The organism is Actinoallomurus purpureus (assembly GCF_024055795.1).
Lineage (GTDB): Bacteria > Actinomycetota > Actinomycetes > Streptosporangiales > Streptosporangiaceae > Actinoallomurus > Actinoallomurus purpureus.
Genome location: NZ_JAMXMY010000018.1, coordinates 1 through 56602 on the forward strand (window position 1 = coordinate 1; position 56602 = coordinate 56602).

At 70.0% G+C, this 56602-nt stretch carries 54 protein-coding genes (1 of these 54 cut by a window edge); 33 read left to right on the top strand and 21 right to left on the bottom strand.

The features are described from left to right. Positions 1 to 62: 62 nt before the first annotated feature. Entirely contained in the window at positions 63 to 902 is an 840-nt protein-coding gene (locus NE236_RS28885) for a helix-turn-helix transcriptional regulator (protein WP_252845337.1), read from the bottom strand. Positions 903 to 1006: 104 nt separating this feature from the next. On the opposite strand from NE236_RS28885, the gene NE236_RS28890 reads away from it, so the two are divergent. Beyond that, on the top strand, positions 1007 to 1714 hold the full coding sequence (locus NE236_RS28890) for an SDR family NAD(P)-dependent oxidoreductase (RefSeq protein ID WP_252845338.1): 708 nt from the start codon (positions 1007 to 1009) through the stop codon (positions 1712 to 1714). Positions 1715 to 1724: 10 nt separating this feature from the next. Here the strand turns inward: NE236_RS28890 and NE236_RS28895 are convergent, their stop codons facing one another. Further along, positions 1725 to 2303, bottom strand: a complete 579-nt coding sequence (locus NE236_RS28895; RefSeq protein WP_252845339.1) for a TetR/AcrR family transcriptional regulator — start codon at positions 2301 to 2303, stop codon at positions 1725 to 1727. 75 nt (positions 2304 to 2378) lie between these two features. Between NE236_RS28895 and NE236_RS28900 the strand changes: the two genes are divergently transcribed. Beyond that, positions 2379 to 2792 carry an organic hydroperoxide resistance protein gene (locus tag NE236_RS28900; protein ID WP_252845340.1) on the top strand — a complete coding sequence of 138 codons (414 nt, stop codon included), beginning with the start codon at positions 2379 to 2381 and terminating at the stop codon, positions 2790 to 2792. 31 nt (positions 2793 to 2823) lie between these two features. Here the strand turns inward: NE236_RS28900 and NE236_RS28905 are convergent, their stop codons facing one another. The 3 genes from NE236_RS28905 to NE236_RS28915 form a co-directional block, all read right to left on the bottom strand. Then, positions 2824 to 3105 carry a hypothetical protein gene (locus NE236_RS28905; RefSeq protein WP_252845341.1) on the bottom strand — a complete coding sequence of 94 codons (282 nt, stop codon included), beginning with the start codon at positions 3103 to 3105 and terminating at the stop codon, positions 2824 to 2826. A gap of 151 nt (positions 3106 to 3256) precedes the next feature. After that, a complete protein-coding gene (locus NE236_RS28910; RefSeq protein WP_252845342.1) occupies positions 3257 to 4012 on the bottom strand; it encodes a hypothetical protein in 756 nt (251 codons plus the stop codon). Then, on the bottom strand, positions 4009 to 4548 hold the full coding sequence (locus tag NE236_RS28915; protein WP_252845343.1) for a SigE family RNA polymerase sigma factor: 540 nt from the start codon (positions 4546 to 4548) through the stop codon (positions 4009 to 4011). The genes NE236_RS28910 and NE236_RS28915 overlap by 4 nt, the downstream gene beginning before the upstream one ends. 147 nt (positions 4549 to 4695) lie before the next feature. Here NE236_RS28915 and NE236_RS28920 point away from each other — a divergent pair, with 147 nt between their 5' ends. Continuing rightward, entirely contained in the window at positions 4696 to 6120 is a 1425-nt protein-coding gene (locus NE236_RS28920; RefSeq protein WP_252845344.1) for a hypothetical protein, read from the top strand. A 106-nt stretch (positions 6121 to 6226) separates the two neighbouring features. On the opposite strand, the gene NE236_RS28925 is transcribed toward NE236_RS28920, so the two are convergent. Together NE236_RS28925 and NE236_RS28930 are read right to left on the bottom strand one after the other, a co-directional pair. Beyond that, positions 6227 to 8287, bottom strand: a complete 2061-nt coding sequence (locus NE236_RS28925; protein WP_252845345.1) for a beta-galactosidase — start codon at positions 8285 to 8287, stop codon at positions 6227 to 6229. Next, complete coding sequence (locus NE236_RS28930; RefSeq protein ID WP_252845346.1) at positions 8281 to 10659, bottom strand: beta-xylosidase/alpha-l-arabinosidase; 2379 nt, start codon at positions 10657 to 10659, stop codon at positions 8281 to 8283. Before NE236_RS28930 ends, NE236_RS28925 begins: the two co-directional genes overlap by 7 nt. A 387-nt stretch (positions 10660 to 11046) precedes the next feature. Here NE236_RS28930 and NE236_RS28935 point away from each other — a divergent pair, with 387 nt between their 5' ends. The 7 genes from NE236_RS28935 to NE236_RS28965 are packed head-to-tail and all read left to right on the top strand — an operon-like array spanning position 11047 to position 18236. Then, positions 11047 to 12381 (top strand): ABC transporter substrate-binding protein, encoded by a 1335-nt coding sequence (locus NE236_RS28935; RefSeq protein ID WP_252845347.1) that lies wholly within the window; start codon positions 11047 to 11049, stop codon positions 12379 to 12381. A gap of 28 nt (positions 12382 to 12409) precedes the next feature. After that, the gene (locus NE236_RS28940; RefSeq protein WP_252845348.1) at positions 12410 to 13309 is read left to right on the top strand and encodes a carbohydrate ABC transporter permease; all 900 of its coding nucleotides are present in this window, start codon (positions 12410 to 12412) and stop codon (positions 13307 to 13309) included. 4 nt (positions 13310 to 13313) lie between these two features. Beyond that, the gene (locus NE236_RS28945) at positions 13314 to 14201 is read left to right on the top strand and encodes a carbohydrate ABC transporter permease (RefSeq protein ID WP_252845349.1); all 888 of its coding nucleotides are present in this window, start codon (positions 13314 to 13316) and stop codon (positions 14199 to 14201) included. Between the two features lie 9 nt (positions 14202 to 14210). Then, positions 14211 to 15611, top strand: a complete 1401-nt coding sequence (locus tag NE236_RS28950; RefSeq protein WP_252845350.1) for a glycoside hydrolase family 30 protein — start codon at positions 14211 to 14213, stop codon at positions 15609 to 15611. Continuing rightward, positions 15608 to 16684 carry a Gfo/Idh/MocA family protein gene (locus NE236_RS28955; protein WP_252845351.1) on the top strand — a complete coding sequence of 359 codons (1077 nt, stop codon included), beginning with the start codon at positions 15608 to 15610 and terminating at the stop codon, positions 16682 to 16684. The genes NE236_RS28950 and NE236_RS28955 overlap by 4 nt, the downstream gene beginning before the upstream one ends. Then, on the top strand, positions 16681 to 17553 hold the full coding sequence (locus NE236_RS28960) for a DUF6807 domain-containing protein (RefSeq protein ID WP_252845352.1): 873 nt from the start codon (positions 16681 to 16683) through the stop codon (positions 17551 to 17553). Before NE236_RS28955 ends, NE236_RS28960 begins: the two co-directional genes overlap by 4 nt. Continuing rightward, entirely contained in the window at positions 17550 to 18236 is a 687-nt protein-coding gene (locus NE236_RS28965) for a cupin domain-containing protein (protein WP_443612861.1), read from the top strand. Before NE236_RS28960 ends, NE236_RS28965 begins: the two co-directional genes overlap by 4 nt. Before the next feature lie 7 nt (positions 18237 to 18243). Here the strand turns inward: NE236_RS28965 and NE236_RS28970 are convergent, their stop codons facing one another. From NE236_RS28970 to NE236_RS28980, 3 genes are all read right to left on the bottom strand, one after another. After that, positions 18244 to 18882, bottom strand: coding sequence for a LysR family substrate-binding domain-containing protein (locus tag NE236_RS28970; protein ID WP_252845354.1), 639 nt, complete (start codon positions 18880 to 18882; stop codon positions 18244 to 18246). A gap of 243 nt (positions 18883 to 19125) precedes the next feature. Further along, entirely contained in the window at positions 19126 to 20427 is a 1302-nt protein-coding gene (locus NE236_RS28975) for a sensor histidine kinase (RefSeq protein ID WP_252845355.1), read from the bottom strand. Continuing rightward, positions 20424 to 21092 carry a response regulator transcription factor gene (locus NE236_RS28980; protein ID WP_252845356.1) on the bottom strand — a complete coding sequence of 223 codons (669 nt, stop codon included), beginning with the start codon at positions 21090 to 21092 and terminating at the stop codon, positions 20424 to 20426. The genes NE236_RS28975 and NE236_RS28980 overlap by 4 nt, the downstream gene beginning before the upstream one ends. Before the next feature lie 91 nt (positions 21093 to 21183). Between NE236_RS28980 and NE236_RS28985 the strand changes: the two genes are divergently transcribed. The 5 genes from NE236_RS28985 (at position 21184) to NE236_RS29005 (ending at position 26418) form a co-directional block, all read left to right on the top strand. Further along, complete coding sequence (locus tag NE236_RS28985; protein WP_252845357.1) at positions 21184 to 22479, top strand: COG4705 family protein; 1296 nt, start codon at positions 21184 to 21186, stop codon at positions 22477 to 22479. Between the two features lie 273 nt (positions 22480 to 22752). Further along, a complete protein-coding gene (locus NE236_RS28990) occupies positions 22753 to 23103 on the top strand; it encodes a DoxX family protein (RefSeq protein ID WP_252845358.1) in 351 nt (116 codons plus the stop codon). A 217-nt stretch (positions 23104 to 23320) separates the two neighbouring features. Beyond that, positions 23321 to 24346 carry a lytic polysaccharide monooxygenase auxiliary activity family 9 protein gene (locus NE236_RS28995; protein WP_252845359.1) on the top strand — a complete coding sequence of 342 codons (1026 nt, stop codon included), beginning with the start codon at positions 23321 to 23323 and terminating at the stop codon, positions 24344 to 24346. A 95-nt stretch (positions 24347 to 24441) separates the two neighbouring features. After that, positions 24442 to 25830: a glycoside hydrolase family 10 protein gene (locus NE236_RS29000; RefSeq protein WP_252845360.1), complete on the top strand. Its 1389-nt coding sequence runs from the start codon at positions 24442 to 24444 to the stop codon at positions 25828 to 25830. Between the two features lie 120 nt (positions 25831 to 25950). Then, positions 25951 to 26418 (top strand): hypothetical protein, encoded by a 468-nt coding sequence (locus tag NE236_RS29005; RefSeq protein WP_252845361.1) that lies wholly within the window; start codon positions 25951 to 25953, stop codon positions 26416 to 26418. A gap of 86 nt (positions 26419 to 26504) precedes the next feature. On the opposite strand, the gene NE236_RS29010 is transcribed toward NE236_RS29005, so the two are convergent. After that, positions 26505 to 27737, bottom strand: a complete 1233-nt coding sequence (locus NE236_RS29010) for a sensor histidine kinase (RefSeq protein ID WP_252845362.1) — start codon at positions 27735 to 27737, stop codon at positions 26505 to 26507. A gap of 1 nt (position 27738) precedes the next feature. Then, positions 27739 to 28392 (bottom strand): response regulator transcription factor, encoded by a 654-nt coding sequence (locus NE236_RS29015; protein ID WP_252845363.1) that lies wholly within the window; start codon positions 28390 to 28392, stop codon positions 27739 to 27741. A gap of 191 nt (positions 28393 to 28583) precedes the next feature. Between NE236_RS29015 and NE236_RS29020 the strand changes: the two genes are divergently transcribed. The 7 genes from NE236_RS29020 to NE236_RS45565 all read left to right on the top strand — a co-directional run bounded on the left by NE236_RS29020 (position 28584) and on the right by NE236_RS45565 (position 34610). Beyond that, positions 28584 to 29165, top strand: coding sequence for a hypothetical protein (locus NE236_RS29020; protein WP_252845364.1), 582 nt, complete (start codon positions 28584 to 28586; stop codon positions 29163 to 29165). A gap of 14 nt (positions 29166 to 29179) precedes the next feature. After that, positions 29180 to 30376: a peptidoglycan-binding protein gene (locus tag NE236_RS29025; RefSeq protein ID WP_252845365.1), complete on the top strand. Its 1197-nt coding sequence runs from the start codon at positions 29180 to 29182 to the stop codon at positions 30374 to 30376. A gap of 5 nt (positions 30377 to 30381) precedes the next feature. Next, on the top strand, positions 30382 to 31164 hold the full coding sequence (locus tag NE236_RS29030) for an ABC transporter ATP-binding protein (protein WP_252845366.1): 783 nt from the start codon (positions 30382 to 30384) through the stop codon (positions 31162 to 31164). Further along, on the top strand, positions 31161 to 32387 hold the full coding sequence (locus NE236_RS29035) for an ABC transporter permease (protein ID WP_252845367.1): 1227 nt from the start codon (positions 31161 to 31163) through the stop codon (positions 32385 to 32387). The genes NE236_RS29030 and NE236_RS29035 overlap by 4 nt, the downstream gene beginning before the upstream one ends. Before the next feature lie 146 nt (positions 32388 to 32533). Beyond that, positions 32534 to 33028, top strand: coding sequence for a ricin-type beta-trefoil lectin domain protein (locus NE236_RS29040; RefSeq protein ID WP_252845368.1), 495 nt, complete (start codon positions 32534 to 32536; stop codon positions 33026 to 33028). A 138-nt stretch (positions 33029 to 33166) separates the two neighbouring features. Then, entirely contained in the window at positions 33167 to 33646 is a 480-nt protein-coding gene (locus NE236_RS29045) for an RICIN domain-containing protein (RefSeq protein ID WP_252845369.1), read from the top strand. 304 nt (positions 33647 to 33950) lie between these two features. Continuing rightward, a complete protein-coding gene (locus NE236_RS45565; RefSeq protein WP_504915093.1) occupies positions 33951 to 34610 on the top strand; it encodes a hypothetical protein in 660 nt (219 codons plus the stop codon). Between the two features lie 136 nt (positions 34611 to 34746). Here NE236_RS45565 and NE236_RS29055 read toward each other — a convergent pair whose 3' ends face one another. The 5 genes from NE236_RS29055 to NE236_RS29075 form a co-directional block, all read right to left on the bottom strand. Then, entirely contained in the window at positions 34747 to 37056 is a 2310-nt protein-coding gene (locus tag NE236_RS29055) for a beta propeller repeat protein (protein WP_372494454.1), read from the bottom strand. Between the two features lie 203 nt (positions 37057 to 37259). After that, positions 37260 to 37847 carry an SLATT domain-containing protein gene (locus NE236_RS29060; RefSeq protein WP_252845371.1) on the bottom strand — a complete coding sequence of 196 codons (588 nt, stop codon included), beginning with the start codon at positions 37845 to 37847 and terminating at the stop codon, positions 37260 to 37262. A 110-nt stretch (positions 37848 to 37957) separates the two neighbouring features. After that, a complete protein-coding gene (locus NE236_RS29065) occupies positions 37958 to 39118 on the bottom strand; it encodes a glycosyltransferase family 4 protein (RefSeq protein WP_252845372.1) in 1161 nt (386 codons plus the stop codon). Further along, a complete protein-coding gene (locus tag NE236_RS29070; protein WP_252845373.1) occupies positions 39115 to 39852 on the bottom strand; it encodes a hypothetical protein in 738 nt (245 codons plus the stop codon). The genes NE236_RS29065 and NE236_RS29070 overlap by 4 nt, the downstream gene beginning before the upstream one ends. Before the next feature lie 214 nt (positions 39853 to 40066). Next, positions 40067 to 40516, bottom strand: coding sequence for a GNAT family N-acetyltransferase (locus tag NE236_RS29075; RefSeq protein WP_252845374.1), 450 nt, complete (start codon positions 40514 to 40516; stop codon positions 40067 to 40069). A gap of 90 nt (positions 40517 to 40606) precedes the next feature. On the opposite strand from NE236_RS29075, the gene NE236_RS29080 reads away from it, so the two are divergent. The 3 genes from NE236_RS29080 (at position 40607) to NE236_RS29090 (ending at position 41792) form a co-directional block, all read left to right on the top strand. Beyond that, positions 40607 to 40843 carry a hypothetical protein gene (locus NE236_RS29080; protein WP_252845375.1) on the top strand — a complete coding sequence of 79 codons (237 nt, stop codon included), beginning with the start codon at positions 40607 to 40609 and terminating at the stop codon, positions 40841 to 40843. Next, positions 40843 to 41100: a WhiB family transcriptional regulator gene (locus NE236_RS29085; RefSeq protein WP_252845376.1), complete on the top strand. Its 258-nt coding sequence runs from the start codon at positions 40843 to 40845 to the stop codon at positions 41098 to 41100. Before NE236_RS29080 ends, NE236_RS29085 begins: the two co-directional genes overlap by 1 nt. A 92-nt stretch (positions 41101 to 41192) precedes the next feature. Continuing rightward, entirely contained in the window at positions 41193 to 41792 is a 600-nt protein-coding gene (locus tag NE236_RS29090) for a rhomboid family intramembrane serine protease (protein WP_252845377.1), read from the top strand. 6 nt (positions 41793 to 41798) lie between these two features. On the opposite strand, the gene NE236_RS29095 is transcribed toward NE236_RS29090, so the two are convergent. The 3 genes from NE236_RS29095 to NE236_RS29105 form a co-directional block, all read right to left on the bottom strand. Beyond that, positions 41799 to 42545 (bottom strand): SDR family oxidoreductase, encoded by a 747-nt coding sequence (locus NE236_RS29095; protein WP_289851019.1) that lies wholly within the window; start codon positions 42543 to 42545, stop codon positions 41799 to 41801. Positions 42546 to 42560: 15 nt separating this feature from the next. Next, on the bottom strand, positions 42561 to 44048 hold the full coding sequence (locus NE236_RS29100; protein WP_252845379.1) for a hypothetical protein: 1488 nt from the start codon (positions 44046 to 44048) through the stop codon (positions 42561 to 42563). Positions 44049 to 44156: 108 nt separating this feature from the next. Then, positions 44157 to 45815, bottom strand: coding sequence for an APC family permease (locus tag NE236_RS29105; RefSeq protein ID WP_252845380.1), 1659 nt, complete (start codon positions 45813 to 45815; stop codon positions 44157 to 44159). Between the two features lie 263 nt (positions 45816 to 46078). Here NE236_RS29105 and NE236_RS29110 point away from each other — a divergent pair, with 263 nt between their 5' ends. The 6 genes from NE236_RS29110 (at position 46079) to NE236_RS29135 (ending at position 54615) form a co-directional block, all read left to right on the top strand. Then, positions 46079 to 47911, top strand: coding sequence for an acyl-CoA dehydrogenase (locus NE236_RS29110; protein WP_252845381.1), 1833 nt, complete (start codon positions 46079 to 46081; stop codon positions 47909 to 47911). Between the two features lie 397 nt (positions 47912 to 48308). Then, positions 48309 to 49553 carry a helix-turn-helix domain-containing protein gene (locus NE236_RS29115; protein WP_252845382.1) on the top strand — a complete coding sequence of 415 codons (1245 nt, stop codon included), beginning with the start codon at positions 48309 to 48311 and terminating at the stop codon, positions 49551 to 49553. A gap of 1177 nt (positions 49554 to 50730) precedes the next feature. Further along, positions 50731 to 51534: a COG4705 family protein gene (locus tag NE236_RS29120; RefSeq protein WP_252845383.1), complete on the top strand. Its 804-nt coding sequence runs from the start codon at positions 50731 to 50733 to the stop codon at positions 51532 to 51534. A gap of 147 nt (positions 51535 to 51681) precedes the next feature. Next, positions 51682 to 52158 (top strand): serine hydrolase, encoded by a 477-nt coding sequence (locus tag NE236_RS29125; RefSeq protein WP_252845384.1) that lies wholly within the window; start codon positions 51682 to 51684, stop codon positions 52156 to 52158. A 20-nt stretch (positions 52159 to 52178) separates the two neighbouring features. Beyond that, the gene (locus NE236_RS29130; protein WP_252845527.1) at positions 52179 to 52922 is read left to right on the top strand and encodes an SDR family NAD(P)-dependent oxidoreductase; all 744 of its coding nucleotides are present in this window, start codon (positions 52179 to 52181) and stop codon (positions 52920 to 52922) included. 343 nt (positions 52923 to 53265) lie between these two features. Beyond that, positions 53266 to 54615, top strand: coding sequence for a cytochrome P450 (locus tag NE236_RS29135; RefSeq protein ID WP_252845385.1), 1350 nt, complete (start codon positions 53266 to 53268; stop codon positions 54613 to 54615). An 84-nt stretch (positions 54616 to 54699) separates the two neighbouring features. On the opposite strand, the gene NE236_RS29140 is transcribed toward NE236_RS29135, so the two are convergent. Next, positions 54700 to 55296, bottom strand: coding sequence for a hypothetical protein (locus NE236_RS29140; protein WP_252845386.1), 597 nt, complete (start codon positions 55294 to 55296; stop codon positions 54700 to 54702). Positions 55297 to 55367: 71 nt separating this feature from the next. On the opposite strand from NE236_RS29140, the gene NE236_RS29145 reads away from it, so the two are divergent. Beyond that, positions 55368 to 56195, top strand: coding sequence for an endo alpha-1,4 polygalactosaminidase (locus NE236_RS29145; RefSeq protein ID WP_252845387.1), 828 nt, complete (start codon positions 55368 to 55370; stop codon positions 56193 to 56195). Between the two features lie 201 nt (positions 56196 to 56396). Then, a protein-coding gene (locus tag NE236_RS29150; protein WP_252845388.1) for a hypothetical protein crosses the window boundary here: on the top strand, positions 56397 to 56602 show its start. Its footprint extends 268 nt past the window's final position; the window shows 206 of its 474 coding nt (coding positions 1-206); the start codon lies at positions 56397 to 56399; the stop codon falls past the right edge of the window.

The following is a 56602-nucleotide window of genomic DNA, read 5'->3' on the forward strand; positions in this document are numbered from 1 at the left end:
CCCCCCCCCCCGCCGGCCCGCCCCCCCACGACGGTGAGGTGGCCCAGGCCGGGTCGGCGGCGCTATCCGACGAGCGTCTGGGTGCCGAGGACGGTGAGCAGGGTGAGGCGTTCGGCGTCCTCGGTTCCGGGCTCGGCCGTGTAGATCATGATGCGCAGGTCGCTGCCCGCCACGGTGAGCACGTCGCAGTCCAGCGTCACGGGGCCCACGCGCGGGTGATCGATCGTCTTGCGTGCGGGCTCCTGACGGCCGACGGTCCCGGAGTCCCACAGCTCGGCGAAGCGGTCACTGTTCGCGCGCAGCTCCGTGACCAGCCGCCGGAGCCGCTGGTCGGCCGGATAGCGGCCGGCGGCCGCGCGCAGGTCGGCGACCAGCGCGGCCTCGAACTCGCGCCGGGCCTCCGGCGTCTGCCGGACCCGGGTGCCCGGGCCGATGAAGTTCCGCCACACGCCGTTGCGCTGATTGCCGCGCCATCCCGACGGATCGCCCATCAACGCCGCGTACTCCAGATTGGCCAGGAGCAGCGTCCAGGACGCGTCGTAGACCGCGACGGGGGTCCCGGTCAGCCTGTCGAGCAGCCGTTGGACGCTGGGGGTGATGTACGCGGGGACCGTCTCCGGGCCCGGCGGCGTCAGCCCGGCCAGCCCGAACAGGTGCGCGCGCTCGGTGCCCGACAGCCGCAGGGCCCGGGCCAGGGCCTCGACGACCTGCGGCGACGGGTTGGACGCGCGGCCCTGTTCGAGGCGGGTGACGTAGTCGACGGAGATCCCGGCCAGCAGGGCCAGCTCCTCACGGCGCAGGCCGGCCGCGCGCCGCTGCCCGCCGGCGGGCAGCCCGGCCGCCTCGGGCGAGGCGCGGTCGCGCCAGTGGCGCACCGCCTTGCCGAATTCCGTCGTTCCCACGGCCACCAGTCTGCACCCGCCGGGTGCTGACCTGCCTGGTACCGGTGATCCCAGGAAGAGGAGGTCACTAGCAGGCCACGTCGCCAGGAGCCCACCATGGAGACATGACGACAACACTCATCACAGGAGCGAACAAGGGGCTCGGGCATGAGACCGCCCGCCGGCTCATCGCGGCGGGCCACACCGTCTACATCGGCAGCCGGGACGCAGAGCGCGGCCGCCAGGCCGCCGAGCGGCTGGGTGCGCGGATGGTCCGGCTCGACGTCACCGACGACGCGTCCGTCGCCGCCGCGGCCAAGGCCATCGAGGCCGACGGGGGACTGGACGTGCTGGTCAACAACGCCGGCGTCGAAGCGCGTGCCGAGGGGAACGTCGTGATCGGCGCCGCGGAGGTGACCGCCGACATCATGCGGGAGGTGTTCGAGACGAACGTCTTCGGCGTGGTGCGCGTCACGCACGCGTTCCTGCCGCTGCTGCGGCGGTCCGCGGCTCCGGTCGTGGTCAACGTCAGCAGCGGCCTGGCCTCGCTGACGCGGGTCACCGCCGCGGGCACGCCGACGTACGCCTATCCGGGGGTCGCCTATCCGGCGTCGAAGACCGCGGTCAACATGATCACCGTGCAGTTCGCGAAGGCGTTCCCGCAGATGCGGATCAACGCGGTGGAGCCCGGGTACACCGCGACGGACCTGAACGGGAACACGGGCATCCAGACCGTCGAGCAGGGCGCCGAGATCATCGTGCGCATGGCCCAGGTCGGCCCCGCCGGCCCGACCGGGGGCTACTTCGACGCCGAGGGCACCCTCCCCTGGTGAACCTGGCCGGTCAGGCGGCGGAGGGGGCGATGAGGCGGGTGACGGCGGAGCGTACGGCCGGGCCGGCGGTGGCGGGGTCGTCGAGGTCACCGGCGACGGCGAGGCCGTCGCGAAGGGCGAGGAGCATCAGCGCCGTACACTCCGGGTCCGGGTGTCCGGCGGCGACGAGCAGCTTTTCCAGGGTGTCGCGGAACCACCAGCGGAAGGTGTCGACGACCCGGCGTACGGGATGGTCCGGGTCGGGGTACTCGGCCGCCGCGTTGATGAACGCGCAGCCCCGGAATCCCGGCTTGCAGGTGATCTCGCCGATGGCCTCGAAGACGGAGACGATCTTCTCTTCGGGCGTGTCGCCCCGCGGAGCGGCGTGGCCCTGGACCAGGGTGATCTGCTCCTCGAGGTAGGCGCAGATCAGGTCGTCCTTGGACGGGAAGTGGTGGTAGAAGGTCGCCTTCGCCACGCCCGCCTCGGCGATGATCCGGTCGATGCCGACCGCGTGGATGCCCTCGGCGTAGAACAGCGCGAGCGCGGTGTCGAGCACGCGCCGACGCGCGGGGCTCTCGCGGCGGGGGGCGACGGTGCTCGAAGTCATGCGTTGACATTACCAGACAGATCGGTCTAGGTTGTCTTCCGAACAGATAGGTCTGTCTGAATCGGAGATCAGGACATGAGCACTCTTTACACCGCGATCGCCACCGCATCCGGCCGCGACGGTCGTGCGGTCAGCTCGGACAAGAAGCTCGACGTGAAGCTCGCCCGCCCGACCGAGTTGGGCGGTGACGGGGAGGGCACCAACCCCGAGCAGCTGTTCGCCGGCGGATACGCCGCCTGCTTCGCGAGCGCGCTGAACCTCGTTGCGACCAAGGCGAAGACCGACGTCTCGGACGCCTCCGTCACGGCGGAGGTCGGGCTGGCGCCGAACGGCTCGGGCGGCTTCGCCCTTGCGGTGACGCTGCGCGTCGAACTGCCCGACGGCCTTCCCGCCGAGACCGGCCGAGAGCTCGTGGAGGCCGCGCACCAGGTCTGCCCCTACTCCAACGCCACCCGCGGCAACATCCCGGTGCAGCTCGTCATCGAGTAGGCACCCGAGTCTGTCATCCGGTCGCCGGCGGTCAGGGCTGCTCCACGGCCTCCGCGCGGCGCAGGAAGCCCTGTATCTTCTTCGCCGCGCCGGCCACGTCGCCGATCGGATGACGCATCTCGGCGTTCCGCCAGTCGAAGTAGTTGCCCGACTCGCTGACGAATATGTACAGCGGAACACCGGGCACATCGGTCGTGACGGCCAGGCCGGGCAACGACCGTCTCAGGTCGGAGTCCACTCCCAGCAGGGCCAGGTCCGCGCTCAGTATTTCGAGCAGCCGGACCTCCTCATCGTGAGCGATCGCGTGTCGCACCGCCGAACTCCTTCCGCCGTGCCCTGCCGCCTCGCGTGATCCGGAACCCGGACCGTCACTCCGCTGTACGGGGGAATGGGACAGAAGGTTCAACCGGATTCAGGATGACCATTACCGGTACTTCGGTCGTCGGAACCAACGGCGGTCGCCGTCAGAAGTGGCCGTGGGCGGTGAGCGGTCGGCCGGTGCCCTCCGAGGCGGTCACCGTGTACGTGTCCCGGTGCGCGTCACGCCCGCCGGGGGCACGCGTGTACTGGGCGGCGAAGACGTACGAACCGGGCGGCACCGACCGGCCGGGCCGCAGCGCCCACCGGTAGACGAGGGCGCCCCGCTCGTCGCCGACCGTGACGGCGAAGGCGTCGCCGGGCAGGGACGACCAGGAGCCCGCCGACCGTACCCCCTGCGTACGCGCCACGCGCACCGTGACCTGCAGCGTGCTGAGCGGCCGCTCGCCGGAGACGGTCACGTCCTCCTGCGCCCAGTAGTCGTTGCTGCCCGGGTCGATCCTGGCCACGACCGCCGGGACCTTCGTCCGGGGCCGCCGTGCGACGGGGGACGACGTGGTGGGCCGGGCGGTCGGGGACGGCCGGCCGACGCGGGTCGCCGGCGAGGCGGTCCTCGACGCGGAAGGGGATGGCCCGTCGGTCTGCGCGGAGCCGTGCCCGGCTGGAATCGCCGGGGTGGCCGGTCCGGCGGATCGCCACGTCACCACCACCACCGCGACCGCGACCGCGACCACCCCGGCCGCCGCCATCGCCGCCGCGGCGAGCGACCGGCCACCGGCCCGCCGGATCCGGCGCGGACGGGTGGCGGCGTCCACACGGGCCCGCATGCGGTCGTGATCGGGCTGGTGCGCGTCCGCCTCCTCGCGCAGCGCCGAGCGCAGCCACGCCGGCGGCTCGTTCATCGCGCCTCCCCCGTACGCCCGGCCGGGTGGGCCGGCGGCGACCGCCACGCGCCCAGGGCCTTCTCCAACTCCGCCACCCCCCGTGACGTCTGGCTCTTCACCGTCCCGACCGAGACCCCCAGGACGCGGGCCGTCTCCTGCTCCGACAGGTCGAAGGCGTACCGCAGGACCACGCACGCGCGCTTGCGCATGGGCAGCCGCCGCAGCGCCGCCCGTACGTCGAGTACGGCGGGGACGTCCGGATCGTCGGATCGATCGTGGAACATCACCGCGAGCAGTCCGGCGCGCGAACGTTCCCGGACCAGCGTACGGACCCGGCTGGCGGCGAGGTTGACCACGATGCGGCGGACGTAGGCGAGCGGCTGGTCGGCCTTCCGGACCCGGCCCCACCGGTGCCAGGCCGCGACGAACGCGTCGGCGGTCAAGTCGTCGGCGGCGTCCGCGTCGCCGGTGAGCAGGTAGGCGAGACGTGAAAGCTCGCGGTGGTGGGTCTCGAAGAACTCGTGGAACTCTGCGGCGTCGTCCTCGGACTTCACAGCGTGCTCCCGGATGCATCGGCTGCGTCCGCTCGTCGGCCTCAGCCGCGCCGAGATTAGCAGTCTGGATCATGATTTTTACTGACACGGCAACCTTTGGCGCATCGGGCGACGACTAGGGCTCGGACCGATGAACCGAAAGGGATCATGGTGAAGAAGCTCCTCCTCATTCCCGGTGTGCTCGCGGCCGGTGGCCTGCTGTACGCCATCCCGTCGCTCGGGCAGGGGTCCGTCGCCACGCCGCGGTCGGCCGACAGCCGCGCGGGAACTGAGGCGACGGACGGGACCGCCGCGGATACGGCGCCGGCCGGCCTGGCCGCGACCTCCGCGCAGGCGGCGCTGCCCGGCCTGGCGACGACGAAGGTCACGCTCCCGGCGAGCCTGTCCTACCTCACGCCCGGCTACAACGGGACCCCCACGTACACGCGCGTCGCGACCGCCGTCGCTCCGGACGGCACCCTCCGCGTCGCCTGGCCGGACGGCAAGTCCGTGCACGTCACCTCCCTGACCAAGGGCCTGCGGCGCTCCGGCGCCGACACCGTCGTCCCGAAGGCCGCCGAGGTCGGCGGCCTGGTCGCGCACAACGGCGGCTTCGCGGTGCTCACCCGCCGCCCGGACAAGAACAAGTGGAACGAGACCGCCGCGTACCTCGTCCGCTACCAGGGCGGGAAGCAGAACTTCGCGGCGAAACTGACCAGCGCGAGCAGCCACGACACCGCGCCCACGCTGGACGGCTCGCTGGCCTGGAACGGCACGAAGTACGGCGCGTACTTCGTCGTCCACGGCGCGGGCGGCTTCGCCGACGGGCACTTCGGCGACAAGCTCGCCTACGTCAGCGCCGCTGGCAAGCGGGCGTCCGGTGGCTGGTCCTGGGGGTGCAGCCACAACGAGGGCACCGCGCTGCTCCCGGAGAAGTCCGGTGCGTTCGCCTCGCTGTGCGCCGAGGACTGGCGGTCCGGGCTGTTCGTGAGCACCGGGATCGGCGCGCCGAACAACGCCCCCGTCCTGCAGCGCGAGCAGTGCTGGGCCGGTTACTGCGGCGGCGGGTTCGGCGGCTTCGTACGGTCGTCGGCGGGCCGGTACGCCGCCGTCTTCGCCTCGCGCGGCGCCGCCTCGGCCAAGCCTTCCGGTGACGGCCGCGGCTACACCGTCAAGGCGAAGTGGGCGACGCACCAGGTGGCGATCCACTACCTGAAGAACAAGTCCACGCCCACCGGGAAGACGATCTACCTCACCGCGGACCCGAAGACCGACCACGTCAACGTGCACGCCGCGCCGTACGGCCCGAACCGCATCCTCGTCAGCTGGCAGAGCGTCGCGAACGCCTCGTGCAAGAGCGGCACCTGCACGGGCCGGTTCACCGGCACGCACCTGCAGTTGGTCGACTACTCCGGCAGGCGGGTGAGCAAGGACACGGTCGTCAAGGCGCAGATCGCCGGCGACATCGCTGTCCTGCCCGACCACGATGTCGTGTGGGCGTCCGTCAACGCCGCCCCGAACTACGGGAGGCCGCTCGGCACCTCGCCGAAGTCCCGCACGCTGACCGTCACCCGCCTGCGCTACGTCGGCTGATCCTCGGCACGATGAGTCCGCCGGCCCCGGTTCCGGCTGGGGCGTCCGCCCGTACGGGACGAGCGCCCCGGCTGCTCGGGGGGAGGGCCGTCATGTTCTGCGCCTTCTACTGGTGCGGGAAATTTCTTGCACCAGTAGAAGGCGCAGAACGAGGTACCGCACCCTCGGGCCGTATTTGTCCGACGCTCAGCACGGCAACGCCCAGGGGCTCCAGTCGCAGCTCGCCCTCATGCCGGGTGCCGGTGAGCAGGTCGACGCAGGGCCGGGGAACGGCGACGGTGACCTCCTCGCCGGTGTGGTTCAGCAGGAAGAGGTGGTCGCCGCGGCGTACCGCCTCGACGCCCTCGGGAACGTTCGCGGTGGGTCGTACCCCCGCCGCGGACGCGGCGTCGAGAACGACCTGGCGCAGCCGCGTGTCGTCGAGCCCGGTGCCGACGTAGGTCGCCGTGCCCCGGCCGTACGCGTTGCGGGTGACGGCCGGGCACGGGCCGAACAGGCCGTCCGTGAAGGAGGCCAGGGCCTGCGCGCCCTCGGCCCGCATCAGGTCCTGCCAGTCCGACGCCGTACTCTCCGATCCGTCGGACCAGCGCAGCGTCAGGGCCTCCTCCACCTGCAACGGGTTGAACTCCTCGATCCGTACGCCCAGGAGGTCCTGGAAGGCGTTCGGCCGCCGGATCCGGTCGTGCTCGTCGACGACGCCGCTGAAGTACGACATGACGAGGTGTCCCCCGTCCTCGACGAAGCGGGCGATGTTCGTGGCGGCGGCGTCGCTCACCAGGTAGAGGTTCGGCACCACCAGCAGCCGGTATCCGGACAGGTCGGCGTCGGGTGCCACCATGGCGACGGGGACGTTCGCCCGCCACAGCGGCAGGTAGTGCGCGAGCGCCTGGTCGTGGAAGGCCAGGTCCGTGGAGGGGCGCCCGCGCAGCTCCAGCGCCCACCAGCTCCGCCAGTCCCAGACCATCGCGACGTCCGCATCGACGCGCGAACCGGCGACGGGCGCGAGGTCGCGCAGCTCCGCCCCGAGTTCGCGGACCTCGCGCCAGATGCGCGAGTCGGTTCCGGCGTGGGGGACCATGGCCGAGAAGAACTTCTCGGCCCCGAACCGCGACGCCCGCCACTGGAAGAACATCACCGAGTCCGAGCCGCGGGCCACCGCCTGGTGCGAGCGCAACCGCAACTGCCCTGGTGGACGCGCCGAGTTGCGGCGGCGGGAGTTCATCGGACCGGTCGCCGACTCCATCAGGATGAACGGCCGCCCGCCGCGCAGCGACCGCATCAGGTCGAAGTTCATCGCGGCCCGTACCTGGCCGATCGGGTCGCGGGCGTCGGGGTAGGCGTCGAGCGCGACGACGTCCTCCTCGGCCGCCCACCGCCAGTAGTCCAGCAGCTTGTACGACGCCATGAAGTTGGTCGTGACCGGAACGTCCGGGGTGAAGCGTCGCAGGATGTCGCGCTCGGCGGTGAAGCACTCCAGCGACGCGTCGCCGTTGAACCGCCGGAAGTCCACCATCTGCGCGGGGTTGGGGTCGCCGAGGACCGGCCCGGGCGGGTTGATCTCCTCCCACGACCCGTACCGCTGGCCCCAGAACGCCGTGCCCCACGCCTCGTTGAGGGCGTCGAGGTCGCCGTACCGGTCGGCGAGCCAGCGCCGGAAGTGCTCCGCCGACACCGCGCAGTGGCAGCCGTCCACGCCCGGATACTCGTTGCCCACATGCCACATCGCGAGCGCCGGGTGCCCGGCGTAGCGGGCGGCGAGGCGTTCGACGAGCGTGGCCGCGCCGGCGCGGTAGACCGGCGAGGAGGCGCAGTAGTGCTGGCGCGCGCCGAACGTCAACCGGCTGCCGTCCGCCAGGACCGGCAGCACCTCCGGGCGCGCGGCGATCATCCAGGCGGGCGGCGCCGCCGTCGGCGTGGCCAGGTCCGCCGCGATGCCGTTCGCCGCCAGCAGGTCCAGGACGCGGTCCAGCCAGTCGAAGGTGTACCGGCCGGGCTCGGGCTCCAGCGCCGCCCAGGAGAACACCCCGACGGTGACGAGGTTGACCCCCGCCTCGCGCATCAGCTCGACGTCCTCGGCCCACGTCTTCTCGGGCCACTGCTCGGGGTTGTAGTCGCCGCCGTAGGCGAGCCGGCCGAGGCGTTCCCGCAGTGCGTCGTCCCTCAGCACGGCGTCGCCTCGACCGGCACGGTCAGGACGCGGTCCGGTCCGAGCACGCGCGCCGCGCCGGTCAGGGTGAACGACCCGCTCAGCGGCAGGTCCGCGCTGGACCCGCCCACCGCGACGTCGACCCGGCCGGGTTCGACGACGCGCCGCAGGTCGGCGTCGGTGAACGCGGTCCGGTCGGCGTGCACGGTGAACTCCACCCGCGCGGCCGCCCCGGGCTCCAGCCGGACCCGCGCCCAGCCGGCGAGCCACCGCACCGGCCGTACGACCGAGGCGACCGGGTCGCTCAGGTACAGCTGGACCACCTCGGTGCCGGGCCGGTCACCCGTGTTGCGCACCGTGGCGGTGACGCGCACGGTTCCGTCCGTGGCGGCCGACGGGTCGACCTCGAGGGCATCGTAGGAGAAGCACGTCCAGGTCAGGCCGTGCCCGAACGCGAACAGCGGTGTCGGGTCGACGGCGCTCCACCGCGACGGGCCGCCCGTCCGCGCGTGCAGGTACGTCGCCGGCTGACCGCCCGGACCGCGCGGCACGCTCACCGGCAGCCGCCCCGACGGCTCGACGCGACCCGACAGAACCCCGGCGATCGCGGGGCCGCCCTCCTCGCCGGGGAAGAACGTCTGCACGATCGCCGCCGCCCGCTCCGCGAGCCCGCCGAGGGCGTACGGGCGGCCCGACAGCAGCACGATGACCGTGGGCGTGCCGGTGGTCAGCACCGCGTCGGCGAGTTCGGCCTGCCGGCCGGGCAGGGCGAGCGTCTCGGCGTCGCAGCCCTCGCCCGAGGTGCCACGGCCGAACAGGTCCGACCGGTCGCCGAGGGCGAGTACACAGACCTCCGCCCGGTCGGCCGCCGCGACGGCGGCGGCGATGTCCGCGTCGTCGGCGACCTCGACGCCGTGACCGGCCGCCACCTCGATCTCCGCCGCGGGGAGTTCGGCGCGAAGCGCGTCGGCGAGGGTCGGGATCTCCACGCCGAACGCCATGCCGGGGAACCGCGCGGTCATGTGGTTGGGGAAGGAGTAGCAGCCGAGCATCGCGCGCGGCTCGGCGGCGAGCGGCCCGGTCACCGCGACGCGACCGCTGCTCAGGGGCAGGACGCCGTCGTTGACGAGCAGGACGACGGACTCCTCGGCGATGCGGCGGGCCAGCCGCCGGTGCTCGGGCGGGTCCAGATCGATCGGCTCGGCGGACGCCGCCGCGTCAAGGGGGCCGCCGGATGCCGCTGCGGCAAGGGGAGCGCCGGGCGGAGCCGCGTCGAGTGCGCCGTCGAGGAGGCCCAGCTCGCACTTGAGCGTGAGGACGCGGGACACCGAGCGGTCCAGGTGCTCCTCGGGGATCGCGCCGCGCCGCACCATCTCGACCAGGGGCGCGCCGTAGCAGCGGACCGTGGGCAGTTCGACGTCGACGCCCGCGCGCAGGGCCAGGGCGGCGGACTCGCCGGGGGAGCCGGCGACGCCGTGCATGTCCTCCAGGAAGGAGATGCCGAAGTAGTCGGCCACGACCAGGCCGGTGAAGCCGAGCTGGTCGCGGAGCAGGCCGGTCATCAGCCGTTCGTCGGCCGTGGCCGGGACGCCGTCGACGTCCACGTAGGCGGCCATGACGGAGCGGGCCCCGCCCTCGCGGAGCGCGAGCAGGAACGGTTCGAGGACGATGTCGGCGAGCTCCCGGGGGCCGGCGGCGGCGGACGCCATGTTCCGGGCCGCCCGGGACGAGGCGTACCCGGCGAAGTGCTTCAGCGTCGCGACGATCCCGGAACGTTCCAACCCGCGGACGTATGCGGTGCCGATGAGGCCGACCAGATACGGGTCCTCCCCGATGGTCTCCTCGGTACGGCCCCATCGGGGGTCCCGCGTCACGTCGAGGACGGGCGCCAGACCCTGGTGGACGCCGACCCGCCGCATGCTGCCGGCGATGGCGGCGGCCATCTCCTCGACGAGGTCGGGGTCGAACGTCGCGCCCCACGCCAGCGGGCACGGGAAGACGGTCGCGGTGTGGGTCATGAAGCCGGTGAGGCACTCTTCGTGCGCGATCGCGGGGATGCCGAACCGGTTGCCGGCGGCGACCCGCGCCTGGAGCTCGCGCAACCGCGCGGCGCCCTCCGCCGGGGGTACCGGCGCGGTGCCGAAGACGCGGGTGAGCTGGCCGAGTCCGGCCGTGATGACCTCGTCCAGTGGGGGCGGCTCACCGAAGTCGTCCGGGAGGGGGGCCACCTCCTCACCGGGACGGGCGGACACGGCCCAGTACCCGACCAACTGGGCGGCCTTCTCCTCGACGGTCATCCGGCTCAGGAGGTCGGCGACCCGCTCGGCGGTCGGCAACCGGTGGTCGCGCCAGGAATCGGTCGGTCGGGTGGGGTGAGGCAGCGTTTCGGCCATGTGTCGTGGGCTCCCGTCTGCCGATCGAACGTCGTGGTGGGCCGGGCGTGTCCCGTGGGCCTCGCGCTCCCACCGCATCGAGGTCCACGGGGCACGCGTCCTGGGTGCGGCCGGGTGGTGGCGCGGTGGAGGGCCGGACGCGCGGCGCGGCGGCGAGGGACGTGCTCGCCGATCGGCCGGTGTGAACGGTATCGCAATGTTTCGAAGCTGCCTAGGCCCATCCAGCTCCACGGATACCTGTTCAAACAAAGAGCACTGCAGGGGGTTGACCGTTCGGAAGCGCTTTCTTAAGGTACGGCAGCAACTGCCTTCTCGACACTTTTTCGAAACCGCGTCGACACGTCGTCGCGGGCGCCCGTCTCTGCCGCATTCACGCAAGGAGGACCGATGGGCGACACACCGCTCTCGCGCCGCACCTTCCTCTCGGCCGCCGGAGCCGCCGGGATCGCCGGCCTGGCCGCCCCCCTTCTCAGCGCCTGCGGAACCTCCGGTCCCGCCGGCAGGGGCAAGGGCGGCGGCAAGAACCTTCAGGTCTGGGTCCTCCAGGACGAAGGACAGAACCCCATCCAGCAGGCGGCGATCGACGACTTCAACAAGTCATCGGCCACGAAGCTCAAGCTCGTGCCCACCGCCAGCTCCGGCAGCTCGGGCTACACCGACAAGCTCCGCATCGGCATGGGGTCGCCGAACCCGCCGGACCTGATCTTCAACTGGGGCACCGGCAGCATCGTCGACTACGCCAAGGGCGGCCTGCTCGTCGACCTCGACTCGCAGCTCGCGAGCGATGCGACCTGGAAGAACTCCTTCCTGCCGTCGGTGCTCGACGCCGGGAAGGCCGACGGGAAGTACTACGGCATCCCGATGCGCGGCATGCAGCCCGTGCTGGTCTTCTACAACAAGACGATGTTCGCCGAGCACGGGCAGAAGCCCCCGGCGACCTACGACGACCTGCTCGGCCTCGTCACGTACTTCAACTCCAAGAAGATCCAGCCGTTCGCGCTCGGCCACGTCGACGCCTGGCCCAACCTCATGTGGCTGGAGTACCTCGTCGAACGCATCGGCGGGCCGTCGGTCTTCCAGGACATCCTCGCCGGCAAGCCCGGGGCCTGGGGTAACCCGGCGGTGCTCGACTCCCTGCGGCGGATCCAGGACCTCGTCGACCGGCGGGCGTTCGGCACCAACTTCGCGTCGGTCAACTACGTCAACGACGGCGCCGGGCTGCTGTTCGCCAAGGGCAGGGCCGCGATGCACCTCATGGGCACGTGGGAGTACTCCAACCAGGTCGACAAGCATCCGGACTTCGCCAAGAAGGACCTGAGCTTCGCGCCGTTCCCCACGGTGTCCGGGGGCAAGGGCGACGCGAACAGCGTCGTCGGCAACCCCACCAACTACTTCTCGATCAGCAGCAAGTCGGCCGACGTCGCCGCCGCCACCGCCTTCCTCAAGAAGGAGATGGCAGGCCCGATGTACGTCGACAAGCTGATCAAGGCGGGCGACGTGCCGGCCGTCAGCGGCCTGGAGTCGCGGCTGTCCGACTCGCCCAATCCGGAGTTCGCCAAGTACGTCTACCAGATGGTGCAGAAGGCGCCGAGCTTCACGCTGTCCTGGGACCAGGCCCTGCCGCACCAGTTCACCGACCCGCTGCACTCCAACCTGCAGAAGGTCTTCCTCAAGAAGATGACACCCGAGCAGTTCGTCCAGGCCATGGGCGCGGTCAAGTGACGGCGGCGCGGGCCGAGGGCGGCGGCCGATGACCGCCGCCGGGAGCGCTGATCGGGCGGCGCGACCGGGCGCGCTGTGGATCGTCCCCGCCGCGCTGTTCTTCGGGGTGTTCGCCGGGGTGCCCCTGGTCCTGACCGCCGTCCTGTCCTTCACCAGTTGGAACGGCCTCGGCACGCCCGCCTTCAACGGCCTGGACAACTGGAGCCGCGTGCTGTCGGACGACGCGGTCTGGGAGTCCCTGCGGATCAGCCTGGTCTTCATGGTGCTGTGCTGGCTGGTGCAGACCCCGCTGGCCCTGCTGCTCGGCGTGTGGGCGGCGGGCCGGGAACTCAACCGCGCCGTGCTGTCGTCGATCTTCTTCCTGCCGCTGCTGATGTCGACCGCCGCGATCGCCATCAGCTGGCGGGTGCTGCTCGACCCGAACTTCGGGCTCGCCGCGACGATCGGCCCGTACATCGGCTTCCCGGACGGCAACATCGTGGGCAGTCAGCACGGGGCCGTGGCCGCCGTCGTCATCGTCATCGCCTGGCAGTTCGTGCCGTTCCACACCCTGCTCTACCAGGGGGCGGCGCGGCAGATCCCGCAGATGCTGTACGACGCCGCGCTCATCGACGGCGCGAGCCGTGTCCGGCAGTTCTGGCACATCACGCTCCCGCAGCTGCGGCACACCATCGTCACGTCGTCGGTGCTCATGCTGGTCGGGTCGCTGACCTACTTCGAGACCATCCTGATCGTCACCAACGGCGGGCCCGGCAGCGCGACGATGGTCCTGCCGCAGCGCATGTACCTCAGCGCCTTCCAGAGCTTCCAGATGGGGTACGCGAGCGTGATCGCGCTGGTCCTGGCCGCGCTCGGCACGGCGCTGTCGCTGCTCATCGTCCGGTTCTCCGGCTTCGCGAAGATGCGCAGCACGCTGGAGGGGATCTGACGTCATGGCGGTACTCCGGCAAGAGGGGGCGGTGTCGGTCGCGCGCGGCCGGCGTCGCGGCGGTACGCGACGGGCGCGACGCCGGCCGAACTGGGCCGCCGGCCTGGCGGCGCTGGCGTGGCTCGTGTTCGTGGGCGTGCCGATCTACCTCATGGTCAAGGACAGCTTCCAGCCCAAGGACGCCTACCTCGACGGCGGCCCGCTGTCCCCGCCGCACAGCCTGACCCTCGACAACTTCGGCCAGGTCTTCGACAGCGGGTACGCCCGCTACCTGGTCAACACGGCGATCGTCACGGCGGCGAGCGTCGTGCTCACCGCGCTGCTCGCCTACCCGGCGGCGTACGCGATCGTGCGGGCGCGCAGCCGGATCGTCTCCGCGACCTTCCGGATCTTCCTGGCCGGCCTGGCGGTCCCCGCGCAGGCCACGATCATCCCCGTCTACCTGATGATCACCCGGATGCACCTGTACGACTCGCCGACCGCGATCATCCTGCCGACCGTGGCGTTCGGGCTGCCGCTCAGCGTGCTGGTGCTGTCGTCGGCGCTGCGCGACGTCCCCCGGGAGCTGTACGAGGCGATGACCATCGACGGGGGCGGGTCGTTCCGGCTGATGTGGAGCCTCGCGCTGCCGCTCAGCCGGGCGTCGCTCACCACGATCTCGGTCTACAGCGCGCTCAACGCCTGGAACGGCTTCCTGTTCCCCCTCATCCTCACCCAGTCCCCCGAGCAGCGCGTCCAGACGCTGGGCCTGTGGAACTTCCAGAACGAGTTCGGCTCGAACGTGCCCGGACTGATGGCCGCCGTGGTGCTCTCGGCCCTCCCCATCTTCGTCGTCTACCTGTTCGCGCGTCGTTGGCTCATCGCCGGCCTGGCCGGCGTGGGCGGAAAGTAGCTCGTTCCCATGCGCAGATCGTTCGCCCTCGCCCTCACCGTGCTCACCGCGTGCTCGCTCGCCGCCCCGGCAGCCGCCCAGGACGCGCCGCGGGGCCGCGTGGACTTCCGTTCCGGCCTGCAGCGGATCGACGGATTCGGGTTCTCCGAGGCGTTCCAGCGGGCCGCCGTCATCCACGGACTCAATGGGCTGTCGGCTCCGAAGCAGAAGGAGGTCGTCGACCTGCTGTTCGGCCGGGACACGGGCGCGGGCGCGTCCATCCTGCGGCTCGGCATCGGGTCGTCCTCCGACAAGGTCTACGACCACATGCCGTCCATCGAGCCGGCCGACCCCGGCGGCCCCGACGCCCCGCCGAAGTACGTCTGGGACGGTGACGACGGCGGCCAGGTCTGGCTCGCGCAGCAGGCGAAGGCGTACGGCGTGAAGCGGTTCTACGCCGACGCCTGGAGCGCTCCAGGCTTCATGAAGGACGACGGCACCGACGCGAACGGCGGCACCCTCTGCGGGCTTCAAGGGACGAGCTGCGCGAACGGCGCCGACTGGCGGAAGGCGTACGCGAACTACCTGGTGCGGTACGCGAGGTTCTACCGTCAGGAGGGCATCAGGATCACCGACCTGGGCTTCACCAACGAGCCGGACATCACCGTCTCGTACGCGTCGATGCGGTTCACCCCGGCCCAGGCGGTCGAGTTCGTCAAGGTGCTCGGCCCGGTCGCGAAGAAGGCCGGGCTGAACCTCTCCTGCTGCGACCACACCGGATGGACCGGGCAGGCCGACTACACGCGGGCCATCGAGGCCGACCCGCAGGCGTCCAGATGGGTCACGACCATCACCGGCCACGCCTACTCCAGCCCCGTCACCGCCCCGCAGCCGACGCGGGGGCCCGCCTGGATGTCGGAGTGGGGACCGGGCGGCAGCACGTGGAACGAGAACTGGGACGACGGCACCGAGTACTCCGGGTTCGCGGTGGCGTCGAACATCGACCAGACCATGACCGCCGGGAACGCCGGCGCGTACCTGTACTGGCTCGGCGCCTCCATCGGGGCGACGCGCGCGCTGATCCAGCTCGACGGCGACGCCTACCACGTGTCCAAGCGGTTCTGGGCGCTCGCCGCGTACAGCCGCTTCATCCGGCCGGGCGCGACCCGGGTGGCCGCCCGCGCGACCGACCCCGCCGTGCGGGTCTCGGCGTACCGCAACGCCGACGGCACGAAGGTCGTCGAACTCCTCAACACCGGCACCGCGAAATCCACCACCGACCTGGCGCTGGACGGCGGAGCCGGGCGGGCACAGGCGTACCTGACCGACGCGGACCACTCGGTGTCGCCCGTCGCCGCCGCGCGGACACACGGCCGTGACCTGTCGGTCGAGCTCGCGCCGCGCTCGCTGACCACCGTCGTCCTGCGATGATCCGGGTCGCCATCGTCGGCACCGGAGGGATCGCGGGCATCTGCCACGTGCCCGCGCTGCGGGCGGAGGCGCACCGCGCCCGGATCGTCGCCGCCGTCGACGTCGACGCGGACCGGGTGAAGGACTTCTGCGCCGAGCGCGACATCCCCGCCGCCCACACCGACCTCGGGGAGATGCTCGCCGAGGCGGAGCCCGACCTGGTGCACGTCTGCACGCCGCCGCACGTGCACGCCGAGCAGGTGCGGGCGTGCCTGAACGCCGGCGCCTGGGTGCTGTGCGAGAAGCCGCCGGCCCTCTCTCTCGCCGAGTACGACGCCATGGCCGCCGCCGAGCGCGACGGTGGCCCGTACGCGGCGGTCGTCTACCAGCACCGCTTCGGCTCCGGCGCCCGGCACCTGCGCCGTCTCATCGCCGACGGTGAGCTGGGCCGGCCGCTCGTGGCGGTCTGCCTGACGACCTGGTACCGCGACCACGCGTACTTCGACGTGCCCTGGCGTGGCCGGTGGGACACCGAGGGCGGTGGCCCGACCATGGGGCACGGCATCCACCAGATGGACCTGCTCCTCGCCACGCTCGGCGACTGGACCGAGGTCCGCGCCATGGCCGGACGGCTCGACCGGAACGTCGAGACCGAGGACGTGTCCATGGCGACGGTCCGGTTCGCGAACGGCGCCATGGCCTCGGTGGTCAACAGCGTGCTGTCCCCGCGCGAGGAGAGCCGGTTGCGGTTCGACCTCACCGACGCGACCGTCGACCTCGCGCACCTGTACGGGTACGGCAACACGGACTGGACCTACACGCCCGCGCCGCACGTCACCGACGAGGCGCGGATCGCGGCCTGGCGGACGCCCGAGACGGACGTCCCCAGCTCGCACACCGCCCTGCTGGCCGACCTGCTCGACGCGTACGAGCGCGGCGAACGGCCGGTGACCAGCGGAGCGGGCGGACGCCAGACCCTGGAGCTCATCGCCGCCCTCTACAAGTCGGCGTTCGCCGGCGTCCCGGTGCGCCAGGGCGAGATCGACGAGACGGACCCCTTCTACCGCGACATGAACGGCGGGAGAGAACTTTGAGGATCGAGCACATCGACGATCACACGCTGGCCGTACGAGAGCGGGGCGTGGAGCTGCTGCAGTACGTCTACCGGCCGAGCATGCCGCCGTTCGAGGGGCCGAAGCCGTACCTGCACCCGGTCCGTACGCTCGCCGGGGACGTGGTCACCGCCTACCGCCCGCACGACCACCGCTGGCACAAGGGCGTCCAGATGACGGTGTCGCACCTGTCCGGGGAGAACTTCTGGGGCGGCGGCAGCTACGTCCGCGACCAGGGCTACGTCGACCTGCCGAACATCGGCGTCATGCGGCACGAGGAGTTCACCGAGGTCGGCGACGGGGGGCATGTCGCGGAGCGGCTCACCTGGCACACCCAGGCGGGCGAGCACTGGGCGGACGAGCGGCGGGACCTGACCGTCCGCGACGTCGAGGACGACTCGTGGGCGCTGGAGTTCGCGACGGCCCTGACCAACGCGCGCGACCGGGCGCTGGTCTTCGGCAGCCCCACGACGAACGGCCGGCCGGCGGCCGGGTACAGCGGCCTGTTCTGGCGCGGTCCCCGCGCGTTCACCGACGGGGAGATCCTCGCCGCGGACGGGCAGGGCGGCCCGGACCTGATGGGCCGGCCCGCGCGCTGGCTCGCGTACGTCGGCCGGCACGACGAGGTCGACCGCGCCTCCACGCTGGTGTTCTTCGACGACCCGGAGTACGGCAGCGACTGGTTCGTCCGGAACACGCCCTTCTCGGCCGTCAATCCCTCGCTCGCCTTCGCCGAGGAGTTCGCGCTGTCGCCCGGTGACACCCTCCGGGTGCGGTACCGGATCGTCGTGGCCGACGGCGCGTGGGACCGCGAACGCCTGGACGCCTACGCCAAGGACCACCCGTGGTGAGCCCGCTGCCCGGCGCGGTCGGGGTCTCCGGGCTGCGGGTGTACGACTGGCCGACCGCCGACGGGCTGTGCGGCGGGTCGCCGCACGTGCACCTGACCTGCGCGGAGGCGTACGTCGTGGTCGCGGGCGAGGGGAGCGTGCAGACGCTGACCTGCGACGGGTTCGCCGAGACGCCGCTCCGGCCCGGGACGGTCGCCTGGTTCACCCCTGGGACCGTCCACCGGCTGGTGGGCGGCGACGGCGGACTCCAGATCGTGGTCGTCATGCAGAACAGCGGCCTGCCCGAGGCCGGCGACGCCGTCTTCACCTTCCCCCCGGAGACCCTGAACGACCCGGACGCGTACGCGCGGGCGGCGTCGCTGGACCCCGGCGCGCGGGAGGACGCGGCGCGGCGCCGCCGCGACCTCGCCATCGAGGGGTTCGCGCGGCTGCGCGAGCGCGACCCGGCAGCGCTGCATGAGTTCTACCGGTCTGCGGTGCGGCTCAAGGCGATCCTGTTCGACGACTGGGAGGACCGGTGGCGGGCCGGAGCGCTCGCCGAGGCCCGGCGGACCGGCGAACAGCTGAGCCGCCTTCGCGACGGCGACATCGGCCACCTGACGGAGGCGGGCGTGCACCGCCTCGAACCACCTCCGGAGCGGGCGTTCGGCATGTGCGGCCGCCTCGACACGTACGTGCCATGAGCGTGCCTCACGAGGCGGTCAGGCGGGGTCGTCGTGCCGGGACGGTCTGCTGCCGAGGCAGCAGCGGACGAAGTCCTCCGGCGACGGGGTCGGTGTCGGCGGCCGGCGCCCAGGCGACACCGACCCGGCTGGGGGCGACCCCGGTGACGGGCCGGTAGGTGATCCCGGGGCGGGCGTAATAGCGGGCGGCGGACTCGGGAGCGAGGGCGACGCCGTAACCGTTGGCGATCGCGCTGAGCCAGGCGTCGGGCTGGTCGGTGACGGCGCCGATGCGGGGAGGGTCGCCGTCGCGCTCGTCGGTGGCCAGCCAGTAGTCCCGCCAGGAGCCCGTCTCGGCCGGCGCGGCCACGAACGACTCGTCCCACAGGTCCCGGATGGAGATCCGGTCGCGTTCGGCCAGCGGGTGCGAGCTGCGGAGCGCGACGCAGCGGGGTTCGCTGAACAGCACCTCGACCCGGAGGGTCTCCTGGCCGGGGAAGGGCAGGCGCAGCAGGGCGGCGTCCACGTCTCCGTCGGCGAGTCCGGCGGTCGGGTTCGACCACGCCGCCTGTCGCATGTCGACCCTCCAGCCCGGCCGGCGGCGGGTGAACGCGGCGATGATCTCCTGGGTGTCAGCGGTCCCGTTATTGATCCACTCGACGATCATGGAATTGAGCCAGTCGATGCTGATGTGATCGTGATGGCACAGTACGTGGGGTGTCTGTCTTGAGCTGGAGGTCCTGGTTTGTTTCGTGTTGGTGATGGCTTGATCGTTCTGTGGCCAGAAAGGGATGGCCCGGTCCCACGCACACGAGAGCTCGCCCATGGTCATCAGGTTCGAGATGCCTTCCCACGGTTTCTCCCGGTCTCCCTGAGGATCAGCGGAGAGCCCTGACCGGGATCGGGGTGATCAGCCGCGGGGCAGGGAAATGACGAACCGTCCGGCCGCGTCGATGGTGATGTCTCCATCAGCCGTACGGGCTAGTCGTCGAGCGAGCGCGAGCCCGAGTCCGACGCCGTCGTGACCGTCGTCGGGGTTGGCGCGCCGGCCCGGTTCGAACACTGCGTTACGGAGTTCCACCGGTACGCCGGGACCGTCATCGGTGATGATGATCTCCACGCTGGCAGTGCACTCGACAGTGATCTGGGTCCGCGCGTAGCGGCGTGCGTTGTTCAGCAGGGGCACGAGGATGCGCTCGACCAGGTTCGCGGGTACCCCAGCCGTCACGTTCTTACCGGTTACCACGATCGGCGGCCCCTCCGTGCTGCGCTCGGTGATGTCACGGGCCAGGTGGAGGAGCGAGCATCGGCCCCGGACCTGATCGGTGGGGATGGTGAGCAGGGACTCACAGATCTGCTGCATGGTGGCCGCGCTCGCCGCGATCGCTTGATGTGAGGTGTCTCGTTCAGCGGTGGTGCGGTTTCGCGCGATCAGCCAGTCGATCTCCGCGGTGATCTGGGCCAGCGGGGTCCGTAGTTCGTGTGAGAGTTCAGCGGTGAGTTGTTGTTCGTGGCGCAGGACGGCGGAGAGCCGATCGAGTAGCTGATCAAGGTTTCTCGCCAGCCCGGCGAGTTCGGCGGGACGGTGTTCCGCGCCGAACCGGTGGTGGGTTCCGTGCTCTCCCCATTGCGTGGCCTGTTCGCTCATGCGTGTTACCGGCCGGAGGGCACCGCGAACGACCGCGCGAGTCAGCAGGTAGACGCCGAAGAGCAACAGCAGGGCGAGGATGGCGGAACCGGCCAGCACCAGACGGGCCAGGTCGCTGTAGGGGTCAAGATCAACCGCGCTGACCACCGTGCCCACCCGGCGGCCTTCGGACAGCACTGGCAGCGAGTAGACCCTCCAGGCGTACGGCGTCTTGGTGTCCATGAAGGTCTTGCGCTGCCCGGCCATGCGGTCCGCGCTCGCCTGCAGCCCTTTGGGTGCTCTGGGGCGCTCGATGGCTGTGTAACCCTGGTAGATCCAGACTCCGACATCCAAAGCGCGGTCGTCGGAGGGTTCCAGCACTCGGATATGGCCGTCCGGCCAGGTCTGCAGGGTCGCTGCCACGGCCGCCGCCCGAGTCCGCAGCAGGTCATCAGACTGTCTACGCAGCTGTGCGTGAAGCGCCAGGTTAAAGATGACGGTGAGCAGCGTGACCCAGATCGCCGTCGTGGCCAGCGCGAGCAGAGCGAGGCGGCCGCGTAGAGTCGCCGGCGTGAGGGCCCTCATGTGAATCGGTAGCCGACGCCGCGTATGGTGCTGATGCCCCGCTCACACCCGGCTTCACGGAGCTTACGGCGTAGGCGCCTCAGGTACTGGTCGAGGGTGTTGTCATTGACTTGGGCGCCTTCGGGCCAGGCCGAGCGCACCAGGGCATGTCGCCGGACGACCGCGCCAGGGGCCGCCATCAAGGAGGCCAGCAGCCGGAACTCGGTGGGTGTAAGGGGCATTTGTGTGCCGTCTGCGGTCTTCAGGACGTGTGCGACCGGGTCCAGCAGCAGACCGTCGACCTCGGTGGTCGCCTCGCGACCGGCTCTGCGCAGCGCCGCGCGGACCCTGGCAGCGAGTTCGGCCAGGTGGAAGGGCTTGGCGAGATAGTCGTCGCCGCCTGCGGAGAAGCCCGAAAGCCGGGAAGTGAGGCCATCACGAGCGGTCAGGAAGATGACCGGCATGTCCAGCCCGGCAGCGCGCATGGCCTGACAGACGTCCCTGCCATCGGAGTCGGGCAACCCGATGTCCAGCACGACTGCGTCGATCTGGTCATCTATCGTCCGCAGCGCGCCTGCTCCGTCCGCGGCTGTCAGCACCTCGAATTGCTCCTCGCGCAGGCCTCGGGCGAGAACGTCACGAAGTCCGTGGTCGTCCTCGACGACCAGGACGCGGTGGATGGTCACACCGTCAGGTTACGGACCTCCCGTAACCCGAACCCACCTGCCTGCCGAAGCGTTCAGGTTGTGTTCAGGCACGCCGTGCCAGCCTTCCCCGATGACAACAACTCAGCAGATCCGGATGGGCGAACCGACCGGCCGGCAGATGCTCAACAAGGTGCCTGAGGTCACGGTCTGGTTCTGGATCATCAAGATCCTCTGCACGACCGTCGGCGAGAGTTTCGCCGACTACATCAACGAAACCCTCGGCTTCGGCCTGACCAACACCATGCTGTTGTTCACCGCGGTATTCGCGGTCGTGCTAACGGTCCAGTTCCGTACCAAGCGCTACAGCCCGTTCCCGTACTGGCTGACCGTGGTGGTGGTCAGTGTCACCGGCACGCTGTACACCGACATGCTCACCGATAAGCAACACGTCCCGCTGTGGCTGAGCTCAACGGTCTTCTCGGTCCTGCTGGCCATCGTCTTCGGAGTCTGGTGGCTGCGCGAGCGGACCCTGTCGATCCACAGCATCACGACCTTCCCGCGTGAGGCGTTCTACTGGCTGACCGTCCTGGTGACGTTCGCGCTGGGCACCGCCACCGGTGACTGGACGCTGGAGCTGACCAACTGGACGCCCGCGCAGTCGGTGTTCCTGCCGCTGGGCCTCATCGCGTCGATCACCGCCCTGTGGAAGTTCGGCGCCAACCCGGTGCTTTCGTTCTGGCTGGCCTACATCCTCACCCGACCGCTCGGCGCCAACATCGGTGACTGGCTCGCCTCCCCGAAGGTCGCGGCCAACCCCGGCGACCCGGTCGGACTCGGCCTGGGCACCTTCATCACGAGCCTGATCTTCCTCGGCGCCATCCTGGCGACGGTCATCTACCTGTCGATCAGCCGTAGCGACGTCGCCGAGACCTACGAGGCGACGCACGCGCCGTCGGTCACCACCAACGCGCGCCGGGAGCGCATCGCGCTGGGAGCCTTCGGCGTGATCGCCGCCGGCACCGCCGCGCTGATGGTCTGGGCCCACAACCAGCCCCACGTCACCTGCGACCCGACCGGTCAGAGCGAGACGATGCCGGCCTGCCCGAAGCCGGCCCTGACCGGCGACCAGACGACCGCCGCAGTGGCGAAGTACGAGAACCTCGCCCAGACGGCGATCGCCCAGGACCGGGCCGGGAAGGCCGCGGCCTCCCACGCCACCGTGCAGAAGATGCGCGATGACTGGGACGCCGACGCCACCTCGCTGCAGGCGGTCAACAAGAAGACCTGGACCCTGCTCGACAACCAGATGGACGCGGTCCTCAAGACGTACGCCATCGACCACGGCCACATCAAGCCGGCCCCAGCCGCCAAGCAGGAGAAGCAACTCAAGGTCCTGCTGGCCGACTTCAAGAGCCACCGCTTCTGAATGGGCGCGTGAAGTAGGCGGATCACCCTTCTGTCCCGCGGGGTGGCCGGTACGGGCGGCCGACGGTAGAAGCCCATGAAGACGCTGGCCCCCAGCAGCGCGACGAGTCCACCGGCCAGGCGTCCTACTCCCGAACGTGTCCCCAGCCGCCAGGCAGCGGAGCGTGACCGGGCCGGGGTGGCCTCGGCTGACAGCCGGAGGTCCACATCCATGCCATCAGGTTATAGACGCAGATATTGGACGCCACGTCACGGACTCGGCGAGGGTTGATCCATGTTCGCCGCCTACGTCGTCGTGACCGTCCTGACGATCCTGGCCAACGCCGGCAGCGTCGTCGCGGACCTCGCGCGAGCCGAGTTCGTCCTCGCCAACTCGGCCGAGGTCGGCCTCCCGCAGTCCTGGCTCCCGGCGCTCGCCACGCTCAAGGCCGCCGGAGCGGCCGGACTCCTCCTCGGGTTCCTCGGTCTCCGGCTCATCGGCGTCGCCGCCGCGGTCGGGCTCGTCCTGTTCTTCGTCGGAGCCCTCTCCGCCCACGTCCGCGCTCGCGTGTTCTACAACATCGCCTTCCCCGGGGGCTACTTCGCGCTGGCCGTCGCATCTCTCGTCCTCGCGATCGCGCACTGAACGGCGAGACGGTCGGCGCCGCTTTCACCTGCTTTCATGGCCGACGTTCTCCCGGGGCCGCGAACCCGCACGTCAGCGGGGTGATCCAGGAGGCGTGCTGATCGCGTCATTGACCCGTCGAGGTCGCGAATCCGATTCTGATGAGGCGCTCCCACTCACGCCCGAAGACTCCGCGGTCGGCATGCCGGACCCGCGGCCGATCGAAGGGAAAGGTGTCGTGAGAAAGCGACGGAGAAGGGCGTTCGCCACCGCCATCGCCATGGCGTCGGTCCTCGTCATGAGCGTGCTGACAGGGCAGTCGGCGTGGGCTCACGGGGCGTTCATGCAGCCGGGCAGCCGTACGTTCCTCTGCTGGAAGGACGGCCTCACCTCCACCGGTGAGATCAAACCGAAGAACCCGGCGTGCGCGGCCGCCGTCGCCCAGAGCGGCGCCAACTCGCTGTACAACTGGTTCGCCGTGCTCCGCTCCGACGGCGCGGGCCGTACGCGCGGGTTCGTCCCCGACGGGCAACTGTGCAGCGGCGGCAACACCAACTACTCCGGCTTCGACCTGCCCAACGCGAACTGGCCGGTCACGCACCTCACCAGTGGTGCGAACTTCGACTTCCGCTACAACAAGTGGGCGGCGCATCCCGGTTCCTTCTACCTGTACGTCACCAAGGACGGCTGGGATCAGACCAAGCCGCTGACGTGGGACGAGATGGAGAGCACCCCGTTCCTCGTCGCCGACCACCCCGCGGACACCGGCCCGGTGGGCAGTGTGGACGGGTACTACTACTGGTCCGGCAAGCTTCCCGCGGGCAAGACCGGCCGGCACATCATCTACTCGGTCTGGTCCCGGTCGGACAGCACCGAGACGTTTTATGGCTGCTCCGACGTCACCTTCGACGGCGGCAACGGTGAGGTGACGGGCGTCGGCGACACCAGCGGAGGCGGCGGCACGACCATGCCGTGCACCGCGACGTTCAAGACCATCAGCAGCTGGTCCGGCGGCTTCCAGGCCGAGGTCACGGTGAGCAACCCCGGCACCACCGCGATGAACGGCTGGACGGTCAGCTGGATCGTGCCGAGCGGCCAGACCATCAACAGCCTGTGGAACGGCACGCTCACCATGAACGGCGACCTCGCGACCGTACGGAACGCGGATTACAACCGCACTGTCGCGGCCGGTGCGTCGACCACGTTCGGCCTGGTCGCGAACGGTACGGCGACCACTCCCACCCTCACCTGCACGAGCCCGTAGGGCCATCAGCGGCGGCGCAGGGGACCTCACCGAGGACGTCCCCTGCGCCGTGCCATGAGCACCGGCCGACCCCCGCACATGAGGAGGAACCCCTTATGCCTTCGCCACTCCGGGCGAGACTCACGGCCGTCCTGGCGCTGTCGCTGGGCGCGCTTCTGGCCGTCACCGCGCTGGTGTCCCGGCCCGCGTCCGCCGCGTCGACGCTGAACCAGCTCGCCAAGGCGCAGGGCAGGTACTTCGGCTCGGCCACGGACAACCCCGAGCTGTCCGACACCGCCTACACCGCGATCCTCGGCAGTGACGAGTTCGGCGCGATCACGCCCGGCAACTCGATGAAGTGGGACGCCACCGAGCCGTCGCAGGGCCAGTTCAGCTACACCAAGGGCGACGCGGTCGTGAGCTTCGCCAAGGCCCGGGGCCAGATCGTCCGCGGGCACACGCTGCTCTGGCACCAGCAGCTGCCGGGCTGGCTGACCAGCGGCAGCTGGACCGCCGCGCAGCTCACCTCGATCCTGCAGAACCACATCGCCAACGTGGCCGGCCACTACAAGGGCCAGGTCTACTCGTGGGACGTGGTCAACGAGCCGTTCAACGACGATGGCACCTACCGGTCGGACCTCTGGTCCAACACCCTCGGCACCGGCTACATCGCCACGGCGCTGAAGGCCGCCCGCGCCGCCGACCCGAACGCCAAGCTCTACATCAACGACTACAACATCGACGGCACCGGCGCGAAGAGCGACGCCATGTACAACCTGGTCAAGTCGCTGCAGGCGCAGGGCGTCCCGATCGACGGCGTCGGCTTCCAGGGCCACCTGGCGATCCAGTACGGCTTCCCCACCAACATGCAGCAGAACCTCCAGCGCTTCGCCGACCTCGGCGTCGACGTCGCCATCACCGAACTCGACGTCCGCATGGTGCTGCCCGCCGACGCGACCAAGGTCGCCACGCAGGCGCAGTACTACACGAACGTCGTCAAGGCGTGCCTGGGCGTCTCCCGCTGCGTCGGCATCACGATCTGGGACTACACCGACAAGTACTCCTGGATCCCCGGCGTCTTCAGCGGCCAGGGCTCGGCCCTGCCCTGGGACGAGAACCTCGCCAAGAAGCCCGACGTGTACGGCGCGATCAACACCGCACTCGGCGGCTCGGGCGGTGGCACCCCGCCGCCGACGACGGGCTGCAAGGTCGCCTACTCCGCCAACGACTGGGGCTCGGGCTTCACCGCCACCGTCACCATCACCAACCAGGGCCCGGCGATCAGCGGCTGGACGCTGAAGTACTCCTATTCGGGCGACCAGAAACTGAGCCAGGGCTGGAACGGCACCTGGTCGCAGTCCGGCAAGGACGTCACCGTCACGAACACGAGCTGGAACGGCACCCTAGCCACCGGCGCCTCCATCTCGGCCGGCGCCAACTTCACCTACACCGGCACCAACACCGCCCCGACCGCTTTCGCCGTGAACGGTACGACCTGCACCTGATTTTTGTTTCCTGTCCGTTATGCGATTTTCCTACCCATCCGTTATGCCGAGGGGCGATCATGCTCGCACGGCTCTCGATCCAGAGGCCGTCCACGCATGCAGAAGCCCAAGGAGGCATGCATGAGAACGGTGCTACGTCGTACTGCGCTGTCATTTACGGCGCTTACCCTCACGACCGCCGGAACCCTGTCCCTCGTAAGCCCGGCCAACGCCGCCGCGAACTTCACTGTGCCCGGCGTCTGCGGCAGCAGTTTCCGCGAGGTGTACAGCCAGACGGAGAACGGCTACAACACGACTTCGGACGGCTGGGGCATCGTCGCCTACATCAAGTTCGGCTACAGCTCCAGCACTGGCCAGAACTGCGCCTTCATCCAAAAGTCCACCACGAACTACTCCTACGGTAAGGCGTCGGATCTCTCGATCACCCTGCGAGTGCAGGGCAACGATGGGTATTACGCCCACGATGCCAACAGCTACAAGTACTTCGCCGGGCCGGTTAAAGTGACGGCCCCGGGTAAGTGCGTCAGCGCCGACGGCTGGGAGGACTGGGCCGGCTCCTGGTCTACCGGCTGGCACGCCTGCGGCTGAGCATGTAGACGTGGCGTGCGGGGCGACCGAACGGCCAACGCCCGGCACGCCACGGTCCGGCAGCGCGGTCGGTCGTGGCGGGAGTCTTACTCCATGGCCGCCGGACCGGAGGGGAACCGGACCTGGACGTCCAGGCCGCCTTCCGGCGAGGCGTGCGCCGTGACGGTCGCGTCGTGGGCGGTGGCGATGGCGCGGACGATCGACAGGCCGAGGCCGTGGCCGCCGTCGCCCCGGGCGGTGCGGCCGCCGAGGCGCTGGAACGGCGCGAACAGGCCGTCCACCTGGTCCGGCGGGACGACGGGCCCGGTGTTGTACACCGACAGGACGGCGCGACCGGCCTCAATCGCCGTACCGACCTCCAGCCGTCCGCCGGGGACGTTGTAGCGCACCGCGTTGTCGATGAGGTTCACCACGAGGCGTTCGACGAGCGCCGGGTCGCCCGCGGCCGGTGCGGGCAGCGTTCGCACGTCGATCCGGAGCCCGAGCCGGTCGACCTCCGGACGAGGGGCGAGCAGGGCCTGGCCCACGAGCTCGGACAGGTCGAGGGGCTCGCGCCGCTCCAGCCCACGTTCGCTCGTCGCCAGGGTGAGCAGTGCCTCCAACAGGCGTCCCTGCTGCTCGCTGATGGTCAGCACACGCTGGGACGTCGCGCGGAACGCCGCGAGCGTGGCGTCGCGGTCGGTGAGCGTCTCCTCCAGGAGGGCGTGCTCGAGCGTGAGCGGTGTGCGCAGCTCGTGCGCCGCATTGGCGACGAAGCGCTTGTGCGCGCCCAGCGCCGTCTCCAGCCGGCCGAGGAGGCCGTCGACGGTGTCGGCGAGGTCCTTGAGCTCGTCGCGCGGGCCGTGGACGGCCAGCCGCTCGTGCACGTTGCGGGCGGAGATCCGCTGGATCGTGGTGGTCATCGTCCGAAGCGGGCGCAGCGCCCGCCCGGCGACCAGCCAGCCCAGCACGATCGAGACCACCATCATGATCGCCAATGCGATCCCGGACTGGACGAGCAGCTGGTGCAACTGGCCGGCCCGATCGCGGGCCGCCTGCTCGCGGGCCTGCCGGGCGAAGCTTTGCATCTCCTCTGGAATCTGCTTCCCCAAGAAGACGCCGCTGTCGCCCCTCGACGGCGCAGGCCTGCCGTGCTCGTAGTTCAGGACGACCAGATGACCCGTGGAGTGGCGGAAGAGCAGGTAAGTGATCGTCAGGAGGACGGCACCCGACGCGACGAACAGGCCGCCGTAGAGCAGGGTGAGGCGCAGGCGTACCGTGCGCGGCAGCAGGTGGGATATGAGTCGTGGGCGGAACAGGTCGAGTCGGCGCATCGGCATCTCAGATTCGGTAGCCGCCCCGGGGGACGGTCTCGATCACGGGTGGGGCGCCGAGCTTCGACCGTAGCCGGTTGATCGTCGCCTTGACCGTGGTGGTGAACGGGTCGGCCGCCTCGTCCCACACCCGTTCGAGCAGTTCCTCGGCGGGCACGACACGGCCGCGCGCGGTGAGCAGGTACTCCAGGAGCGCGAACTCCTTCGGGCTGAGCGCCAGGCGCTCGCCCGCCCGGAACGCCGTCCGCTGAGCCGGATCGACCCGCAGGTCGTCATGGGTGAGGATCGGCGGCAGGGCCGGCTGCGCGCGGCGCCCGAGGGCCCGGATCCGCGCGACCAGCTCGGCGAAGGCGAACGGCTTGGGAAGGTAGTCGTCCGCGCCGAGGCTGAGCCCTTCGACCCGGTCCGCGATGGTGCCCGACGCCGTCAGCATGAGGACCCGGGTGTGCCGCCCTTCCGCCATGAGCGCGGCGCAGACCTCGTCGCCGTGTACCCCGGGCAGGTCCCGGTCGAGCACGACGACGTCGTAGTCGAGCAACGACGCGCGGTCGAGCGCGTCCCGGCCGTCGTAGGAGACGTCGACGGCCATCCCCTCACGGCGCAGGACCCGCGCCACCGAGTCCGCGAGTTCGACCTGGTCCTCGACCACCAGCACTCTCATCCTCGTACGCCTCGCGGAGCGTGTCCGGTAACGGTGGCCATGGGCGTCAGCATGCCCGACGCCCGGTCACAACCGGGTCACAGTGCCTCACACCGTGATGTGACCGCCCGATCCGTACAACTGACCTCGACGCGAACACCGGCGGGCCGCGACGGCTCGACGGCATCGATACCGCAAGAGAGGTCGAAGACATGAACAGCACAGAGACCGTCGCCACGCGGAGCCCGCGACCTGTTGCCGGGCCGCGATGGGCACGGCGCGCGTGGCCGTTGGCGGCGGCCATCCTGATCGCCGGTGCCGGGCTCACGGGTTGCGGGGATTCCGGCGGCACATCGAGCGCCGCGAGCTCCGCGCCGGCCGGTTCGGGCGGCGGAGGCGCCGGCGCGGCCGGCGGGGGCTCGACGAAGGCGGTGAAGTACGCCGAGTGCATGCGCAAGAACGGCGTGCCGGAGTTCCCCGATCCGGCCCCCGACGGGCGGGTCATGCTCACCGGGAAGAAGGGAAGCGGGCTGGATCCTGAGTCGCCGCAGTTCAAGGCCGCCCAGCAGGCGTGCAAGGCATTCGCGCCGCAGGGAGCCGTCGGCGGGGGCCGGCCCGACCCGGCGATGCTGAAGTTCTCCCAGTGCATGCGGAAGAACGGCGTGCCCAACTTCCCCGACCCGAGCGGCGGGAAGCTCCTCATGAAGCAAGGTTCGGGCATCGATCCGAACTCGCCGCAGTTCCAGGCCGCGCAGAAGACGTGCCAGAAGCTGCTTCCGGGCGGTACCCAGTGAGTTCGGACGGCCCGGTGAGCACGCGCGTCTCCGGCCGGGAGGCCGAGACCGCCGGCGCGACCGTGCCCGACCGGGAACCGGTCGCGGTGCCCGAGCCTGCCAAGCCGCGGAGACGGCGGCGCCGGTTCGTGCGCGTCGGTGCCGCCGTCCTCGTCCTGGCGGTCGCGGCGGGCATCGCGGTCGCCGCGAAGCCGTTCGGCGAGGGGAAGAAGCCGGCCCCGCAGGCGGCCGGCGGGTCGTCGCTCGCCACCGTCCGGCGAGGTCCGTTGTCGTCGCAGGTCGACCAGAGCGGCACGCTCTCGCACGTCGCGCGCGACGACGGAACCCCCTACGCGGTCGTCAACCACGCCGACGGCATCTACACCTGGGTGCCGAGCACCGGCGACGACATCACGTGCGGGAAGGTCCTCTACTGGGCGGGGGACACTCCGGTGGTGCTGCTCTGCGGCACGTGGCCGGCGTACCGTGACCTGTCGGAGGGGGACAGCGGCAAGGACGTGCGCGAACTCAACCGCAACCTGGTGAAACTCGGTTACGCCGACCGCTCCGAGCTCGACCCCGACTCGAAGTACTTCGGCTCGGCGACCGCAACGGCGGTCGAGAAGCTGCAGGACAAGATCGGCGCCGATGAGACCGGGTCGCTGAAGCTCGGCGCGGCGGTGTTCCTGCCCGGTCCGTTGCGGATCACCAAGGCGATGGCCAGGCTCGGGACGAACGCCAGGCCGGGAGAGCAGGTCGTGCAGGCGACGTCGACCGAACGCGAGGTGACCGTACAGCTGGACGCCTCACAGCAGTCCCAGGTGAAGGTCGGCGACAAGGTACAGATCATCCTGCCGGACAACCGGACGACGTCCGGGAAGGTCGGCCGGATCGGCGCGGTGGCGAGCTCATCGGGTGACAAGGACTCCGAGTCGGCCGGCGCCACCATCCCGGTGTACGTGACCCTCCGGCACCCCAAGGACGCGGGCACGCTCGACCAGGCGCCCGTCCGGGTGCAGATCACCACCGCCGGGGTGAAGGACGCGCTGATCGTGCCGGTCACCGCGCTGAGCGGTCAGGCCGGTGGCGGCTATTCGGTGGAGAAGGTCGACTCCCGAGGGGTGCACGGCGTCGTGCCGGTCACGCTGGGGCTGTTCGACAACGCGGACGGTCTCGTCCAGGTGTCGGGGAACCTGTCCGAGGGCGACCGAGTGGTGGTGCCCGCCTCATGAGGCCGATGCGACGGAACCGGGCCGCCGCCGTCGGCCCGGTCCCCGGGGACGGCGGCGCGCCACCGGCCCTCGAGCTGGCGGCGGTGACCAAGACGTACGGCGAGCAGCCGCCGGTACGGGCGCTGCGGGGAGTGAGCCTCACCGTACGGAAGGGCGAGCTGATGGCGATCGTCGGGCCGTCCGGGTCCGGCAAGACCACGCTGCTGCACGTGATGGGAACGCTGGAGCGGCCCACGACGGGCGCGGTCCGGATCGACGGCGTCGACGTCGACAGCCTCGACGACCGCGGTCTCTCGGCGCTGCGGGCCCGCAGCATCGGCTTCGTCTTCCAGCAGTTCTTCCTGGCCGAGCACTCCACCGTGCTGGACAACGTCGCCGACGGGCTGCTGTACGCCGGCGTCGAGGTACGCGAGCGGCGGAGACGGGCCACCGAGGCGCTCGCCCGCGTGGGCCTGGAGCAGCGTGCGTCCTCCCGGCCCACCCAGATGTCCGGAGGCCAGCGCCAGCGCGTGGCGATCGCCCGCGCCCTCGTCGGCCGGCCCGCGATCGTGCTCGCCGACGAGCCGACCGGCAACCTCGACAGCGCCACCGGAGCGTCCATCATCGAGCTCCTCCACGAGCTGAACGCCGAAGGGGCGACGATCGTCGTGATCACCCATGACGCGGAGCTGGCCGCCCGGCTCCCCCGCCAGGTGCACGTACGCGACGGGCTGATCACCTCCGACAGCACACGCACTGGCGACGGGGAGACCGGCCGGATCCCCACACGTGTGGAGACCCGATCATGACCGCCCCGGTCCCCGCCCGGCTCAGGCTCGGCGACCAGGCGCGCGTGGCGAGCGTCGGGCTCCGGGCCCGGCGGCTGCGGTCGGCGCTGTCGGCGCTCGGGATCGCGATCGGCACGGCCGCGATCGTCGCGGTGCTGGGATTGTCCTCCTCGTCCCAGGCCGGGCTGCTGCACGAGATCGACCGCCTCGGCACGAACCTGCTGACGGCCAAGAGCGGTCAGGGCTTCTCCGGGAAGGCGGCCCAGCTGCCTCTGGAGGCGCCCGCGCGGATCTCGCGGCTCACGGCCGTCGAGCAGGTGGCCGACACGGCCACCGTCGAGACGGCGAAGGTCTACCGCAGCCCGCTGATCCCGCCGGTCAGCACCAACGCGCTCACGGTGCGGGCGACCAGCCTCAACCTGCCGGCGGTGATCGCCGCCGGCGTCGCTCAGGGACGCTGGCTGAACTCCGCGACCGCGACGAAGCCCGTCGTGGTCCTCGGCGCGGTCGCCGCGCAACGGTTGGGCATCGACGGTGTCCACTCGGGGCAGCGGATCTGGCTGGGCGGCCAGTGGTTCTACGTCGCCGGGGTCCTGGGGCCGGCGGTGCTGGCACCCGACATCGACACGAGCGCCCTGGTCGGCTACCCGGCCGCCCAGCGCTACCTCGATTACACGAGCATCGCCGGCGGCAAGGCGGCGAACGGGCCGCCGAGCACGGTGTACGTCCGGTGCGCGACGAGCCAGGTGAACGCGGTGCACGAGGTCCTGGCCCAGACCGCCGACCCCGAGTCGCCGAACGAGGTCGACATCAGCCAGCCCTCCGACGCGCTCACCGCCCGCGCGGCCGCGAGCGGGGCGTTCAACAGTCTGTTCCTGGGCCTCGGTGTCGTCGCGCTGATCGTGGGTGCGGTCGGGGTGGCCAACATCATGATCATCTCGGTGCTCGAACGCCGCTCGGAGATCGGGCTCCGCCGCGCACTCGGCGCGACGAAGGGGCAGATCCGCACCCAGTTCCTGTCCGAGGCGATCGTGCTGGCCTTCCTCGGCGGCGCCGTCGGCGTGGCGGCCGGCGTCCTGGCCACCGCCATCTACGCGACGACCAAGCACTGGGCGGTCGTCATCCCCACGGAGGCATGGGCGGGTGGCATCGGCTCCGCCATCCTGATCGGCGCCATCGCCGGCCTGCTCCCGGCCCTCCGCGCCTCCCGCATGCCCCCGACCGAGGCGCTGCGCACGGTCTGACCTGTACGGCAGTGATCGCCGAGAGGCCCCTCATACCGACGTGGCTCTCGGCGATCACGTGCCGGCAACCATGCGTTCATGATCCATTGGTGCGGGGGACGCCGCACGTTCATGCCGAGGTTCTCGATCATAAACAGACTCCTGTCATGAAAAAGATCCCCTTCACCAGGCGGTTCGCCGCCGCAGCAGCAGGCGCCGCCACCGTGGCCATGGTGGGCGCAGTGGTCCCGGCGGCCCCGGCGAACGCCGCGGCCGTCTACTGGACGTTCCAGAATCGGCAGACCGGCAAGTGCCTGACCGCCGGTTCGACCGACGTCGTTTGGGCCGCCTCCTGCAACGGCTCCTCCAGCCAGCAGTGGGACTGGATCGCCAGCAATTTCAGCGGATGGCAACTGCTCAGGAGTCGGTCCACCGGGCTCTGCCTGCGCACGGACGCGCAGACCACGAAGAATGCCACGTGGCAGAGCGCCTGCGACCGCAACGCCACCGGTGAGCTTTTCTTCTACTACGCAGACCTGCAGGAATTGACCACTGCGAACGAGTACTACCTCGCGATGGACCCCGGCAGCTCGGGCGGCGTCTACACCACGTCGTACTTCGGGGACGGTAACTACGCCTACTGGTACGGCACCCACACCTGATCGCGCCCTGTACTCTCCCGATGGGCGGCCTTTCCGGCCCGCCGAAACTCCCGTATAGATCATGGAGTTCATGATCTATACGGGAGTGCGACACCTAACGGTAATGGCGATTTTCTTGATCGCCCACAGACTCCTCGCATGAAGAAGCCCCCCTTCACCAGGCGGTTCGCCGCCGCAGCGGCCATCGCCACGGCGGCCGTGACCTGCGTCGCGACCCCGGCGCATGCCGACACGTTCTGGACGTTCAAAAACCGGCAGACGGGTAAGTGCCTGACCTTCGGCACGTCCAGTGTGTGGGCCACCTCTTGCAACGGCTCCACCAACCAGCAGTGGGACTGGGTGCCCAGCAACTACGACAACGGTTTCGACCTGCTCAGGGCCAGGGGCACCGACCAGTGCCTGCGTACCGACAAGAAGACCTCGAAGAACTCCACCTGGCTGAGCACCTGCGACCGCAACGCCTGGGGTGAGCTGTTCCAGTACCAGTACTCCACGCAGGCATTCGTCACCGCGGATTTCTACTACGTCACGATGGACCCCGGCAGCTCGCAGGGCGTCTACACCGAGTCGCCAACGCCCGGCGGCTACTACAGCTACTGGTACGGCACCCACACCTGATCAACCGCGGCTCCATGATCGTCGAGGATCCTCGTCGTCGGAGCGACGAAGATCCTCGACGATCACGTCATCCCCACTCCGCACCTCCCGCATCCCCCCACGGCGTTGCGAACGGTCTGACCCTGATCGCCCGGGAGAGCCGTACGAAAGACTCGGCGATGAACCTCGCGGCGGGCTACCTCGTCCCAATCGGACGGCTTTGAGCAGGGCGTTCACCGAGTCTTTCGTACGGCCCTCCACCTCATGGCCGGCGTGCCGGTTCTCTGGCCAGTCGGTACCCGCCGGCCGGCCAGGGACGGCTACCGTGACCGATGGTGGTACCGGAACACCGAATGCATCGCTGAAGGATTTGCTCGAACAGCTCGGGTGGCGTCCCGAAACCCTCGCCCGCCGCATAAAAGCCGCTCTCTCCGCGATACCAGGGGAAAATCGTCAACTGCATGACAAAACCCCGTACCGATGGATCAACCGCGGCGAGGTCCCCCATGCGCCGGTCCCCGAAATCGTCCTTTGGCTCCTGGCGGAGGCCACCGGACGTGACCTGACGTTCGACCAGGTGTGGCCGCGCGGAGCTACCTACTTCGTGACCGGCAAGATGCACCTGCGCTTCACACCGACCGGCCGGAACACCGCGATCGTCATCCAGTGCACCCCCGGGTTCAACGCCCGGCAGAAGGCGGGGAACTCATCGGCCTCGGGAGACTGTCAGCGGGTCCCCCACCTCCCCGGTCACGTGACGCTCAGTGAGCCGGGAAGCGGATACCTCCCGCCGGGAGAGCCGGTGGACCTGGAGGCCGCGGTCGTCCCGACCCGGGACCTGAGTCAGGTGACCCTCGACGAGTCCGTGCAGCCCGAGGACGGAAAGCGCATGACAATCGACCAGTACCTCGCCAAGAACCCGGTAGGAAAGGCCACCTGGTCGATCGCCGTCTACAGCGGCACATGCAAGGCCGACTGCCCCTGAGCCGTTGCGGTGATCGTCGAGAATCCTCGTCGACGGAGAGCCGAAAATCCTCGACGATCACGTTATCCCCACTGCGGGCCCACGATTCCGGCGGCCGGCCGGCACTTCGCTGGCCGGACGCTCCTCGTACTGCCGGTTATCCGGTCGTACGGTCGCCGTAGATGATGCCTCGGCCGTTGGTGGCGACGTACACCCGGCCGTAGACGCGGGGGTCGCCGGTGATGGCGGCACCGATGTTGCCCCACTGGTGGGCGTCGTCGTTGATGCGGACCCAGGTGGCTCCGGAGTCGTCGGACCGGAAGATGCCGCGCACGCCGCCGATCTTGGCGATGACGTACAGCGCCGGGTAGGTCTTGCCGGTGGCGGCCTTGCCGAAGCCGACGTTGTCGGCCTCCTGGACGCTCGACAGCTTCGTGAACGTCGCGCCCGAGTCGGTCGAGTGCCACAGGCCGTACGTCGAGCCGGAGCCGCCGGCCAGCCAGATGTCGCCCTCGTGCCCGGCGACCGCCTTGAACCGTCCCGATGACGGCAGCCCGGTCGCGGCGGTCGCCGTGAAGGTCGCGCCGCCGTCCGTGCTGACGTAGAAGCGTCCGCCGGAGAAGCCGTAGAACTTCTTCGGGTTCACCCGGTCGGAGGCCACCCGTGCGCCGGACGGGATGCCGGACGAGGCGGTCCAGGAGTTGCCGAAGCCCACCGAGTAGTACACGCCCGTGCCGTCGGGGCTCCACACGAACCGGCCGCCGTCCGCGGCCGCCGCGACCGTGCCGCCGCCGGTCACGCCCGACGGCTCGTTGCCCTGCCACCAGTTCGCGCCGCCGTCGGTGGAGAAGCCGATCCGGTTGACGTTCGGGCTGGCGGACTTGTCGACGTTGCCGACGCGGACCATCCAGCCGGGATTGGTCTCGGCGTAGTCGAGGCTCGTCGTGGTCGTCAGGTTCGGCTGGGTGTACATCATCGACGGGATCGCGTCGAGGTCGGTGTGGCGGAAGCCGCCGATGTCGCCGAGGGCCGACAGCAGGTGCGCGTCGCCGGAGGGCGGGCTGATCAGGTCGTTGACCGCGGTCTCCTCCAGGCCCTTCACCATCGGCTTGATGGCGATCTGCTTCCCGGCGTCCCAGTCGGTCAGGTTCGTCGTGCCGTAGATCGTGGCGCCCGTGCCGTACATCATGCGCGCGGAGTTGAACGGGTCGATCTCCAGTCCCTCGGTCATCCAGCCGAGCTTGGGCGTGACCTCGGGCGGCTGCGGGTTCGCGCCGAACGTCAGCCACGGCACCGACGACACGTCCATCGTGTAGCGGAACGTGCGGTTCGGGTAGCTGCTCCAGTCCCAGACGCGGGTCCACGTCGCGCCGCTGTCGGTGCTGCGCCAGATCATCGTGTCCGGCCACCAGGAGCTGTAGCCGGTCACCATGAGGGTGCCGGGGTGCTGCCGGTCCACGGTGAGCCCGCTGTAGCCGTAGTAGTTGTCGCCGCTGGAGGCCGGGATCGGGCTGATCTCGGTCCACGCGCCGGTCGCGGTGGTGTAGCGCCACACCTGGCCCTTCGACCCGTCGTACGGGCCGCCCTTGTCGCTGGTCGCGATGTACAGGTAGCCGTTGGTCGTGTCGAGCACGCCCTTGTGAGCCAGGTAACCGGTCGGCTGACCGGCGACGCGCTGCCAGGTGGAGCCCCCGTCGGTGGTGCGGTAGACGGTGTTCTGCGGGTCCGCGACGCCGACGTAGATGGTCTTGGTAGCGCTGCCCGAGCTGCCGGTGCGCTTGTCGAACGTCACCCACACGACGCCCTGGTTGTCGCTGAGGTAGCCGGAGGAGTCGCTCGGGTCCTGCTTGTACGTTCCGGGGTTGGGGAAGGACGTGACCTTGGCCCAGGTCGCGCCGTAGTCAGTGCTCTTCCACAGGCCGTTGCCGCTCGGGGCGCCGAGGTAGAGGACGCCGTCCTGGTTCGGGTCGACGGCCAGGCGCTCGCCCATGCCCCGGCCGGGCATGTTGCCGCCCAGTTTGAACGGCAGTGCGGTGGCGGTCCAGCTGTCGCCCTTGTTCGTGGAGCGCAGGATGGCGCCGTTGTTCGGGTCCCAGCTGTTGGTGTACATCCCGGCGGCCACGTACACGCGGTTCGGGTCGACGGGGTCGGTGGCCACACTGGCGGCCCCCATCCACCCCCAGTTCGTCCAGCCGATCGAGTCGAGCAGCGGCGTCCACGAACCGGCGGCCTGGTTCCAGCGGTACACGCCGCCGATGTCGGTGCGGGCGTAGATGAGGTTCGCCTGCGACTGGTTGAAGACGATGCTCGGGACGAACCCGCCGCCCCCGATCTGGACGTTGCGCCAGGTGTACGACTCCGCGGCGGAGGCCGCGCCGCCGGCGGCGACCTGACCGACGAGACCCGCCAGGACCATGATCGCGGCCGCCAGCGCGGCCGTGAACGCGCCGACCGGATTCCTGCGCATCGACGGACTCCTCTCTCGGCAGCGCTTCCGGGAGGCGAGCACACAGACTGCCGATCAAGGACGACGCTCACACTGGCGTGTCGCGACCGTCAACGATTCGATGCGCCGTTCGACGGCCTTTCACGAAGGGCCGGCGCGACCAGCGGAAACGGGCATGAAACGCGTGTCATCGCGGACGTCGTTCGACCATACGGGGGCCGCGGTCAGGCCGGCTGGTCGGCCGCGCGCCGGGGGCTCTGGAAGACGCGGACGATGTCGCTCATGCGCTCGGTCATGACCTCTTCGGCCCGCTCGACGTACCGCTTGCGCCCTGCCCGGTGCTGCGCCCAGGCGGGGGCGGGCGGGGCGTTGCGGAGCGCCGCGTGCCAGCGGCCGGTCAGCTCGTCGAGCACCTGCCGTGCCTGCGTGAAGGCGTGGCCCGGCAGGTCGACCTCGCGGGACTGCCGCGCGGCCGTCTCCACCGATCGGTACGCCTTGGCGGCCTCGGCCGCCTGGTTCTCCTTGCGGCCGGGCGCGACCATGCTGATGACCGTGGTGAGCAGCGCGGCGGCCAGCGCCAGCCCTCCCGCGATGAGAGGGAAGCGGTCGCCGGCCAGCACGAGGCTGCCGGCCACCCCGGCGGACAGGACGGCGGAGGACCCCAGCCAGAGGTTGAGGACGCGCCAGATCTTCACCGTCTCGGCCTGGGCGCGCGCCGAGTGCGCGCAGTGTTCCTCGATCCGGTACAGCTCGGCGGCGACCGTCGCGCGCCACGCGGGTTCGGTTCCGCCGAAGAGTTCGTTGTCGACCATGGCGTTTCCCCTCGATTACTCGCCGATGATGACGCCGATGATTCAGCGGGTCGTGGCGGCGAGGAGAGGCTCCCGACGTAAAACGGGAACGCCCTTGACCGAGGAATGGACTACCGCGCTCCGGGTCGGCGCAGGTCCGTGAACACCGCGTCCCAGCGGGCGGCGACCTCGGAGATCCGGTAGCGAAGCGCCGTCTCGCGGCCGTTGTCGGCGAGCCGCCGCATCTGGTCGGGGTCGTCCATGAGCGACAGCAGGGCGTCGGCGAACGCGTCGATGTCACCGTCGGGCACGAGGATGCCGTCGTGGCCGGGCGTGATGATCTCCCGGGGGCCCTGCGGGCAGTCGAACGACACCACCGGCACCCCGGCCGCGAACGCCTCGACGATCGTCATGCCGAATCCCTCGAACCGCGAGGTGATGACGTGGAGAGACGCCTTGGCCAGCTCGCCCTCGATGTCGGTGGTCGGCCCCATGAAGGCGACGTTGTTGTGCAGATCGAGGGAACGGGCGCGTTTGCTCAGCTTTTCGGCGTTCGTCCCGCTGCCGTAGATGCGCAGCTTCCAGTCCGGCCGCTTCTCGATGACCTTGGCGAACGCGTCGAGCAGCCGGTCGTACCCCTTGACCTTGACCAGCCGGCCGGCGGCGAGGACGACGCGGTTGTCCAGCCGGGACTGCGGGCGTGGCTGGTCGGGCAGCCCGTTGCCGATGGGGTACACCCGGGTGGGGTGGCCTTCGAGCAGCTGCGAGTACTCCGCGTGGTCGGCGTCGGTCAGCGTGATGACCGCGTCGAGCTTGGGGTACCACCTGCGGATCTCCTCGAGCACGCCGGGCTTGTGCGCACCGAAGTGGAGGTGTTCCTGCCCGACGAGGGTGATCCCGTCGCGGGCCAGCCGCGCGGCGGCGATGTTGAGCGCGGCCCGGGTGGTGATCAGGACGTCGGTCCGCAGTTCGCCGAGGTATTGCGTCAGCGCGCGATCGCTCTCGGCGCTGAAGTTGGTGTACGCGCGCTCGTCGGGGTGGACCAGCGTGCTGGGCTTCTTGATGCGGGAGGCGAAGCCGAACCGCCACCACTTCTTCGCCTCGGCCCGCAGGTCGATCAGGTTGGTCAACGTCACGCGGTCGGACAGCGGCAGGAACGGCTTCTCGCGGTGCCGGAAGACGCTGACGATCTCGACGTCGTGGCGCAGGGCCAGCTCGTCGGCGAGGTTGAACGTCGCGCGGATCGTACCGCCCATGCCGTAGGCGTTCATGAGGAGAATCGAGACCTTCATGACGCCTCCGCGTTCGCGACCACCGTGGTGGCGATCGCGAGCTCATCCTGGTCGGTGTAGTAGGCGCGCACCCGTACGCGGTCGGTGTCACGTGCGACGTGCCGGGCCGGGAACCGCACCTTGGTCTTCTTCTCCGGGATGTCGTCGAGCCACGTGGCGACGGTGAGCCCCCCGAACTCGAGGTCCCAGAAGTTCCGCTCGGTCTCCACCGCGAACGAGGCGTTCGGCAGTTCGGCGTGCCAGCGGTCGCCGGTGACGGTCGCCTCCCCGATGACGGTGTCGCCGGTCTTGCGCCGGGTGGCGACGACCCGGTCCGCGGCGGGTGTCGCCCCGTAGGCGAGAAAGCCCTCGAGCACCAGCTTCTCCTCGCCGGGGTGGACGGTGGTGACCTCGGCGTACGGCGTGACCGACCGGACGCCGACCCGAAGACCTCCCGAGGGGTCGCGGAAGGTCCGCAGCGCGCGGGTACGGGACCGGCGCGCGTACTCCACCAGGCCGTCGAGGGAGAAGCCGGGATCGGTCGTGGCGACCTCGGCGTCGGCCGCGTGGACCGACCAGGTGCCGTCGGTCAGGTCCAGCTGCGACAGGTCGGCGACCTCGCCGTCGAGGCGGACCGTGTGCACGGTGCCCTCCCGGCGGAGCGTGAGCGTCGTGTCGTCGGCCGGTGGCTCGGCCCAGCGGATCCGCAGGACATCGTCTGCGTCGAGGCGTGCCGACGCGGCGAGTACGATCATCGCTGGGTGTGATCCCTTCGTCCTACCTGATTGCCCGGTCATGTAACCAACAACCGGGTAAACGCAGGGCTAAGCGCTTGAAGCGGTTGCGCGAGTGATTCGCACTGAAGACGCACGGTGACCGATCACGGTTTACGCGATGATCCCGATGGCGGAGCGTACCCGCCGACGCGTCCCGTCGTACGTGCTTCCCGCCCGTGTGGGGCGGTGAGTGCTACAGCGGAAGCTTCATGCCCTCGTGGGTCGCTTCGAAGCCGAGCGACTCGTAGAAGCGGATGGCGTCCCCGCGCCTCTTGCCCGACGTCAGCTGGACGAGACCGCAGCCGCGCCGCCGCGCCTCGCCGATCGCCCAGTCGATCATCTGGTGGCCGAGGCCCCGGCCGCGGTGCGCGCTGCCGACGCGGACCGCCTCGATCTGGGCGCGCTCGGTGCCCATCCGGCTGAGCCCGGGGATGAACGTGAGCTGCAGGGTGCCGGCGACCTCGCCGTCGATGTCGGCCACGACCAGATGGTTGCGCGGGTCGGCGTCGATGTCGGCGAAGGCCGTCCGGTAGGCCTCGATGTCGCCCTCGCGGCCGGCGCCGATCGCGTCGTCGGCGAGGAGCGCCACGATCGCCGCAAGGTCGTCCTTGGCGGCGGTACGGAAGATCACGTTGGCGGGCACGCTCGAAACTTTAGCCGGAATTGACACGACCGGTTGTAGTACTACATTTGGTAGTACTACGATTCGTCAATAGCGAGCGCAGGAGGCGGCGTGACCGCACCCTCGGTGACAGAGGTTCCCAGCCGTCTCCTGGACCGCCACTGCCAGGAGTTGGTCGCGGACGAACTCACCCGGCTCGCCCGCCGCGTCCCCTCGCTCGCCGAGGATCACCTCGGCGTCGTGGAGACATCACTCCGGCAGATCATCGATCGGCTGCTGCCGGTCCGGAGACGTGCCGAGGCGCGCCCCGAGACCCTCGCGGCCCTGTTCGACCTGGAGGCATCGTAATGATCGAACACTGGACGGACCTCGCGGCCTGCCAAGGCGTCGACCCCGAGCTGTTCTTCCCGGTGAGCGCGAGCGGTCCGGCCCTGGACCAGGTGGCCGAGGCCAAACAGGTATGCGCGAGCTGTCCCGTCGTGTCGGACTGCCTCGCCTGGGCGCTCCGCGCGGGTGAGTCGGCCGGCGTCTGGGGCGGCACCACCCCCGACGAGCGCCGCTACCTGCGCCTGAAGCCGCTGCCCGCCGCGCCCGCCTGGCACTGAGGAACACCCGCCCGCGATGGCCGCTCGGCGCCGAGGCGAAGAGCGGCCGGAGTCTTGTTTCGCGCGGACGGCCCGCGACGTACGGTTGCGCCATGGCCGACACCCCGATCACCGCGCGCTCCCCCCGCGACGGAATCGTCCACCACGCCTCCCGCGCGCTCGGCGCGGTGATCATCACCGTCCTGCTGGTCGGCGCCTGCTGGCTGGTGGAGGTGGCCAACTACGGCGGTGAGCTCACCCCGGAGTACGGCATCCAGCCGCACAACGTGCACTCCCTGTGGCACATCTTCACGGCGCCGTTCCTGCACGCCAACCTCGACCACATCATGGCCAACTCGGTGCCGCTGGCGATCTTCGGCTTCCTGACGGCGCTGCGCGGCCCGGGCCGCTTCATCGCCGTCAGCCTGATCGTCATCGTGGTGAGCGGCCTCGGCGTGTGGTTCCTGGCCGCCTCGAACGCCGTGACCATCGGCGCGAGCGGCCTGATCTTCGGCTACTTCGGCTACCTGCTGGCCCGCGGCTTCTTCGAACGCCGCGTGCTGGACATCCTCGTCGGCGTGCTCATCGCCCTGGTCTACGGCACCATGATCTTCGGTGTGCTGCCCGGCCAGCCGGGCATCTCCTGGCAGGCCCACCTGTTCGGACTGATCGGCGGGGTGCTCGCCGCCCGCCTCACCCGCCAGCGCGCCTGAGCCGGATCAGCCGCGGACGCTGACGTCGGTCACGGTCGCGTCGCGCGGCGTCATGAGCGCGTTCACGATCACGGTCGCGACCGTACGGGCCGACATGTACGCCTCCGGGTCGTACTCCCCGCCCTCCTGCGCCCGGACCTTGCGCTGCATCTCGCTCGCCGTACGCCCCGGGTAGACCGACGTCACCCGGATCTCCGGCTCCTCCGCCCGCAGCGAGTCGGCGAGGGCCCGCAGCGCGTGCTTGCTGGCCGCGTACGCACCCCACCCGGGGTTGGCGCGCAGCCCTGCCCCCGAGTTGACGAAGACGACATGGCCGCGGGCGGCGCGCAGCGCCGGGAGCAGAAGCCGGGTCAGTTCGGCGGGGGCCGCCGCGTTGATCAGGAGCTGTTCGATCCACGCGTCCGGCTGCGCCTCCGCGACGGTGCCCAGACCGACCACGCCGGCGCTGTGCACGACACCGTCCAGCGGCGGGAGGTCGACGTCGGCGAGTGACGCCTCGATCCGCCGAGGGTCGGACAGGTCCATCGCGACGGTGCGCACACGGCTCTCGGCCGCCGGCCTGGCCACCGGTTCGACGGCCGGCGGCGCCGTCACCGGATCCGGGTAGGTCAGCCGTGCGGCGGTCTCCGCCAGTCGCTCGCCGGACCGCCCGAGGAGGATGAGCGCGTGCCCGGCGTCGTACAGCAGATCGGCGACGGCCGAGCCGATGCCGCCCGTGGCTCCGGTGATCAAGTAGGTACCCACGCGCCTCATTCTCCCGCGCGGCCCTCAGGACGGACGCAGCACCCGGGCGACACCGGAGATCAGCGCGGTGGCGAGAATCCACCCGGTGCCGGTCAGGGTCCAGGCCAGCCAGCGGGACCATCCGATCGGGTCCCACGCGGTGCGCTGCCCGAAGGTCTCGATCGGGAGCATCAGGTCCAGCGTGTAGATCAGCGCGTGGAAGTGCGGCCGCTCCTCCGGCTGCTTGATCGTGTGCGGGTGGTCGATGCTGAAGACCACGGTGCCGAGAGCGACGAGCAGCACCAGCCACACGGCGGCGATCCAGGGCCGGTACCCGTACCCGACCGTCCAGTCGAGCAGGACGCCCCACGCCCGGCTGAGCGGGCGGAGCTGCCGTCGCCGGGCCCGCTGTTTGGCCAGCTGGCACTTGCGGACCAGGTCGTCCCGGCCGATCCTGCGCAGCCAGGCGGCGAGCTGCTCGTACGGCTGCGGGCGGAAGCCGTGGGGGTCGCGGGAGATCCAGTCGAGCCGCTGGCCCTCCTCGGGCTCGCCGCGCAGCGTCTCGTACACGAGGCCGTTGAGCCGCAACCGCTCCGGCCAGACGTCGGGCCGGTCGAGGATGACGTCGATGCGCGAGTACCCCAGCGTGACCTCTCCCTGGATCGGCTCGCGGGGGACGAGGATGAGTTCCTTCACGGTGGCGTGGCTGAGATGCAGGGCACGCCGGCCGGGCGCGCGGATCGCGCCCTGGTCGAATGACAGCGTGCCGTCGATCCGTACGCCGCGCAGGCGTACCGGGCCCTCGGCGGTGAAGCCCGCGCTGCACTCCATGCGGTCCTGGACGATCATGTTGCCGCCGTCGAGGACGCAGTGCGGGTCGCGCAGCGTCGTCCCGTACATGAAGAGTCCGCCGGTCATGCGGGCACCGGTGAGGCGCATCTCGCCGGTGATGTCGGAGTTGCGGATGTAGGCGCCCGCGTCGACCGTGAGCCCGCCGGCGTACACGGCGTAGCCGCCGGGGTTGCGCAGCCGCACGCTGTTCATGCGGAACCCGCCGGACAGGGATGCGCGCATCAGCCGCACCTCGCCGTCGATCAGCGATTCGGACAGGCTCAGGTAGCCGTCCGCCTGCAGCCCGCCGCCGTCGAAGCCGGGCAGGCGGCAGGCATTGAGGCGCATCTGCCGGGCGCGCGCGTTGGAGAAGTCCGGCGCCTCCTCCAGGACGCAGCGTTCCAGGCGGAGCTCGCAGCCGACCTCGCCGCCGGAGACGTTCAGCAGCCCGGTGATGCGCGCCCCGCGGAGGCGTACGGCGGGCACGTGCCCGGGCCTCGGCTCGCACGCGCCGAGCAGGAGGGCGGAGATCACCTCGGCCCGGATCGTACGGTCCGGGGCACCGGTCATGGGGGGCCGTTCGTCGCCCAGCGACACCAGCGTCCCCGTCGCGTACGCGGCCCAGAGCCGTTGTTCGGGCCGGGTCAGGCGGGGGCGCCGGCCGCCCAGCCAGGCGGCGACGGAAGCGAGGGAATCGGGCACAGACCGTCATCGTAGGCGTTTCTGATCACCATCTTGCGGCGAATGCCACGTATGCCCCGGACGTGGCCCCCCTCGAGCGAAGCGCGGGCCGCGATCCGGCCGGCCCCGTCAGGCCGCGCGCGCCGTCGGCTCCACCGCGACCTCGAAGTCGTCCGCCGCGACGTGTTCCTGGACGCGTTCGGACGGCAGGGCCGTGACCAGCGCGAAGTAGTAGATGACCAGCGCGAAGGCCGCGACGACCAGGAAGTCCCACCCGAAGGGCAGCACCTGGTGCGATCTGAACAGCCCGCCCTCGCCGGGGAACGCGCCGTAATAGGAGATGATCCCGATGCCGACGAGGTACGGCCAGATCCAGACAGAGTGCCGCATATCCAGCCGGGGCCGTTCCGCGGGTGGCCGGGCGTAGTACGAGATGACCAACAGCACGAAGCCGGCGACCACCGCGACGAGCAGCCGCCAGACCGTCTGCCAGCTCGCCCAGTAGAGCAGCAGGCTGGCGAAGACGAAGCCGAGCGGGTTCAGGAACGCCGCGCCGGGAAGCCGGAACGGCCGGTCGCGGTACGGATCGGCCCGGCGCAGATGCGCCATGGCCAGCGGAGTCGCCGTGTACATCAGCACGGCCGCCGAGGTGATGAACGAGACCAGCGTCTCCCAGCCCGGGAAGGGCAGGAACAGGATCATCCCCATGATCCAGCCGAAGATGATGCCGAAGATGGGAACGCCGCGCTGGTTCACGAAGGCGAACCGATCGGGGATGTACCGCTCGCGGCCCATGCCGTACAGCAGGCGTGCCTGGGTGCCGGTGTAGATGAGCCCGGTTCCGGTCGGCGAGATGAACGCGTCGGCGTACAGCAGGACGACGAGCCACGTCAGGCCGAGCGCGGTGGCCAGCCCCGCGTACGGGCCGATGTCATGGGTGAAACTGAGATTCGGCCAGCCGTGCGCGATGTCGCTCGGGTTGAGCGCGCCCAGGAACGCCACCTGCAGCAGCGTGTAGATGGTGATGCCGATGAGCGTGGAGTAGATGACGGCGCGCCACACGTGACGGCGCGGATCGCGCGCCTCGCCGGCCATCTCGACGGCGGACTCGAAGCCGAGCTCGGCGAAGACCACCCCCAGGGGCAGGGCGAGGAACAGGCCCTTGATGCCGTTCGTGGAGGCGGGGAAGAAGCCGCCCTGCGCGGAGAAGTTCTCCGGGTGCAGGAAGAAGAGGAGGGTGACGACGGCGATCGCCGGGATCGCGATCTTCCACCAGACGGAGTAGGTGTTCGCCGTCGCGAAGACCTTGACCCCGAGTGCGTTGATGATCGTGAACAGCAGCATCAGCAGCCCGGCGACGATATAGCCGGCCGGGAAGGTGACGACCGCCGTGCCGTGCACCTTGTGGGTGAGCCAGTGCAGGGGTTCGATGGCGGAGGCGTACGTCAGCGACGCCTGCACCTCGATCGGCGCGATGGCCATCGAGTAGATCCAGCTGGCCCAGCCGATGGTGAAGCCGCCGAAGCCGCCGAAGGCGTAGTGCGAGAACCGCACGGTCGCCCCCGCCATCGGGTACATGCCGCCGAGTTCGGCGTGGATGAGCGCGAGCACCATGAGCATGGCGCCGGCCAGCGGCCAGGCGAGCACGGCGGCCGGGCCCGCGTGCTTGGCGGCGTTCATCGCGCCGAAGAGCCAGCCCGATCCGATGATGGAGCCGAGGGAGAAGAAGGTCAGGCCGATCAGGCCGACCTCTCGCCGGAGCTTCCCAGCGGGCGCTTCCGTGACCATGGAAACCTCCTCCTGCCCCGTGACGTCGCGGAGGGGGCGGGACGGCGACCGGGAGTACGGCCGCTGTCCTGGTCCGGCGATCACCCGGGCGAGTGTTCCCGTCACGTGGAGACATCCCCGCTCTCGCTACCGCCCGTTGCTATAGAAACGCCCATATTTCGGGACAGAGTTTGTCTGCCCAGCTACTCGCGGGTAACATCATCGTGTTACTGACTGGTACGTGACCGGGTGCGACCCGCCCGCCCGAGAGCAACGGGGTGTTCATGGGGCACTACAAGAGCAACCTGCGTGACATCGAGTTCAACCTCTTCGAGGTCCTCGGCCGTCAGGAGATCCTGGGAACCGGACCGTTCGGCGAGGTCGACGAGGCCACCGCGCGCAGTGTCCTGGACGAGGTCAACCGCCTCGCCACCGGGGTGCTCGCGGAGTCGTTCGAGGACGCGGACCGGCATCCGCCCGTGTTCGACCCCGAGACCAACACGGTCACGATGCCCGAGAGCTTCAAGAAGTCCTTCCGGGCCTTCTTCAACGACGCCGAGTGGTGGCGGCTCGAGCTCCCGACCGAGCTCGGCGGCATGAACGCGCCCCGCAGCCTCCACTGGGCCGTCGCGGAGCTCATCTGCGGCGCCAACCCGGCCATCTGGATGTTCTCCAGCGGCCCGAGCTTCGCCTTGCTGCTGTGGGAGATCGGCACGCCGGAGCAGAAGAAGCTCGCCCAGATGGCCATCGAGAAGCACTGGGGCTCGACCATGGTGCTGACCGAGCCGGACGCCGGCTCCGACGTCGGCGCCGGCCGTACGAAGGCGATCCAGCAGCCCGACGGCACGTGGCACATCGAGGGCGTCAAGCGCTTCATCACGAGCGCCGAGCACGACATGGCCGACAACATCATCCACTACGTGCTGGCCCGACCCGAGGGGGCCGGACCGGGCACCAAGGGCCTGTCGATGTTCGTCGTGCCGAAGTACCTCGTCGACATCGAGACCGGTGAGCTCCGCGAGCGCAACGGCGCCTACGTCACCAACGTCGAGAAGAAGATGGGCCTGAAGGTCTCCACGACCTGCGAGCTCACCTTCGGCGAGAAGCACCCGGCCGTCGGCTACCTCGTGGGCGACGTCCACGAGGGCATCAAGCAGATGTTCATGATCATCGAGCAGGCCCGGATGATGGTCGGCACGAAGGCGATCTCGACGCTGTCCACCGGCTACCTCAACGCGCTGGAGTACGCCAAGGAGCGCGTGCAGGGCGCCGACCTGACCAGGATGACGGACAAGGCCGCGCCGCGCGTCACCATCACCCACCACCCCGACGTACGCCGCCTGCTCATGCTGCAGAAGGCGTACGCCGAGGGCATGCGCGCACTCGTCCTCTACACCGCCAGCTACCAGGACAAGGTGCAGCTCGCCGAGGCCGCCGGCGAGCCGGACAAGCTCGCCGAGAAGGTCAACGACCTGCTCCTGCCGATGGTCAAGGGCGTCGGCTCCGAGCGGGCGTACGAGGTGCTGACCCAGTCGCTGCAGACCCTCGGCGGCTCCGGCTTCCTCCAGGACTACCCGATCGAGCAGTACATCCGGGACGCCAAGATCGACTCTCTGTACGAGGGCACCACGGCGATCCAGGGCATGGACTTCTTCTTCCGCAAGATCCTGCGCGACAACGGCGAGGCGCTGCAGCACCTCGCCGGGCAGATCAAGCAGTTCGTGGAGAGCGAGGCGGGCAACGGCCGGCTCAAGAAGGAGCGGGCCCTGCTCGGCAAGGCCCTCGAGGACGCCCAGGGCATCCTCAACCCCATGATCGGCTGGGCTCTCGGCTCGATGGAGCGCCCGGAGGAGATCTACAAGGCCGGACTCAACACCACCCGCCTCCTCATGGCCCTCGGCGACGTCGTCATCGCCTGGCTGCTGTGCCGCCAGGCGGAGATCGCGCTCACCAGGCTGGGCGGCGAGGTCTCTGAGTCCGACAAGGCGTTCTACACCGGCAAGATCGCGGCCGCCCAGTTCTTCTGCGCGACCCAGCTACCGAAGATCGCCGCCGAGCGCGCCATCACCGAGGCCACCACGGGAGACCTGATGGACCTCCCCGAAGAGGCCTTCTGACCGCACCTCCGCTCCAGGTCCCCGCCCCGGCCCACCCGGCGGCGGGGACCTCGCATTTCCGCCGCCCCCGACAGCCGAACCCCCGGTCGCGCCCAGCCCGCCCCCGAACGCCCGGCGCCCCCCTCGTTGACTTCGGGGTTATCGCCCTTCCCGGCCCCTCGCGAACGGCGATAGTCCCAAAGTCAACGGAGACGGGGGGCGTGGAGGGCGTCGCGCAGCGCGATCGCCGTAGGGGCGACCTGGATATGGTGCCGTCCCCGCACCGCTATCCAGGTCGAGGTGAACGGGCCGTGACCGAGGCGGGGCATCCCATGAGACATCGCCCTCTCGGCGTGGAGGGGAGCCTGATAGGGGGCCGAACAGGGGGCCAGCGAGCTTCTCCGGAAAGGGCAAATCGATGCGATGTGGCAAGAATGAGGAGTTCGGCGCATATCTAGCGCGCCTCCGCCGACAGGCTGGAAAGAGCCAACGACGTCTCGCCGAGATCCTGTGCGACCTCTCCGGTTGCTCGACCGTCACCCGGCACGAGATCGGCCGGTACGAGCGAGGCGAGCGCACCCCTCGGTACTGGCTGCCCTACATCGCCGAGGCTCTGGGGGTGTCGTTAGACGAGCTGGAGCGACGCGCGCATTCCGCTGCGGGAGGTCAGTCGGCGGAAATCGAATTCCTCCCAAATGACGACTTCTCGCTCACCCGATTCCGTGATGCCACTGGCCGAGGCATCGGCCACGAGGCTGTCGCCGACCTCTTTGCCCGTATTCACCGGCTGCGTCTCGCCGATGACGTGCTGGCCGGCGGAGACTTGATCCGCCCGGCCGTACGGGAACTCGACATGGCGATAAAGCTCCATAGGGAAGCGAGCCATACCGAGGAGGTCGGCTGGAGCCTTCTCGTCGCCATCGGCGAACTGGCACAGATAGCCGGGTGGATCGCCAGCGACGCCGGCCGCGATCAGCGTGCCGAGCAGATCTACCGGCTGGGCGTCAGCGCGGCGCGTGAAGCCGGGGACCGGACGCTCGCGGCGAATCTCATTGGCTCCCTGGCCTATCACAAGACCAACACCGGGGATCCCGAGGCCGGAAGCGCGCTGGCGACGGTGGCCCTTGAGGAGGCGGGCGATGATGCGCCACCTCGGGCGAAGGCACTCTTCTGGGATCGCGTCGCATGGGCGTACGCGAAGACCGAGCAGTCTCAGATGGCGGTCCGAGCGCTCGGGGAGGCCTCTGAAGCTCTCGCGAACCGCAGGGCCGAAGAGGAGCCCGCCTATCTCTACTGGGTGGATGAAAGCGAGCTTCAAATCATGGAAGCCCGCGTTTACGTGGAGCTGCGGCGCCCGCTGCGCGCGGTGCCCGCTCTGACGCAAGTCCTCGGCCGATACGACAGCACGCACACACGGGAACTCGCGCTCTACCTGTCCTGGCTTGCGGTCGCCCTCGCGGATGCGAACGAGCCTGAAGAAGCCGCGAATACGGCGCGCCGGATGTTCGAGTTGTCGGCGGATATGCCGAGCGAGCGCACCGCTCGGCGCTCACATGTCGTCCGCGCCTGCCTCCGCCCGTTCCAAGGGCTCCCCGAGGTCCGAGATCTCTTCGAGGCATATGGATATCCAGAAACGGTGAACCTCGCCAGCAGGAGCCGATGAGCACGCTCCAGGTCCTCGCCCCCGGCCCACCCGGCGGCGGGGACCTCGCGTTTCTGGCACCCCTGACAGGCGAACCCGCGGTCGCGGCCAGCCCGCCCCCGAACGCTCGGCGAAGCCCCTCGTTGACTTTGGGGTTATCGCCCTTCCCTGGGCCTTCCGAACGGCGATAGTCCCAAAGTCAATGGACACGGCGGCTGTGGAGGGCGTCGCGCAGCGCGATCGCCGTAGGCGCGACCGGGCGCTGTTGTTGTTCTACGTCTCCAACGGACGCGGCGGGGCGAGCTGCGGCCGATGTCGTACTGGGCGATGCGCCGGGTGCTGCAGCGGGCCAACGACAAGCTCGGCACCAACTGGACGCTGCCTCAGCGGAGGAGCCGCTACTGACGGTCGGGCTGCGGCGTTCGATGAGGACGACGTCACGCCACCGGCCGTAGTGGCGGCCGATGCGTTCGCGGGTGCCGATGATGCGGAAGCCGGCCTCGGCGTGCAGGGATGCCACCGCTCGGGCCCGGTTGACGAGAATTTGCCGTCGTCTAGCCGTCGAGGCCGGTTCCGCTAACCGGGGGATTCCTAGCGTGATATCCCACTGGAGGAAACTCTGAGGACTCACCGAACATGCTCAGAGCCGCGTGGGATGGCGGGAACGGCGACATGGGGCGGACCGTCGGCCGTGGACCGCGAGCAGGCGCCCCCGGACCCGGCCACATGCGGGAGTCACGGGGTTTCCGGCCGACCACGGCCTCCCAGAAATTTCATAGCGGCACCGTGACGACGGGCCCTTGTCGGCGCGGCCGTGCGTCCATGTGAGTCTCGGGGGAGATCATGGATTCGATCAAAACCAACAACGTCTCGGTGCCGTCGCGCGATGTGCCCAGCGGCTCACCGCCTCGGACGGCACGACCGGGGCAGCGACTGCGCCGAGCCACCGCCTCACCGGACACGGTGAATTTCGTCCCAGCGGCTCCGGCAGGTCCTTCCTCTCATCACCTTCTGGTCGATATCTACGATGGTCACGCCGACCTGGAGGTCGCCTGCCACGTCGTCCGGCATCTGGATGCCCGGGACCCAGCCAATCGAGATCCTTCTTCAACGCTATCGGCCCGCTGTTCCCCGAGGCCGGATTCAGGGATCAGCCTCGTGAGCGGTGAGGACGCGAGCTTCGATGACTGAGGTTCCTGTGAGCAAGTTGCCGAAGGTCGGCGCGTTGTTCTGGACGATCAAGATCGTGGCGACCACGCTGGGCGAGTCGGCATCGAACTACGTGGCGATAACGCCGCTGAAACTCGGCTACGCCACCGGCTCGATCATCTTCTTCGTGGCATTGGCGCTCACCCTGGCGATGCAGCTGAAGACTGACCGGTTCCGGCCGGTCATATTCTGGTCGGTGATCCTGACGACCAGCATCGTGGGCACCGCGATGTCGGATTTCATGAACCGTACCGCCGGGCTGGGCTACACGGGCGGTGCGGTCGTGCTGACCACCCTCCTGGTGCTCGTGCTGATCGGCTGGCGGGCGACCGGGCAGACCATGGACGTCGAACGGATCGCCACCCGCAAGGGCGAGCTCCTCTACTGGAGCGCGACAACGGTGTCCAACACGCTGGGGACCTCCAGCGGTGACTTCCTGTCCAACAGCCTGGGCCTGGGCTTCCGAGGCAGTTCTCTGCTGCTGTCCGGAACGATGTTGCTAATCCTCGCCGCACATTATTTGACACCCGTCTCGGGCACGGTGCTGTTCTGGATCGCTTACGTGCTCACCCGCCCGCTCGGGGCGGTCGCGGAGAACGCGGTGGAAAAACCCGTCGCGATAGGCGGAGGCGGGGTGGGAACCACTATCACCTCCGTCGGCCTGATCGCCGTACTGGTGGTGTTGGTCGGTTACCAGACGCTCACCCACCGCCAGCAGACCCGCACGGTGGACACCGCTTCCCCGACTGGCAGCCAACCCGATCATCAGCCCCGCCAGGCGCCCGGCGCGTGAGGCGGTCCGGGCACTCGGCGAAGCCCCTCGTTGACTTTGGGGTTATCGCCCTTCCCTGGGCCTTCCGAACGGCGATAGTCCCAAAGTCAATGGAGACGGCGGCCGTGGAGGGCGTCGCGCAGCGCGATCGCCGTAGGCGCGACCTCGATGTGGTGTCGCCCTCGCACCGCTGTCCACGTTGAGCTGAACGGGTCGAACAGGAAGCCCCAGCGGGGGAACTCGGCCCGCAGTCCCGCGAGCCACACTCCTGGGTCGATCCCGTACGGGAGCCCGAAGAGGCCGCGCGTGTGGCCCGTCGGATGTTCGAGCTGTCGGCGGACATGCCGGTCCGCGACAACACGGCGGCCGACCTGCTGCTGCGCCGGATCGGGCCGGACTGCTGGCGGCGGCGTTGGGCCTGGTCAGGTCTTCTGGACGCGGCTCCCCACCGGCTTCCCGCCCGAGGTGCGCGTGCCGGCCAAGACGGGGACACTGCCGGGCCTGTACATCGAGGTCGGCGTCGCCGAGTACCCCGACGGCGGACGGTACGCCATCGCGATCTTCGCGGAGAGCGAGCGCAGCAGCCGGGACACCCGGTGTCCGCGGCCGCGGGGCTATTGTCGGCGTCGCAGAGTCGATCATTAAGGACGGAGTCCGCCGTGGCCATGGAAGAGGGCGTCGCGCTTGTCACCGGAGCGTCGCGCGGACTGGGCGCCGTCATCGCGCGGCATCTGGCCGCCGACGGCTGGGCCGTTGCCGTCGGATTCCGATCCGGGGCCGACCAGGCCCGCCGGGTGGTCGCGGACATCCGCGCCGCGGGCGGCCGCGCCGAGGCGTTCGCCGCCGATGTCACCGACGAGGCCGCGGTGGCCGATCTGGTGACGAAGGTGACCGATCGCCTCGGCACCGTAACCGTTCTGGTGGTCAACGCGACCGGCCCCCAGCCGACGGTCGCGGTCGAGGATCTGACCTGGGAGTCGCATCTGGACCAGCTGCGGTTCTTCGTCAAGAGCCCCACACTGCTGCTGCAGGCCGTTCTCCCCGGGATGAAGGCCAGGGGAGGCGGCCGGGTCATCCAGATCGGCTCCGACATCTTCGAACGCGCCCTGCCCGGCATGTCGGCCTACGTCGCTGCCAAGGGGGCACAGATCGGCCTGACCCGCTCCTGGGCGCGGGAACTCGGTCCGTCCGGCATCACGGTGAATCTCGTCGCCCCCGGCTGGATCCCGGTCGAGCGGCACGCCGGCGCCTCCGCCGACGACCTGGGCGCCTACCGGGCGGACGTTCCCCTCGGCCGGATGGGTACGCCCGAGGACGTCGCCGCCACGGTCTCCTTCCTTGCCTCCGACGCGGCCGGCTTCATCACCGGAGAACGCATCACCGTCAACGGCGGCCACACGATCGACTGACCGGCGGAGCAGGAGCCCGCATACCAAGGTCGTCGTGCCCGAGTACCTCACGCCGTACCGCTTCGGCTGACGGACGCCCGCGTCGTACCGGCGGGCAGCGTCGGGGAGAGGTCGAAGGCGGCGAACACGTCCGCGGGGCCGCGCCTTGCCGAAGGATGAGGACGAACATCGATCTCGCACTGGAATGCGGCATTCACGGAATGTAGCCTTTTCGGCCATACGGAATTCCCTCGTGAGCCCTTCCGCCGGTCGTACCGCCGTCCGGATTCCCGGCCGGCCGGCCCCAGACGCGTTGATCCGCCGGCCCAGTCTCTCCTCGTCCGTTCTCCGAACAGGAGCCCGCGTGACCTCCGACTCCTCCGCCACCGGACCCTCCTCGGCCTGTCCCGCCCACTCCGGCCGGACGCCGTTGTACGGGCCGGAGTTCGCCGCCGACCCCACACGTACGTACGCCCACCTGCGCCGGCACGGAGCCGTCGCGCCGGTCGAACTGGCGCCCGGCGTTCCCGGCACGCTCGTCATCGGTTATGAGGCCGCGCTCGAGGTGCTGCGCGACCCCGTCGCCTTCCCGAAGGACCCCCGCCGCTGGCAGGCGAGCGTCCCTCCCGACTGCCCGCTCCTGCCGATGATGGGGTACCGGCCGAACACCCTGTTCACCGGCGGCGCGGTCCACGCCCGGATCCGGGCCGCGGTGACCGACAGCCTGGAGCGGGTGGACCCGAACGTCCTGCGGGGCTACGTCGAGAGCAACGCCGATCTCCTCATCGCGCGGTTCGCGCCCACCGGCCGCGCGGACCTGATCGCCGAGTACGCCCGCGTGCTGCCCCTCCTCGTGTTCAACGCGCTGTTCGGCTGCCCGCCGGGCATCGGAGATCGGCTGGTCCAGGGAATGAGCGGCATCTTCGACGGCAAGGAACCGGAGAAGTCGAACATGATCCTGGGGGAGGCCCTCATGGAGCTGGTGGCCCTCAAACGCGTGCGGCCCGGCGCGGACCTCACCTCCTGGCTGATGGCGCACCCCGCGCGGCTCACGGACGAGGAGATGCTGCACCAGCTCGTCGTGCTCGTGGGGGCCGGGACCGAACCCGAACAGAACCTCATCGCGAACGCGATGCGGCTCCTGCTGTCCGACGACCGCTTCGCCGGTGACCTGTCCGGCGGCAGCCTGGCCATCGAGGACGCGCTCGATCAGGTGCTGTGGACGGACCCTCCCATCGCGAACTACGCGGTGGCCTACCCCCCGCGGGAGACGCCGTTCGCCGGCGTCCGGCTGGCCGCCCACCAGCCGGTCGTCATCAGTTTCGGCGCCGCGAACACCGACCCGTCGCTCACGTCGGATCGCCGCGCGGGCAACCGGGCGCACCTGGCGTGGGGCGCGGGCCCGCACACCTGCCCGGCGCAGGGTCACGGACGTCTCATCGCCACGGTCGCGATCGAGAAGCTCCTCGACGGGCTCCCCGACATGGAGCTCGCGGTCCCCGCCGGCCAACTGCGGTGGCGGCCGGGGATGTTCCACCGCGCGCTCGCCGCGCTCCCGGTCCGCTTCCCGCCCGCGTCGGCGCCCGCCTCACCAGAGACCGCGGCCTGGTCGGCGCCGGTCCCGCCGATCGGGGCCGTTGCGCCGAAGCGACCGGAGGGCGCGGAACACCCGCGCTGGTGGAGTTCGCTGGTCGGCTGGTGGCGCGGACAGTGAGACGCGGGTCCAAGACGGAGGGGCGCCGTGTCGAGGATCATGCCGAAGGGCCTGCCCGTGTCCCGGGCCCGGGGTGTCCCGGTCTCACTTGTATCGCGGGACCGGCACGCCCTCGGCGTTCGCGACGTGACGGCCGTGGAGCGGAGAGTGCAGCGTCACGTCGGTGTAGCGGGTGGTGAACGGCCCGAATCCGCCCCAGGCCTGACCGCCGTCGGCGCAGTTCTTGCTGGAGCCGCCCTCGTAGACGGTGACCGTGACCAGCGCCGGGTTCTCGGCGACGGAGACGTGGTCGAGCACGCATCCGATCCGCTCCGCCCACGACCGCCAGATCACGCGCAGCCTCGTCCCGTGCGCGGAGTACGCGTCCGGCGCCATCGCGACCGGATGGCCGGATCCCGGCTGCGCCCGCACCTTCTCGCTCTCCGTCGTGCCGTGCAGGCGGGGCTCCGCCGTGGCATGGGCGTGGTCCACCCAGCTGATCGTGAGGAGCGCCACGACGGCGAGCGCGGCGAGACCCCGCCAGGCGGCCGCGGCCTCCCACCACCGCGTGTAGCGATCGTCGGGATGGTCACGAGCCCAGGCCCTCGCCGGTCGGCTCCACAGCCGCCGCGGATCGACGAGCATGACGACGGCCATGGGCACGATCACGATCCAGGCGACGACGAGCCACCACGGCGGCATGGATCCCTCCCGATCCTCCGAACGCCTGACGGCCTGGCGACGGCGGGGTAGCTTGATCATTTATGTCACGGATGAACCATCGGTACGTATTGTTCACCCTGGTCGCCCTGTCGCTCGCCGGTTGCGGCAGCGCTGGAACCGGGGCGCGTGATGTGGCCGCGCACGGCACGGCGTCGGTCACCGCCGAGGCGAGCTCCTGGTGGCGGCCCAGGGTCGGCGTCAGCTGGCAGTGGCAGCTCAGCGGGAAGATCGACACGTCGGTCAAGGCGAGCGTCTTCGACGTCGACATGTTCGACACGCCCAAGTCGACCGTCACCGCGCTGCACAAAAAGGGGCGCAAGGTCATCTGCTACATCGACATCGGCGCGGCCGAGCAGGGCCGGCCCGACTACGGCAAGTTCCCCAAGTCCATCCTCGGCAAGAAGGTCGACGGCTGGCCGCAGGAGCGCTGGGTCGACATCCGCCAGGTCAGCGTGGTGCAGCGCATCTGGTCCGCGCGCCTGGACCAGTGCAAGGCCAAGGGATTCGACGGCGTCGAGCCGGACCTGGTCGACGCCTACCAGAACAAGTCCGGCTTCCCGGTGACCGCGAAACAGCAACTGGCGTTCAACCGGATGCTGTCACGCGTCGCCCACCAGAAGGGCCTCGCGGTCGGCCTGAAGAACGACCTGGACCAGATCCCGACCCTGGTCAAGGACTTCGACTTCGCGGTGAACGAGCAGTGCGCGGAGTACAAGGAGTGCTCGGCCCTCAAGCCCTTCATCAAGGCCGGCAAGCCCGTCTTCCACGCCGAGTACACCGTGCCGCTGAGCAAGTTCTGCCCCGAGTCCAAGAAACTGCGGCTCAGCTCCATTCGCAAGACCCTCGACCTCACCGCCAAACGCCAGACCTGCCCCTGACCCACGGCGCTCAGGGCGCCCGCTCCCGAGGCGGACGCCCTGAACGCGCGGTAATCCGCCAGTAGGGCGCCGGTCCTGGTCGCGGTTAGGACCAGTGGCCCAATTATCGTCGTCGGTCTATCTCTGAAACGTGATCGATCGCTAAACTCGCTCCACTTATACCAGCTTGCCGCATTATGGCATGAGCGAGGGAAGAAAGAGATGAGTATTCGTCGGATGCTGGCCGTATCAACGGTCGCCGCTTTGTCGCTCGCCGGTTCCGCTGCGGTCACCGCAGCCCCGGCCGATGCCGCCTCTCTGCACGGCTCGTGCGGTAAGGGCTGGCCCAGCAAGACTCGGGACAAGGTGGCCATCACAGCGGTCAACAAGCAACATAAGCGGGTAGCGGTCGCATACGTGTATTCGTA

Excerpts from the sequence above, each read along its gene's own strand:
- NE236_RS28990 (WP_252845358.1), top strand. The coding sequence starts at position 22,753 with ATGTTCGCCGCCTACGTCGTCGTGACCGTCCTGACGATCCTGGCCAAC.
- NE236_RS28950 (WP_252845350.1), top strand. The coding sequence starts at position 14,211 with ATGCGCAGATCGTTCGCCCTCGCCCTCACCGTGCTCACCGCGTGCTCG.
- NE236_RS29070 (WP_252845373.1), bottom strand. The coding sequence starts at position 39,852 with ATGATCGTACTCGCCGCGTCGGCACGCCTCGACGCAGACGATGTCCTG.
- NE236_RS28955 (WP_252845351.1), top strand. The coding sequence starts at position 15,608 with ATGATCCGGGTCGCCATCGTCGGCACCGGAGGGATCGCGGGCATCTGC.
- NE236_RS28890 (WP_252845338.1), top strand. The coding sequence starts at position 1,007 with ATGACGACAACACTCATCACAGGAGCGAACAAGGGGCTCGGGCATGAG.
- NE236_RS28975 (WP_252845355.1), bottom strand. The coding sequence starts at position 20,427 with ATGAGGGCCCTCACGCCGGCGACTCTACGCGGCCGCCTCGCTCTGCTC.
- NE236_RS29035 (WP_252845367.1), top strand. The coding sequence starts at position 31,161 with ATGACCGCCCCGGTCCCCGCCCGGCTCAGGCTCGGCGACCAGGCGCGC.
- NE236_RS29005 (WP_252845361.1), top strand. The coding sequence starts at position 25,951 with ATGAGAACGGTGCTACGTCGTACTGCGCTGTCATTTACGGCGCTTACC.
- NE236_RS29000 (WP_252845360.1), top strand. The coding sequence starts at position 24,442 with ATGCCTTCGCCACTCCGGGCGAGACTCACGGCCGTCCTGGCGCTGTCG.
- NE236_RS29030 (WP_252845366.1), top strand. The coding sequence starts at position 30,382 with ATGCGACGGAACCGGGCCGCCGCCGTCGGCCCGGTCCCCGGGGACGGC.
- NE236_RS29060 (WP_252845371.1), bottom strand. The coding sequence starts at position 37,847 with ATGGTCGACAACGAACTCTTCGGCGGAACCGAACCCGCGTGGCGCGCG.
- NE236_RS29040 (WP_252845368.1), top strand. The coding sequence starts at position 32,534 with ATGAAAAAGATCCCCTTCACCAGGCGGTTCGCCGCCGCAGCAGCAGGC.
- NE236_RS29055 (WP_372494454.1), bottom strand. The coding sequence starts at position 37,056 with ATGCGCAGGAATCCGGTCGGCGCGTTCACGGCCGCGCTGGCGGCCGCG.
- NE236_RS28930 (WP_252845346.1), bottom strand. The coding sequence starts at position 10,659 with ATGGCCGAAACGCTGCCTCACCCCACCCGACCGACCGATTCCTGGCGC.
- NE236_RS29045 (WP_252845369.1), top strand. The coding sequence starts at position 33,167 with ATGAAGAAGCCCCCCTTCACCAGGCGGTTCGCCGCCGCAGCGGCCATC.
- NE236_RS29105 (WP_252845380.1), bottom strand. The coding sequence starts at position 45,815 with ATGGTCACGGAAGCGCCCGCTGGGAAGCTCCGGCGAGAGGTCGGCCTG.
- NE236_RS29010 (WP_252845362.1), bottom strand. The coding sequence starts at position 27,737 with ATGCCGATGCGCCGACTCGACCTGTTCCGCCCACGACTCATATCCCAC.
- NE236_RS29065 (WP_252845372.1), bottom strand. The coding sequence starts at position 39,118 with ATGAAGGTCTCGATTCTCCTCATGAACGCCTACGGCATGGGCGGTACG.
- NE236_RS29090 (WP_252845377.1), top strand. The coding sequence starts at position 41,193 with ATGGCCGACACCCCGATCACCGCGCGCTCCCCCCGCGACGGAATCGTC.
- NE236_RS29095 (WP_289851019.1), bottom strand. The coding sequence starts at position 42,545 with ATGAGGCGCGTGGGTACCTACTTGATCACCGGAGCCACGGGCGGCATC.
- NE236_RS29115 (WP_252845382.1), top strand. The coding sequence starts at position 48,309 with ATGCGATGTGGCAAGAATGAGGAGTTCGGCGCATATCTAGCGCGCCTC.
- NE236_RS28895 (WP_252845339.1), bottom strand. The coding sequence starts at position 2,303 with ATGACTTCGAGCACCGTCGCCCCCCGCCGCGAGAGCCCCGCGCGTCGG.
- NE236_RS29085 (WP_252845376.1), top strand. The coding sequence starts at position 40,843 with ATGATCGAACACTGGACGGACCTCGCGGCCTGCCAAGGCGTCGACCCC.
- NE236_RS29020 (WP_252845364.1), top strand. The coding sequence starts at position 28,584 with ATGAACAGCACAGAGACCGTCGCCACGCGGAGCCCGCGACCTGTTGCC.
- NE236_RS29140 (WP_252845386.1), bottom strand. The coding sequence starts at position 55,296 with ATGCCGCCGTGGTGGCTCGTCGTCGCCTGGATCGTGATCGTGCCCATG.
- NE236_RS29130 (WP_252845527.1), top strand. The coding sequence starts at position 52,179 with ATGGAAGAGGGCGTCGCGCTTGTCACCGGAGCGTCGCGCGGACTGGGC.
- NE236_RS28940 (WP_252845348.1), top strand. The coding sequence starts at position 12,410 with ATGACCGCCGCCGGGAGCGCTGATCGGGCGGCGCGACCGGGCGCGCTG.
- NE236_RS28985 (WP_252845357.1), top strand. The coding sequence starts at position 21,184 with ATGACAACAACTCAGCAGATCCGGATGGGCGAACCGACCGGCCGGCAG.
- NE236_RS29015 (WP_252845363.1), bottom strand. The coding sequence starts at position 28,392 with ATGAGAGTGCTGGTGGTCGAGGACCAGGTCGAACTCGCGGACTCGGTG.
- NE236_RS28945 (WP_252845349.1), top strand. The coding sequence starts at position 13,314 with ATGGCGGTACTCCGGCAAGAGGGGGCGGTGTCGGTCGCGCGCGGCCGG.
- NE236_RS28970 (WP_252845354.1), bottom strand. The coding sequence starts at position 18,882 with ATGATCGTCGAGTGGATCAATAACGGGACCGCTGACACCCAGGAGATC.
- NE236_RS28935 (WP_252845347.1), top strand. The coding sequence starts at position 11,047 with ATGGGCGACACACCGCTCTCGCGCCGCACCTTCCTCTCGGCCGCCGGA.
- NE236_RS29145 (WP_252845387.1), top strand. The coding sequence starts at position 55,368 with ATGAACCATCGGTACGTATTGTTCACCCTGGTCGCCCTGTCGCTCGCC.
- NE236_RS28900 (WP_252845340.1), top strand. The coding sequence starts at position 2,379 with ATGAGCACTCTTTACACCGCGATCGCCACCGCATCCGGCCGCGACGGT.
- NE236_RS29110 (WP_252845381.1), top strand. The coding sequence starts at position 46,079 with ATGGGGCACTACAAGAGCAACCTGCGTGACATCGAGTTCAACCTCTTC.
- NE236_RS29125 (WP_252845384.1), top strand. The coding sequence starts at position 51,682 with ATGTGGTGTCGCCCTCGCACCGCTGTCCACGTTGAGCTGAACGGGTCG.
- NE236_RS28910 (WP_252845342.1), bottom strand. The coding sequence starts at position 4,012 with ATGAACGAGCCGCCGGCGTGGCTGCGCTCGGCGCTGCGCGAGGAGGCG.
- NE236_RS28920 (WP_252845344.1), top strand. The coding sequence starts at position 4,696 with ATGGTGAAGAAGCTCCTCCTCATTCCCGGTGTGCTCGCGGCCGGTGGC.